52 protein-coding genes and 4 pseudogenes are annotated in these 51,654 nt (G+C 51.3%); 39 read left to right on the forward strand and 17 right to left on the reverse strand.

Translation table 11 applies throughout. The features are described from left to right. The coding region (locus F1593_RS16615; RefSeq protein WP_172632181.1) for a cellulose binding domain-containing protein at nucleotides 1-358 on the forward strand (358 nt) is incomplete at its 5' end. A gap of 226 nt (nucleotides 359-584) precedes the next feature. On the opposite strand, the gene F1593_RS16620 is transcribed toward F1593_RS16615, so the two are convergent. Next, nucleotides 585-1,376, reverse strand: coding sequence for a hypothetical protein (locus tag F1593_RS16620; RefSeq protein WP_149402688.1), 792 nt, complete (start codon nucleotides 1,374-1,376; stop codon nucleotides 585-587). A 335-nt stretch (nucleotides 1,377-1,711) separates the two neighbouring features. Here F1593_RS16620 and F1593_RS16625 point away from each other — a divergent pair, with 335 nt between their 5' ends. From F1593_RS16625 to F1593_RS16680, 12 genes are all read left to right on the forward strand, one after another. Continuing rightward, a complete protein-coding gene (locus F1593_RS16625) occupies nucleotides 1,712-2,398 on the forward strand; it encodes a Pvc16 family protein (protein WP_149402689.1) in 687 nt (228 codons plus the stop codon). A gap of 5 nt (nucleotides 2,399-2,403) precedes the next feature. Beyond that, nucleotides 2,404-3,645: a phage tail sheath family protein gene (locus F1593_RS16630; protein ID WP_149402690.1), complete on the forward strand. Its 1,242-nt coding sequence runs from the start codon at nucleotides 2,404-2,406 to the stop codon at nucleotides 3,643-3,645. Further along, nucleotides 3,638-4,120 carry a phage tail protein gene (locus tag F1593_RS16635; protein ID WP_149402691.1) on the forward strand — a complete coding sequence of 161 codons (483 nt, stop codon included), beginning with the start codon at nucleotides 3,638-3,640 and terminating at the stop codon, nucleotides 4,118-4,120. Before F1593_RS16630 ends, F1593_RS16635 begins: the two co-directional genes overlap by 8 nt. A 218-nt stretch (nucleotides 4,121-4,338) precedes the next feature. Then, the gene (locus F1593_RS16640; RefSeq protein ID WP_216368887.1) at nucleotides 4,339-4,992 is read left to right on the forward strand and encodes a hypothetical protein; all 654 of its coding nucleotides are present in this window, start codon (nucleotides 4,339-4,341) and stop codon (nucleotides 4,990-4,992) included. Then, nucleotides 4,980-5,735, forward strand: coding sequence for a CIS tube protein (locus F1593_RS16645; RefSeq protein WP_149402693.1), 756 nt, complete (start codon nucleotides 4,980-4,982; stop codon nucleotides 5,733-5,735). The genes F1593_RS16640 and F1593_RS16645 overlap by 13 nt, the downstream gene beginning before the upstream one ends. After that, a complete protein-coding gene (locus tag F1593_RS16650; RefSeq protein WP_149402694.1) occupies nucleotides 5,732-7,252 on the forward strand; it encodes a phage baseplate assembly protein V in 1,521 nt (506 codons plus the stop codon). The genes F1593_RS16645 and F1593_RS16650 overlap by 4 nt, the downstream gene beginning before the upstream one ends. Before the next feature lie 5 nt (nucleotides 7,253-7,257). Further along, nucleotides 7,258-7,602 (forward strand): hypothetical protein, encoded by a 345-nt coding sequence (locus F1593_RS16655; protein WP_149402695.1) that lies wholly within the window; start codon nucleotides 7,258-7,260, stop codon nucleotides 7,600-7,602. Then, on the forward strand, nucleotides 7,599-8,030 hold the full coding sequence (locus F1593_RS16660; protein ID WP_149402696.1) for a GPW/gp25 family protein: 432 nt from the start codon (nucleotides 7,599-7,601) through the stop codon (nucleotides 8,028-8,030). The genes F1593_RS16655 and F1593_RS16660 overlap by 4 nt, the downstream gene beginning before the upstream one ends. Further along, on the forward strand, nucleotides 8,030-10,624 hold the full coding sequence (locus F1593_RS16665) for a baseplate J/gp47 family protein (RefSeq protein WP_149402697.1): 2,595 nt from the start codon (nucleotides 8,030-8,032) through the stop codon (nucleotides 10,622-10,624). The genes F1593_RS16660 and F1593_RS16665 overlap by 1 nt, the downstream gene beginning before the upstream one ends. Next, nucleotides 10,605-11,171, forward strand: a complete 567-nt coding sequence (locus F1593_RS16670) for a phage tail protein (RefSeq protein ID WP_149402698.1) — start codon at nucleotides 10,605-10,607, stop codon at nucleotides 11,169-11,171. Before F1593_RS16665 ends, F1593_RS16670 begins: the two co-directional genes overlap by 20 nt. 18 nt (nucleotides 11,172-11,189) lie before the next feature. After that, nucleotides 11,190-11,672 (forward strand): hypothetical protein, encoded by a 483-nt coding sequence (locus F1593_RS16675; protein ID WP_149402699.1) that lies wholly within the window; start codon nucleotides 11,190-11,192, stop codon nucleotides 11,670-11,672. A 111-nt stretch (nucleotides 11,673-11,783) separates the two neighbouring features. After that, nucleotides 11,784-12,689 carry a hypothetical protein gene (locus tag F1593_RS16680; RefSeq protein WP_149402700.1) on the forward strand — a complete coding sequence of 302 codons (906 nt, stop codon included), beginning with the start codon at nucleotides 11,784-11,786 and terminating at the stop codon, nucleotides 12,687-12,689. Between the two features lie 122 nt (nucleotides 12,690-12,811). Here the strand turns inward: F1593_RS16680 and F1593_RS16685 are convergent, their stop codons facing one another. From F1593_RS16685 to F1593_RS16695, 3 genes are all read right to left on the reverse strand, one after another. After that, nucleotides 12,812-13,231 (reverse strand): Tn3 family transposase, encoded by a 420-nt coding sequence (locus F1593_RS16685; protein ID WP_149402701.1) that lies wholly within the window; start codon nucleotides 13,229-13,231, stop codon nucleotides 12,812-12,814. A 3-nt stretch (nucleotides 13,232-13,234) separates the two neighbouring features. Further along, the gene (locus F1593_RS16690; protein ID WP_149402702.1) at nucleotides 13,235-13,603 is read right to left on the reverse strand and encodes a DUF2089 domain-containing protein; all 369 of its coding nucleotides are present in this window, start codon (nucleotides 13,601-13,603) and stop codon (nucleotides 13,235-13,237) included. Nucleotides 13,604-13,670: 67 nt separating this feature from the next. Continuing rightward, nucleotides 13,671-14,408, reverse strand: a complete 738-nt coding sequence (locus F1593_RS16695; protein ID WP_149402703.1) for an SHOCT-like domain-containing protein — start codon at nucleotides 14,406-14,408, stop codon at nucleotides 13,671-13,673. Nucleotides 14,409-14,801: 393 nt separating this feature from the next. On the opposite strand from F1593_RS16695, the gene F1593_RS16700 reads away from it, so the two are divergent. Genes F1593_RS16700 through F1593_RS28390 form a run of 3 tightly spaced genes read left to right on the forward strand, consistent with a single transcriptional unit; the run spans nucleotide 14,802 to nucleotide 16,584 of the window. Next, complete coding sequence (locus F1593_RS16700; protein ID WP_216368888.1) at nucleotides 14,802-15,566, forward strand: ABC transporter ATP-binding protein; 765 nt, start codon at nucleotides 14,802-14,804, stop codon at nucleotides 15,564-15,566. Nucleotides 15,567-15,572: 6 nt separating this feature from the next. Next, nucleotides 15,573-16,355 (forward strand): ABC transporter permease, encoded by a 783-nt coding sequence (locus tag F1593_RS16705; RefSeq protein WP_149402733.1) that lies wholly within the window; start codon nucleotides 15,573-15,575, stop codon nucleotides 16,353-16,355. Between the two features lie 25 nt (nucleotides 16,356-16,380). Further along, nucleotides 16,381-16,584, forward strand: a complete 204-nt coding sequence (locus F1593_RS28390; RefSeq protein ID WP_172632182.1) for a hypothetical protein — start codon at nucleotides 16,381-16,383, stop codon at nucleotides 16,582-16,584. 195 nt (nucleotides 16,585-16,779) lie between these two features. On the opposite strand, the gene F1593_RS16715 is transcribed toward F1593_RS28390, so the two are convergent. Beyond that, entirely contained in the window at nucleotides 16,780-17,226 is a 447-nt protein-coding gene (locus tag F1593_RS16715) for a MarR family winged helix-turn-helix transcriptional regulator (protein WP_216368889.1), read from the reverse strand. A gap of 1 nt (nucleotide 17,227) precedes the next feature. On the opposite strand from F1593_RS16715, the gene F1593_RS16720 reads away from it, so the two are divergent. The 8 genes from F1593_RS16720 to F1593_RS16755 all read left to right on the forward strand — a co-directional run bounded on the left by F1593_RS16720 (nucleotide 17,228) and on the right by F1593_RS16755 (nucleotide 26,677). After that, nucleotides 17,228-17,704 carry an alpha/beta hydrolase gene (locus tag F1593_RS16720; protein WP_216368890.1) on the forward strand — a complete coding sequence of 159 codons (477 nt, stop codon included), beginning with the start codon at nucleotides 17,228-17,230 and terminating at the stop codon, nucleotides 17,702-17,704. Nucleotides 17,705-18,099: 395 nt separating this feature from the next. After that, nucleotides 18,100-18,405: a MerR family DNA-binding protein gene (locus F1593_RS28995; RefSeq protein WP_235932609.1), complete on the forward strand. Its 306-nt coding sequence runs from the start codon at nucleotides 18,100-18,102 to the stop codon at nucleotides 18,403-18,405. Nucleotides 18,406-18,535: 130 nt separating this feature from the next. Continuing rightward, nucleotides 18,536-19,483, forward strand: coding sequence for a quinone oxidoreductase family protein (locus F1593_RS16730; protein WP_149402705.1), 948 nt, complete (start codon nucleotides 18,536-18,538; stop codon nucleotides 19,481-19,483). Between the two features lie 606 nt (nucleotides 19,484-20,089). After that, nucleotides 20,090-21,166 carry a LacI family DNA-binding transcriptional regulator gene (locus F1593_RS16735; protein WP_149402706.1) on the forward strand — a complete coding sequence of 359 codons (1,077 nt, stop codon included), beginning with the start codon at nucleotides 20,090-20,092 and terminating at the stop codon, nucleotides 21,164-21,166. A 120-nt stretch (nucleotides 21,167-21,286) separates the two neighbouring features. After that, complete coding sequence (locus F1593_RS16740; protein WP_149402707.1) at nucleotides 21,287-22,615, forward strand: ABC transporter substrate-binding protein; 1,329 nt, start codon at nucleotides 21,287-21,289, stop codon at nucleotides 22,613-22,615. A 147-nt stretch (nucleotides 22,616-22,762) separates the two neighbouring features. After that, a complete protein-coding gene (locus F1593_RS16745; protein ID WP_149402708.1) occupies nucleotides 22,763-23,734 on the forward strand; it encodes a carbohydrate ABC transporter permease in 972 nt (323 codons plus the stop codon). A 13-nt stretch (nucleotides 23,735-23,747) separates the two neighbouring features. Then, a complete protein-coding gene (locus F1593_RS16750; RefSeq protein WP_216368892.1) occupies nucleotides 23,748-24,617 on the forward strand; it encodes a carbohydrate ABC transporter permease in 870 nt (289 codons plus the stop codon). A 137-nt stretch (nucleotides 24,618-24,754) separates the two neighbouring features. After that, nucleotides 24,755-26,677 carry a glycoside hydrolase family 127 protein gene (locus tag F1593_RS16755; RefSeq protein ID WP_149402709.1) on the forward strand — a complete coding sequence of 641 codons (1,923 nt, stop codon included), beginning with the start codon at nucleotides 24,755-24,757 and terminating at the stop codon, nucleotides 26,675-26,677. 309 nt (nucleotides 26,678-26,986) lie between these two features. On the opposite strand, the gene F1593_RS16760 is transcribed toward F1593_RS16755, so the two are convergent. Further along, on the reverse strand, nucleotides 26,987-27,574 hold the full coding sequence (locus F1593_RS16760) for a hypothetical protein (protein ID WP_149402710.1): 588 nt from the start codon (nucleotides 27,572-27,574) through the stop codon (nucleotides 26,987-26,989). A 9-nt stretch (nucleotides 27,575-27,583) separates the two neighbouring features. After that, a complete protein-coding gene (locus tag F1593_RS16765) occupies nucleotides 27,584-28,771 on the reverse strand; it encodes a hypothetical protein (RefSeq protein WP_149402711.1) in 1,188 nt (395 codons plus the stop codon). A 346-nt stretch (nucleotides 28,772-29,117) separates the two neighbouring features. On the opposite strand from F1593_RS16765, the pseudogene F1593_RS30140 reads away from it, so the two are divergent. Together F1593_RS30140 and F1593_RS16775 are read left to right on the forward strand one after the other, a co-directional pair. Then, nucleotides 29,118-29,786: pseudogene (locus tag F1593_RS30140) on the forward strand (response regulator transcription factor). A 5-nt stretch (nucleotides 29,787-29,791) separates the two neighbouring features. After that, nucleotides 29,792-31,228 carry a sensor histidine kinase gene (locus F1593_RS16775; RefSeq protein WP_172632183.1) on the forward strand — a complete coding sequence of 479 codons (1,437 nt, stop codon included), beginning with the start codon at nucleotides 29,792-29,794 and terminating at the stop codon, nucleotides 31,226-31,228. Between the two features lie 694 nt (nucleotides 31,229-31,922). On the opposite strand, the gene F1593_RS16780 is transcribed toward F1593_RS16775, so the two are convergent. Together F1593_RS16780 and F1593_RS16785 are read right to left on the reverse strand one after the other, a co-directional pair. Further along, complete coding sequence (locus F1593_RS16780) at nucleotides 31,923-32,786, reverse strand: RNA polymerase sigma-70 factor (RefSeq protein WP_149402713.1); 864 nt, start codon at nucleotides 32,784-32,786, stop codon at nucleotides 31,923-31,925. 100 nt (nucleotides 32,787-32,886) lie between these two features. Further along, nucleotides 32,887-33,330 carry a nitroreductase family deazaflavin-dependent oxidoreductase gene (locus F1593_RS16785; protein WP_149402714.1) on the reverse strand — a complete coding sequence of 148 codons (444 nt, stop codon included), beginning with the start codon at nucleotides 33,328-33,330 and terminating at the stop codon, nucleotides 32,887-32,889. A gap of 498 nt (nucleotides 33,331-33,828) precedes the next feature. Between F1593_RS16785 and F1593_RS16790 the strand changes: the two genes are divergently transcribed. From F1593_RS16790 to F1593_RS16805, 4 genes are all read left to right on the forward strand, one after another. After that, a complete protein-coding gene (locus tag F1593_RS16790; protein ID WP_149402715.1) occupies nucleotides 33,829-34,275 on the forward strand; it encodes an SRPBCC family protein in 447 nt (148 codons plus the stop codon). A gap of 69 nt (nucleotides 34,276-34,344) precedes the next feature. Then, a complete protein-coding gene (locus tag F1593_RS16795) occupies nucleotides 34,345-35,454 on the forward strand; it encodes a hypothetical protein (protein ID WP_149402716.1) in 1,110 nt (369 codons plus the stop codon). Nucleotides 35,455-35,539: 85 nt separating this feature from the next. After that, nucleotides 35,540-35,929 (forward strand): hypothetical protein, encoded by a 390-nt coding sequence (locus F1593_RS16800; protein ID WP_149402717.1) that lies wholly within the window; start codon nucleotides 35,540-35,542, stop codon nucleotides 35,927-35,929. Between the two features lie 73 nt (nucleotides 35,930-36,002). Then, a complete protein-coding gene (locus F1593_RS16805; protein WP_216368893.1) occupies nucleotides 36,003-36,410 on the forward strand; it encodes a GNAT family N-acetyltransferase in 408 nt (135 codons plus the stop codon). Between the two features lie 57 nt (nucleotides 36,411-36,467). Here the strand turns inward: F1593_RS16805 and F1593_RS16810 are convergent, their stop codons facing one another. The 4 genes and pseudogenes from F1593_RS16810 to F1593_RS16825 all read right to left on the reverse strand — a co-directional run bounded on the left by F1593_RS16810 (nucleotide 36,468) and on the right by F1593_RS16825 (nucleotide 39,780). After that, nucleotides 36,468-37,334, reverse strand: coding sequence for a TIGR03560 family F420-dependent LLM class oxidoreductase (locus F1593_RS16810; RefSeq protein WP_149402719.1), 867 nt, complete (start codon nucleotides 37,332-37,334; stop codon nucleotides 36,468-36,470). 112 nt (nucleotides 37,335-37,446) lie between these two features. Next, nucleotides 37,447-37,926: pseudogene (locus F1593_RS16815) on the reverse strand (alpha/beta hydrolase family protein); the annotation flags it as partial. A 50-nt stretch (nucleotides 37,927-37,976) separates the two neighbouring features. Continuing rightward, a pseudogene (locus F1593_RS29625) lies at nucleotides 37,977-38,093 on the reverse strand (aldo/keto reductase); the annotation flags it as partial. Between the two features lie 367 nt (nucleotides 38,094-38,460). Beyond that, nucleotides 38,461-39,780, reverse strand: coding sequence for an alpha-L-fucosidase (locus F1593_RS16825; protein ID WP_149402720.1), 1,320 nt, complete (start codon nucleotides 39,778-39,780; stop codon nucleotides 38,461-38,463). Nucleotides 39,781-40,238: 458 nt separating this feature from the next. On the opposite strand from F1593_RS16825, the gene F1593_RS16830 reads away from it, so the two are divergent. From F1593_RS16830 to F1593_RS16860, 7 genes and pseudogenes are all read left to right on the forward strand, one after another. Then, nucleotides 40,239-40,841, forward strand: coding sequence for a recombinase family protein (locus F1593_RS16830; RefSeq protein ID WP_149402721.1), 603 nt, complete (start codon nucleotides 40,239-40,241; stop codon nucleotides 40,839-40,841). Between the two features lie 227 nt (nucleotides 40,842-41,068). Continuing rightward, nucleotides 41,069-42,157 carry a HAMP domain-containing sensor histidine kinase gene (locus F1593_RS16835; RefSeq protein ID WP_149402722.1) on the forward strand — a complete coding sequence of 363 codons (1,089 nt, stop codon included), beginning with the start codon at nucleotides 41,069-41,071 and terminating at the stop codon, nucleotides 42,155-42,157. A 5-nt stretch (nucleotides 42,158-42,162) separates the two neighbouring features. Continuing rightward, complete coding sequence (locus tag F1593_RS16840) at nucleotides 42,163-42,819, forward strand: response regulator (RefSeq protein WP_308483058.1); 657 nt, start codon at nucleotides 42,163-42,165, stop codon at nucleotides 42,817-42,819. 177 nt (nucleotides 42,820-42,996) lie between these two features. Continuing rightward, nucleotides 42,997-43,959 carry an ABC transporter ATP-binding protein gene (locus F1593_RS16845; RefSeq protein ID WP_216368894.1) on the forward strand — a complete coding sequence of 321 codons (963 nt, stop codon included), beginning with the start codon at nucleotides 42,997-42,999 and terminating at the stop codon, nucleotides 43,957-43,959. Nucleotides 43,960-44,056: 97 nt separating this feature from the next. After that, a complete protein-coding gene (locus F1593_RS16850; RefSeq protein ID WP_149402724.1) occupies nucleotides 44,057-44,311 on the forward strand; it encodes a hypothetical protein in 255 nt (84 codons plus the stop codon). Nucleotides 44,312-44,423: 112 nt separating this feature from the next. Beyond that, nucleotides 44,424-45,317, forward strand: coding sequence for a DUF2705 family protein (locus F1593_RS16855; protein ID WP_149402725.1), 894 nt, complete (start codon nucleotides 44,424-44,426; stop codon nucleotides 45,315-45,317). 242 nt (nucleotides 45,318-45,559) lie between these two features. Continuing rightward, nucleotides 45,560-46,339: pseudogene (locus F1593_RS16860) on the forward strand (Tn3 family transposase); the annotation flags it as partial. Between the two features lie 318 nt (nucleotides 46,340-46,657). On the opposite strand, the gene F1593_RS28400 reads toward F1593_RS16860, so the two are convergent. The 3 genes from F1593_RS28400 to F1593_RS16870 all read right to left on the reverse strand — a co-directional run bounded on the left by F1593_RS28400 (nucleotide 46,658) and on the right by F1593_RS16870 (nucleotide 47,843). Next, complete coding sequence (locus F1593_RS28400; RefSeq protein WP_172632184.1) at nucleotides 46,658-46,816, reverse strand: hypothetical protein; 159 nt, start codon at nucleotides 46,814-46,816, stop codon at nucleotides 46,658-46,660. 2 nt (nucleotides 46,817-46,818) lie between these two features. Beyond that, a complete protein-coding gene (locus F1593_RS16865; protein ID WP_149402727.1) occupies nucleotides 46,819-47,004 on the reverse strand; it encodes a hypothetical protein in 186 nt (61 codons plus the stop codon). A 185-nt stretch (nucleotides 47,005-47,189) separates the two neighbouring features. Continuing rightward, nucleotides 47,190-47,843, reverse strand: a complete 654-nt coding sequence (locus tag F1593_RS16870; RefSeq protein WP_149402728.1) for a TetR/AcrR family transcriptional regulator — start codon at nucleotides 47,841-47,843, stop codon at nucleotides 47,190-47,192. A gap of 345 nt (nucleotides 47,844-48,188) precedes the next feature. On the opposite strand from F1593_RS16870, the gene F1593_RS16875 reads away from it, so the two are divergent. Both F1593_RS16875 and F1593_RS16880 read left to right on the forward strand, forming a co-directional pair. Next, on the forward strand, nucleotides 48,189-48,461 hold the full coding sequence (locus F1593_RS16875; RefSeq protein WP_149402729.1) for an MFS transporter: 273 nt from the start codon (nucleotides 48,189-48,191) through the stop codon (nucleotides 48,459-48,461). A 229-nt stretch (nucleotides 48,462-48,690) separates the two neighbouring features. Beyond that, complete coding sequence (locus F1593_RS16880; RefSeq protein WP_149402730.1) at nucleotides 48,691-49,680, forward strand: quinone oxidoreductase family protein; 990 nt, start codon at nucleotides 48,691-48,693, stop codon at nucleotides 49,678-49,680. A gap of 350 nt (nucleotides 49,681-50,030) precedes the next feature. Here F1593_RS16880 and F1593_RS16885 read toward each other — a convergent pair whose 3' ends face one another. Then, nucleotides 50,031-50,648: a hypothetical protein gene (locus F1593_RS16885; RefSeq protein WP_149402731.1), complete on the reverse strand. Its 618-nt coding sequence runs from the start codon at nucleotides 50,646-50,648 to the stop codon at nucleotides 50,031-50,033. Nucleotides 50,649-51,654 lie beyond the last annotated feature (1,006 nt).

A 51,654-nucleotide genomic window follows, 5' to 3' on the forward strand; every position in this document is an offset into this window, starting at 1 on the left:
ATCCACACTGACCCCGACGCCCACCCCGACAAGCGGTGCGACCTGCTCGGTGCAATACGTGGTCACCAACCAGTGGACCGGCGGCTTTGGTGCCAGTGTGACGATCAACAATACCGGGAGCACTCCTATAAGCGGATGGACCCTGGGGTGGACCTTTGCCAATGGACAAACGATCACGCAGCTCTGGAACGCGAGCTACACCCAGTCGGGCAGCTCTGTGTCGGTGACCAATAGCTCCTACAATGGCACAATTGCCCCGGGAGGCAATGCCAACGTTGGCTTTAACGGCTCCTGGAATGGCAGTAATCCAGCACCAGCTTCCTTTACCCTCAACGGGCAGGCGTGTACGACGGTGTAATCGAAAATGTAAGTGCTTAAGCATCCAGAGAATGGGCAATCTCTCTGGATGAAGTTTCAAAGGAGGTGAGGCTTTTCTTTTAATAGATGTACCATCCCTACAGGTGGGCTAGCAGTCTTCACTCAACGAATTGATCGAACAGCAAAGCACGGATTTGCTGCTCGATCAATTCGTTGAGCCAGGTGACTGGTTCAACTACAAGGCAACTGGTTACTATCAGGAATGGTTAGATTTTGACTGGGTAGTTCAGACGGAGGATTTTGATGATGGAGATGATGGCACCAACGAGCAGGAATATGGCCCAGATGATGGCAATGATGCCGAGAACGATTGCTCCGATGGCATCGGTAATGCTTACGAGAAATCCTGGCACAAGACCAAAGAGAAAACTGACAATGATATTGCCCAGGAGAGATGTGAGGATCAGTAAGATGAGCCCTATGTTCTCTATGTTACGCTGCTGTGCCAGGAAGAGACTGATCACTATTCCCAACTTGAGTAGCATGAGAATTCCAAGTACTATCTCCGCTCCACCACGATTAAATGCCCCATATACGATCAGATAGACAATGGTGCCAAAAGGGAGCGCGAGCAGGAGCGAGATCATGAGAATCAGTGCAGCGAGTGCAATAAATATTTGCCGTAGCGCAACACCGATCAGTAGGATCGAGAAGATGAGGGTGGCAATTCCCTGGATTCTACCCAGTAGGCGTGCGGGAATGAGTTGCGCACTTCCCATCAGAACAACGGTAAAAAACAGGATGATATCGATCAGCGCCAGGTTCGGTGTGCTCTGTCCAACTGGACGCTCTTGCTTGCTCACTTGATCCACTACACGTTGCTGGTCACTGGTCAGCGTTGCTGTTGCCGTACTGACTTGCGCTGGCACATGGAAATTTTGTAGGGGAACTGGATTACCACGCAACACCCCTGGCAGCGCTGTCCCCGTCTCAATAAAGATCAGCACTACCACTAACACAATAGCTAAAATCAAGAATGGAGTACGTAAGCGATCCATAAATTCCTACTCATCTGAATATCAGGAAATATCACACGATCTATTGATCAGTATAACTGAAGATTCTTTGTCCGGTCAAGCATGTGAAGATTCTTTGAACTGCACAATTAAAATAACATGTAATCAACTCTATACTTCTCTATAGCAGATTTTTTGATAAAATTCATCTACGAAAATTTAGCCAGTCAATCGTTCTTAATTATATCTATACAACAAAAGGAGATAGAAGATAGCTTTCTGATAATAGTGATCAGAATTGGTATGGGGTTGTCGTAGATCAGGATACCTCTATCTAGACCGAGATACCTTGATTCTTAATAATGAGAGGATATATCGTGATTGATCAAGCAGATAAAGCTCTACGTGATTGGGTGAAGAGTGTGATCTCTGAAGTTGATGTTCTGCTCGGCCCACCTCACCAGCTAATTGGCAAACAAGGAGTAAGCTTGTATCTTTTCGCGTTGGTTCCTCCCTCTACAGCCTGGATGAATCGGGCATCCGCGACACAGATTGCACTCCGCTATCTGGTAACAACCTGGGCCGATGAGGAAGAGGAGGCCCACCGGCTCCTGGGTCATTTGATCATGGCACTGCTGGGGAAGCACGAATACGAACTTGAGTTGACCGATCTGCCAGCTTCTCTCTGGACTGCTTTTGGGCTAGTTCCGCGACCTGCTTTTATGCTCCGTGTACCACTCTACTTTGAACATTCTGCCCCAACACCTCCACTGGTACGGGGACCGTTAGTCGTTCGTGGTGCTCCAGCCGTTAGTCTTCATGGCACGGTCCTGGGCCCTGGCAAAGTCCCCGTTGCCGGAGCCCGGGTGGAACTACCTGCTCTCCAACTTATAGCTCATACGAACACACGAGGACGGTTTCACTTCTCTACTGTGCCGAGCGAGCCTCGTGGCATCCAGCTCCTGGTGAAGGCACGAGGATGTACACAAACCGCACTTATAGAAGAGCCTATTTCAGATAATAATCCGCTTGAGATATGTTTCGATTCATTTGATGCGAGGTAGAAAGTATGGCGACCTATTCGACACCCGATATCTATATTGAAGAAGTTGCGGGTGGTGCGCGACCGATTCAGGCAGTTGGCACCAGTACTGCTGGCTTCGTCGGCGAAGCATCAGATCCAACAAGGCTTGTGAATGAAGCAGTGGCGATCAATAACTGGTCTCAATTTGTGCGCTTCTTCGTTCCAGAAGGAAGTAAAAGCACGCCACTCTCACAGGCGGTCTATGGTTTCTTCCAAAATGGCGGCAGCCGCTGTTTCGTGGTCAATGTTGGCAAAGGTGGGGCAATTGCAGGAGGTGGACGGACTCGCGCTGGCCTGGATGTGCTGGAACAGGTTGATGAAATTGCCATCGTTGCTGCCCCAGGCTACAGTGATGCGGCATCTTACGAAGCACTCCTCACACACTGCGAAAAGCTGCGCGACCGGGTGGCGCTATTGGATACACCCCATAATGTTACAAATATTTCCCTGTTGACACAGGTTGCTACAGTGACCGCAACCTCCTCAATAAAAACAAGCGACAAAACGGATAACACAAAGGAAGCCGATAGCTCTGCTCCTGCTGGCTTACGTCCGCGTCAATCGGATAGCGGCTTCGGGGCACTCTACTTCCCATGGATTACGGTACGCGATCCGCTCTCACTCAATGATCTTGTAGATGTTCCACCTTCTGGTCATCTTGCTGGCATCTGGGCTCGCACGGATGCTACGCGAGGTGTACATAAAGCACCTGCCAATGAAGCAGTACGAGGGGCACTCAATCTTACCTATCAGCTTACACGCGACGAGCAAGGAATACTTAATCAAAGTGGTGTCAACTGTATCCGCTCGTTCGCTCGTGAGGGAATTCGTGTCTGGGGTGCCCGCACCATTAGTGATGGGAGTAGCGAGTGGCGCTACCTGAACGTGCGCCGCCTGTTCAATATGATCGAGGAATCAATTGCTACAAGCACACGCTGGATTGTCTTTGAGCCCAATGATCGCACTTTGTGGAAATCGATCCGCCGTGACATCTCTGCTTTCTTGACTCGCCTCTGGCGCGACGGAGCCTTGATGGGTCGCACTCCACAGGAGGCATTCTTTGTAAAGTGCGATGAGGAAACCAATCCATCAGAGGTGATTGACGCGGGCTCGGTCGTCACACTTATCGGGATTGCCCCAGTCAAACCTGCAGAGTTCATCGTGTTTCGTATCAGTCAGTATGAAAGCGGCATTGAAACAGAGGCAGTAGGAGGTTCCAATGGCTGATGCTGGTAGCGCAGCCCCTGACGCTGGACAATCCGGCTCACAACCTAGCGTATTCAATGATCCATATCGCGCCTACAATTTTAAGCTGGTGATTCAGGGCGTCACGGAGGGCCACTTCACAGCATGTAGTGGACTGGGGATCAAAGTTCAGGTGATCAAATATCGTGAGGGTGGAACAAGTCAGGTCGTGCATTGCATTCCTGGCCCCGTAGAATATGCGGATGTCACTCTACGCTATGGGCTGACCGCTTCGCATGAAATCTGGGATTGGCTGCTGGCCTCCGTCTCAGGAAGGGTTGAGCGCAAAAATGTCTCGATTCTGATTCTCGATAGCGATGGCGTAAGCGAAGTGATGCGCTGGGATCTCATCAATGCCTGGCCTTCCGAGTGGCATGGTGCTCCTCTGGATGCACTGAACCGCGAGGTCGCCATCGAAACGCTGATATTAGTTTACGAAACACTCCAGCGGGCTTAATAATGAAAAAGCAAAGTTTCAAGTTTTTTATCTTGCGTGCGTTTGTACATCAACTCCAGGATCTGGAGGATTTTGTGCGCTCTCAAATAGATGAGAATGAGTACATTACACATGAGCATCCGGAATCCTCAGGGCTAGCTGCAATAAGTGATACAAATGACGCTCATCTAAGGACGCCCTTACCTCCCGTAGCCGCTACTGCACCTGAAGGTGCAGCAGTGAGCCAGAATGCTGATATTGCGTCAACATCCTGGCTCACTACTACTCAGCCTCCCGCTCACTGGCTGAAGCGCGTGCTGCAAGGTGCTCCAGAACTGGTGGAACCGGGCGATACTCCTCGACAACAAGTAGTATCCAACTCTCGTCCGTCGTCAGCCCAACCTGTAGCTACGCAACCCTCTGGCAATACATATAAGGCACCAGCCCAATTGAGTAAGTCCCACAACCAGCGTGACCGGGCAAACGGCGTCGAGAGTTTCAAGCCAGTCAACAAGCAAACCGGCAGCCCGATTGACAATCAGTGGATACACACAGATAGACCCATGGACATCCATTTGCAGCCGGGTAAGCCTATAGAAGCAAGCCATCGTCCAGAGAACGTTGAACACCAGGGATCAGAAAATCAAAGAGAGGCAAGCCATCAGTTTTCAGCAAAAAAAAGAGAGCATGGATACGAATTTGGCTTATCTTCGACACAGCGGTTCCCCAGCGCGTTACCTCGAAAATCTCTGGGAACGTATCCCGAGATGCACTGGCCGTCACTTCCCGATGAAGAGATAGCTGAGCAACAGGATTGGGAGATGATGCAGCGGACCTGGGAACGACAGCAACGATTGAATGAAGAACAGCGAGGCATCGCATGGAACGCGTAGCTTTTTTATTAGAGGAGACAAATGAGCGGATTGGCTGCTTGCTGAATCCCGATAGTCTGGTAATGCGTCGCGTGGCAGGCGTATCTCCTCGCCGCTCGTCTGGTGGACCACTGACCGGAGCCGGATTACGAGATGATCCCCTCCTCTACACCGGAGGAGGTCGGACGGAATTGGATCTCAATCTACTCTTCGATGTCTCTCTGGCCGGATCTTCGATTCAGACTGATGATGTACGTGATCTCACTGCGCCTCTCTGGAATCTCGCTGAAAATACCCTTAGTGCCAGCGGTTCCCAGAGACCACCCCTGATCCGTTTTGTCTGGGGCAAATCGTGGAATATTCCCAGTATTGTAGCTGCGGTTGCGGAATATCTGGAACAGTTTACTGCGAACGGGGTGCCGCAACGCTCCTGGTTGAGCATGCGACTCTGGCGCGTCAATGAGCCACTGAAGGAGGCAACCTCAGAAAGCCGGCCTTTCCCAACACGCTCACTCCCTCCCAAAGACATGAACATGCCGCCGGAGGACGTGCCAGCGGAGCGGGTCCGGGTCCATATCGTGAGTAAAGGTGAACGCCTCGACAGCATCTCAGCTCAGTACTATCCAAATACGCCTACCGCTGACATGCCATCTCTTTGGCGACTGCTCGCCTCGTTTAATAACATTCAGGACCCGCTTCATATCCCGGCTGGCTTCTTGTTGCGTATTCCACCGCTCTCGGCACCTGGAGGATTAACGATATGAATCACCTGCAATCCTTGCCTGAGGTTTGGCTGGAAGTAGACGGAACTCCACTTGCTAGTGCCGATCTGCCAGCATTGCGCGAGGTTCGCGTCCAACAATGCTTATCACTCCCCACCCTCTGTGAGCTGACCTTTGCTAATCCACCAGAGCCGCTGACCAGGGTGGCTCAGCTCGTGCCAGGAACCAGGTTGAAGGTGCGGGTCACAGAACATCAAGAGCCGTTATTCGTGGGCCAGGTGACTGCCGTCGAACATTACTATGGACCTGCACGCAGTCACGAGATCCGCGTCCGTAGCTATGATCTACTGCACCAGTTACGCAAACGCCAATCGGTACGAGTTCGTGTACAGGTGAATACACGCGATCTGGCACAAGAACTGGTGACCGATCTCGGCCTGACTGTTCAGGCTGCGGAGTCTGGACCATTATGGCCCAGGCTGATCCAGCATCGTCAATCGGATCTCGAACTCCTCCAGGAAATCGCTGCACGTTGCGGCTTGTACCTGACGGTTCGAAGGAACGTCTTGCACTTGTTAACGCTGCAAGGTATTGGTGAGCCACTGCCACTTGCACTCGGAGAGACGCTACTGGAAGCTCGTGTCGAACTGAATACAGATACGATATGTCACTCGGTCGCGGCGACCGGCTGGGATACCTCGCGTGTCGAGACGCATGCGGGCCAGATTTCACAGGCCCGTGTCGGATACACACAAACAGCCAGAATTACGCCAGCTAGCGTTGGAACTGACGGCAAGCATATGCTCGTCAATGAAGGGGTGTTGAGCGATGACCACGCGACAAGCCTTGCTCAGGCGGAACTGGATCGGCGTGTAGCACGTGAGGTGACAATCTGGGGCATGGCGGAAGGCGATCCCCGCTTGCGCCCGGGTACAACAGTAGTAATCACAGGAGTAGACGATGCACTGGCAGAACGCTATGTGCTTGCGACGGTAATCCATACTATTGATGCTCGCCATGGCTTCATTTCTGAGCTTTCCAGCACTCCGCCCACACCAGTAGCGCGAGCACGTGGGAGTATCGCGACACCAGGAGTGGTAACGCAGATAGATGATCCAGAGAAGCTAGGGCGCGTTCGTGTCTCGCTCTCAACTTATGACAATATTGAGACTGATTGGATGGGCGTGCTCAGCGCGGGTGCAGGCGTTGGCAAGGGCTTGATGGTCCTACCCGATATTGGCGACCATGTGCTGGTTCTCTTAGCACACGAAGATCCTGCTCAGGGCATCGTCCTCGGCGGTCTCTATGGTGCGAAACAGCCACCCGATGCGGGCATTGACGGCGGTGCCGTGCGTCGCTATACCTTGCTTACTCCCGGCGGACAACGCATTCGCCTGGATGATGGACAGCACACCATCCGCCTGGAGAATAGCATCGGCAGTTTTTATGAACTTTCCCCCGAGAAGGTGCTTGTGCATGCCACCACTGATCTAGAGATTGAAGCACCTGGACAAAGAGTGGTCATTCGGGGGAAAAATATCGATTTTGAGAGGGGATAGACAGAATGAAGTGGCTTACTGAGGCTGCTGTTATTCTTTGCCAGCATGAAATAGGCGTGGTTAAGCTCACTCCTGTTCAACAGGATCTGGTGACGATTGGGCACGTGAAGGTTCTGGTGGAACATGACCCGGAACTGAAGCCGATCGCGGGTTGCCCTAATAGTGGTGCAACGATCAAACCGTGCATGTTGACGCAAAAGGTTGAGGTCGGCTATTCAGATTTCCTGCGCATCGATGGTCAGCGTATCTGTTTGGATACCGTGACTGGACTGACCGATGGCACACCTCCAGGTCTGGTTAAATATACAGTGCATGCTCCTGGTCAGGAGCTGGTGACGGAGGTTTCATGAACATACCACGCTATCGCACCTGGAAATTTATCCATCCTGACATGGATGAGGCGGAAGGTCCTGCTGGTCTCGCGCTCTCGCCACAGGGCAGCATTGCTCTGGTCGATGAGCTTGCATCAGTGCGCCAGGCCATCTTGCTCTTGCTTACAACGATGCCTGGTGAGCGCGTGATGCGACCAAACTACGGCTGTCAATTACATCGCTTAATGTTCTCTCCCAACGATCAAACAACGGCTGGCTTAGCCATTCACTATGTACGCCAGGCCCTGAATCTTTGGGAACCGCGCATTGAAGTATTGCGACTGGATGCAGAGTACAATGCTGATGCGCCAGAACAGCTCGTCATTGGCCTCGAATATCGCATTCTGGCTACCCAACAGCTTGATGCCACCACTTTTTCCTTCAATCTTTCAGCAGGAGATCTCTAATGCCACTTGTGTCACCTAATCTGGATGATCGTAATTTCCAGCAGTTGCTGGATGAAGCCAGTAGCCGCATTAAACAATCTTGTCCTGATTGGACCGATTTTTCACCTGCCAATCCAGGTATGACGCTGATTGAGCTTTTCGCGTATCTCACGGAGACAATGATCTATCGTCTGAATCGTGTACCGGAGAAGATGTATATCGAGTTTTTGCGCCTGATCGGTATCCGGCTACAACCTCCGTCGGCTGCTAGTGTAGCTCTGCTCTTCACTCGCGCACGAGCAGAAGAGCAGCCTCTTCAGATTCCTCGCGGAACACGCGTGACGCTGTCTCGTCCTGATAGTGCCAGCGATGCCCTTGTCTTTACGACGGCAGAGGATGCAACGATTACAGGAGGTTCAACACAGGTGGAGGTACGGGCTCAGCATTGCGATCTGGTGGAGGGCGAACTGGCAGGCGTTGGCACTGGTCTGCCAGGTCTCGTTGTCAATGCGCAACGTTCACCGATTGTGGCTTCAACCGGGGATGCTCTGGACCTGGTCGTCGGCGTCGAGGCGAACCCTAACGAATTAGGAGGACGTATTCCGGCTATCGAGTATGCGGGTAAAACGTATCGGGTGTGGCGACAGGTGGAAAACTTTACTGCGACCATTATAGGCGCTGATCAATATGCTTATCTGGTCGATCGCATGTCAGGGATGATAATCTTTGCTCCTACGGCCCGGCTTGAGAAGCAGAATGGGCAATTGACGACGACTCCCGAAGCGCTGGCTGCCATTCCCCCTAAGGGACGCGAGATCCGCCTGTGGTATCGGCGGGGGGGTGGACCGGAGGGGAATGTTGAGGCGAATACGCTTACCAGGCTGAAAGATGCCTTAAATGGTCTTCAGGTCACAAATCCTGCTCCGGCCGTAGGTGGCCGTGCAGCTGAGACGTTAGAAAATGCTCTGATTCGCGGTCCTCAGCAATTGCACTCATTGCAGCGTGCGGTGACTGCCCGCGATTTCGAGCTGGTCGCTCTCTATGATTCACAGGTGGTGGCACGCACGAAGGCGATGACCCAGGCGTCGTTGTGGTCATATGCCCTGCCAGGCACGGTCGAGGTTCTGCTTGTTCCTTTTATACCCGAGGAGATGCGAAGTGGCGGCCAGGTCACAGTAAAAGCTCTCCAGGATCGTCAGACAAATGAAGCACTGCAACACGTTCGACAAACATTGGATGAGCGCCGTCCTCTTGGTACAACCTGCGTGGTCAATTGGGCTCACTACAAAACGGTGCGCGTAGCTGCGAAGATTGCGGTACGACGAGAAGAAGATCTTCTGGCTGTTCGGCAACGCGTTATTGAGCGTTTATATCAGACAATTAATCCACTTCCAACTCAATTTAGCTCAACAGGCTGGCCTTTCAGTCAGGCTTTGCGCGTCTCTCATATCTACGATGTGGCATTAGCGGAACCAGGCGTGCTTTGGGTAGAACAGGTTCGTCTGTTGGTGGATGAGGTCCCCAATAACAATGTTTCTGTGATTACTGCTGATGCGACTCAGCGGCGTACCTGGTATGCTGGCAGCGGCAGCACACTGTTCCGCTCGTTTAATGATGGCGATGGTTGGGAGCTGGCAGCCCGTTTTACCGATGAGGAGATTACGGACGTAAAATCCCATCCTGACCGCGCTGGCTTTGTGGTCATCGCTACACGTTTACCCAACAATGCAGGATCACGGGTCTATGTTTCCCGCAATTGCGCTGAGACCTGGGACGCTACCATCTACTCATTATCATTTCAGGTACAGGATCTGGCCTGGCTCCTCCACGGAGGCGAACCTCTTCTTCTGCTGGCTACCAATGTTGGACTCTATGAACTCACGATACAATCCGGAAGTAGTCCGGTGCCGGTGCTGGTTGATAAAACCAACCAGACGCTCGGTTTTTACGCTGTGGTCGCCGGTTCAGATGTTCGAGGTAATGTCAATGTAGCAGTCGCAGCTCAGAACAATGGGGGGATCTACTTTTCTAATACAGGAGGCTCAACCAACACATATCGACAGATCGGATTAAGCGGTCAGGCGGTCCGCGAGTTGGTGATGGAGAACGATGGCCCCCGTTCGTTTCTATGGGCGGGTACGGCATCTGCTGGTGGGGATGATCCCGGTAAAGGCTGCTTTACCTGGGAAATACTTGGCTCGGAAAATCCACAAGAAGGATGGCAAGGATTCGGGAAAAACTGGACCGGGGGGACCTGCCATGCGATTACTTTTGTTGGGAATCAAGCTCTGGCTGCCTCTCATCGCTCTGGCGTGCTTCGTCTCGATCTCCATAATCGCGATGCTGCCTGGCAGGCCCCCACTGTTGGTAGTGGCCTCCCGATGCGGGATCAAGGTCGCTTCCTCCCTGTCCTGGCTCTGGCCACTGATCCAGATGCACGCTTGCTTCTTGTTGGCGGAGGCAACGGGGTTTTGCGGAGAATGGATGCCGGGGAAAAATATGTTTCGTTGTCTGAAAAAGAACTCGATAAAGTGACACTGCCTCCGACCTGGTTGTTTGTCTCTGGCGCACATGATATCACTGTGGAGAGCGAAGATGAAGCGAACCGAAATTGAACAACTCCTTCCTGGTGTCTTTCAGCGCACAATGCAAGAAGGCACGCTGCTATTCGCCCTTCTGGAGGTCATGGAAGCACTACCTGCGCCAGACGAAGCTATCTTAGATCATCTCGATATGTACTTTAACCCTTATCGTACACCCGATGCGTTCGTGCCGTTCCTGGCAATCTGGCTCGATCTCGACCGACTCTTATTGGAGATTCCTGAGGAATTTAAAGATCAAGCTCCTCCGCCCCTTCCAAGTGGCATGGGACGACTGCGCGAGCTAGTCGCGGCCGCTCCATTCCTGACACAATGGCGTGGGACAGCAAAAGGACTGCTGCGCTTCCTGGAAACGGCCACCGGCATACAGGGCTTTACTCTGGATGAACATGCACCAGGACCTGATAGCCGTCCGCACCCGTTTCATCTTCTTGTTCGTATACCATCGGCTGCAAGCGTCTACCGCGTGTTGATTGAACGCATCATTGAATCAGAGAAACCTGCCTATGTCACCTACGAACTCCAGGTACAGAGGGAACAAGGTACAACTGCTTCTTCTTAGAAAGGAGGCCATCCCTTTATGCGCAACAAAAAAATTCTTATTTTTATCTTATGTCTTCTTGTCCTACTGTTCATCATTAGTATCACCATCGGAACCACACACTCAGATGATCAAACCTTTCAGGAACCTGATTGGCTCAGTAGTCTCGGCAATCTTATGGCAAAACCCCAACCATTACAGCTAGCCGATCTTAAACCGAGCACTGCGAGTTGCCTCCAGCAAGGGAAGCTCGTCGTGCCTGCTGGTACAACATGTATCTTTGCAATCCAGCAATCATCTTTCACTCAACGCGTCATCTCATTGCGTCTCATCCAGGGCACATCTGCCAGACTCATACTCACAAACCAGGAAGGAATACCTCCAATGCAGCAAACCCTTCCCGACACGGGTGCACAGACGAATACCGACCTGAATATCTATCCAGGCAAGGAATATGGTCAGCTCAGTATCCAATGCCTCAATCCAGAAGGAGCATCCGCATGCCTACTGGCACCAAAATAACGCTTCGGACAAGAGAAGAAATAAGCCCCTGCGACCAGGATATTTTTTCCTTATCGATACCTTCAAACAATTCTGTGAACCAGAGATAAGCCGAAGAGAAGAGGACTAATTATGTCGAGTCTATTTGCCATCACAACTGCAACCAACACAGTCCTTCTGGACAATAATCAGCAAGGGCAAACTTCCTTCATCGTTTCCAATACCACAGCACAGACCATTCATAGCCGTGTCCATATCGTAGCCCAACCTGAAGCCTGTATATCCTGGCTGACCTTACAAGGAGAAGCCGAACGCGATATTTCAGCTTCGGGTAGCCAGCAATATACCATCCATATCGCGGTCCCGACAAACTCCCCGGCAGGCGATTATACCTTTCGCTTAAATGCAGCAGACCAGGCTAACCCCGATGATAATTTTAGCGAAGGCCCAACCGTCAAGTTCACGGTGACTGTACCTGACCCCGTCAAAAAAGCCTTTCCCTGGTGGATTGTAGCTGTTGCCGTGGCTGCATTAGTGGTAATCACAGGCATCTCCTTCAGCATTTATAAAATCACCTATAAAGCCCCAACACCTCCCCCAACTCCTGTACTACCTACGCCTACTTCGACGCCGACTCCTTTTGTCGCTACTGTAGGAAACTGGCAGGGCCAATTCGCTTACAGTGGAGGTGGGTCATTTCGGGGCGTATTGAGTCTGAATTCACAGCCAAACAGCGCTGTTGAAGGCTCTCTCACTGAACTCGATTATAATAGCGTTGTCAGCGTGTCTGGGAGCGAAGGACCTCTGAACCACTTTAACATCATCAAACAGAATCGCCTGCAAGCTCTCATCAATGCTTATGGCAAGGGCAGTGGGACGTTCCTGTCATTCACTGATCCTAAAGCCTTACAGGGCAATCAGGTTCTATTGAACTGTACATACGATGCCGTCATTTTTCCCGATGGGAGCCTGCACGGCATCTGGTACACCCGCGGTGCTACTCAGCCCAGCGGCACCTTTCTCTTGATCAAAGCATAATTTTGTATTGTGTAATGGTAAATGTCCAGGGAGAGATGATCTATTCGGCCCGCCGGAGAAATTTACAACGCTAAGCCCTCAACAAGCCCAGAAGTGAGAGATCTCCCCAACGCTAAGCTTCTTTAGAACAGTGGAGGTGTGGTCCGCAAGGGGCGCAGTTGCCCTTTCCGCTTTTGGGGAGCCAGTAAGTCCAAATGATGCGAGCCATGTACGTTGATATGGACCGAAGTGATTGGCGACAGATGTTCCAGGTCACTATCCTGGGCTGGATACCCGGTGGCTCGCAGGTGATCGAGCGCCGCCTGCATGTAGCGGGTATTCCAGGCGGCAATAATATTGAGCAGGAGACTCAGGCAGGTTGCGCAGTTGAGTTGACTGGCAAAATCGCGATCGGTGAGCACTCCGCGTTGCCCATAGGCGATATCGCGGGCCAGGCTCATGAGTTCCGTAAACTCCGCAGTATCGACCAGCATTTCCGTGATGGGCAACTCTGTCTCGTGATGCAGCATGGCGCGCCAGATGTGATCCAACTTTCGCTCCAAACCCTATCTCTTCAACAAATCTAAAGCATCCTCGAAGCTGATCTCACCTTCAGAAAGCTGCTCAAGGACGTTCACACGCGCAGAATCGTCCTCATCCTCAGGTGGATACTCCAGGGCGGCGACGATTTCATCGAGATGATTGCGCGCGGTATTATACGCAACATTCAATTCTGCGGCCAGGCGCTGGATATTCCCGCGATGCTTGACAAGCAGCCCCACGAATGTGAGTTGTTGCGGAGTCAGGCGCCCCATCCAATCAAGGCTAAACTTTCCTTCGATCACAATCCCACTTCGTCGGCCTTCCAGACGTGTCACAATCAACTCGTCGCCATTTACCGGATCTTGCGTGATTAGTGGATTAAGCGCATCCATCTGCCTTCCCTTTCGAGATTTGAGAATGAAAACAATATCTTTTCAGTGAAGTTGCTATGGCAACTCATCATTCGCCTTCTTTATTCAAGTACGATGCGGCGAAGAGAGGATCTATTCCATGATTCTTCAAGTGGATGATTTTCTTCACCGTCAGATCGCTTAATCCCGTTTCGAGCAAGCCTCTCATATACGCTGCATCTATTCCATAGTTGTACAAGGAGATGATCTGATCCACTGACAGATCGCCAAAGCCTGTTTCGAGCAAATCCCTGACATACTCGGCGCTCACCCCATGGTTGTACAAGTGGATGATTTGTTTCATCGTCAGATTATCCAATCCAGTCTCTAGCAGCGCCCTCACGTAGTCCGCATCTATCCCATAGTTGTACAAGGAGATGATTTTCTTCACCGTCAGATCGCCTAATCCTGCTTCTCGCAAGGCTTTGACATAGTTTGCGCCTATTCCATACATCTTCAAAGCGCCTATTTCCTCCGCTGTAAGATGCGTCAACCCCGTCTCTCGCAATGCTCTGGCGTAGCTTGCGCCTGCTCCATACATCTTATCTGGTTTGTCCCACTTTAGCCCTGCTGCTCTCAGGCCCCTATCAAGAGTCTTTCCGTAACCTCTGATCCTCCCCATGGCCTCCTGATTGTATTCGCCTGCTCGTTGTCCCTCCTCTGGTCGCTGCTCCGCGTCCGTCACGCTTTTCTCGGCAAGTATATCCATCAACTCGCCAGCCTGCTCAACGGAAAGCTTCCCGGCGGCTACCATCTCAAGTATCTTGATGCGTTCCTCTTTGGTCATCTGCCTTTCTCCTTATTGAGAACTGTCAAGATTATTTCGCCATAGTGATTAGCACTCTCTGCCAATCACTATGGCAATAATACCTTTTAATTTGGTCATATGTCAAGCTATTACAAATTAATATGGCAAATTTTACTATGAATTTGGTCTTTAATGCCAAAACGCTTGACAAGTTTCCCTCTGATCAGTAATATGTCACTTATTAGTTAGCAAATATTGCTAAAAGTGATGGCAAGAAAGTTACAGGTAGCAAAAGAACGGCGAAAGGTCGGGCGGGGTACACCTGATCCCGGCAGAACACAAGAAAAACTAGCCATAACCGATAGGTATGAGTTCTTCAAGGCATGGCGGCTGATGTCTCGGAGGCGACTGCTCTATCAGAAGGAGAATATTGTGCAAAATATCGCGATTCAGGTCAAAGATCTACAAAAATCCTACAAGAAGCTCAACGTCTTAAAAGGCGTGAATTTCACCGTGGAGCAGGGCAGCATTTTTGCCCTGCTTGGCTCCAACGGCGCGGGCAAGACCACGCTTATCAACATTCTCACCACGCTGCTCAAACAGGACAGCGGAACCGCCATCGTCAACGGCTTTGATGTGGCATCCAAGCCCGACCATGTGCGGCAGTCGCTCAGTCTGACCGGACAATCTGCTGCTGTGGATGAGATATTGACCGGGCGAGAAAATCTCATCATGATCGCCAGGCTCCGCCACCTCAACCAGCCACGCCAGGTGGCCGATGAATTGCTGACCCGCTTCGGGTTAACCGATGCCGCCACTCGCCGTGTGTCAACCTATTCAGGCGGGATGCGCCGCAGGCTTGATCTGGCCATGAGCCTGGTGGGAACACCGCCGATCCTGTTCCTTGACGAGCCGACCACCGGGCTTGACCCCGAGGGACGCATCGAGGTGTGGAAAGTGATGAAAGAGCTTGCTGATGGGGGCAGAACCGTCTTCTTGACCACGCAGTACCTGGACGAGGCGGAACAGCTGGCGGATCACATTGCCATTCTCCATGAGGGCAGGATTCTTGCCAGCGGCACGCTCACAGAACTCAAAAAGCTGTTTCCCCCTGCGAAGACGGAGTATGTGGAAAAACAACCGACCTTGGAGGAGATCTTTCTGGCCATCATTGGCAAAAAGGAGGTATTACAGTAAATGGGAATGACACAGAAACAGGAAACGATACACAAGCACTTTTTCAGCGATATGAGCGTGATGCTTGGTCGTTCCATGCGCCATATCTTCCGCAGTATGGACACCATCATCACGGTCACGATCATGCCGATTGCATTTATGTTGCTGTTCGTGTATGTGTTCGGTGGCGCCATTCAAACCGGGACCGCGAATTATGTGAATTACTTATTACCTGGGATCCTCCTGATTGCGATTGCGAGCGGGATATCCTATACGGCGTTCCGTCTATTTACCGATGTGCAACGGGGGATCATTGAGCGCTTTCGCTCCATGCCGATTGCCCCGTCCACCATGCTGTGGGGACACGTCCTGACCTCGCTGGTCTCCAACGCGATTTCGGTGGTAGTCATCATTCTCGTTGCGTTGATCATGGGCTTTCGTTCGTCGGCGGGCATCCTGTCCTGGCTGGCCGTCTTTGGCATTCTCGCGTTGTTTACGCTAGCCTTAACCTGGGTGGCGGTGATTCCCGGACTGACCGCAAAATCGATAGACGGTGCATCTGCCTTTTCGTATCCGCTGATCTTCCTGCCCTTTATCAGCTCGGCGTTTGTGCCCACCAGGTCGATGCCGCTGGTCGTCCGCGTCTTTGCCGAAAACCAGCCCGTGACGGCGATCGTGGATACTATCCGTGCGTTACTGGCTGGGCAGCCTGTCTCTCAGGAGATCTGGGTGGCGCTTGCCTGGTGCGTCGGCATTCTGCTGGTGGCCTACATCTTTGCAATGAGGGCCTATCGCAAGCGTGTGTCATGAACATGGGTCATCCGTTGAGCCTCTGGTGCCGCGGAGACTGGGCTTTCCGCAACGGCGCGAGACGGCCTTCTGGTATCTCTTCCCTATCGATCTCTATGACGCCCATGGGAACCGATTGATGCGGTTGTTGAACCCGGTTGACACCGCTATGGCCAACTCCGGTCTGGTCAAAACGGCGGCGCTAATACGGTCACAGGTGAAGGAGAAATTGCACCTGCTCAGAGGCTAGATGACTTGCCTTCTGCTGGCATCTTTGTATTGACCACATATTTGTAGAAGGTGGCTCAGCTCTTGAAGCCGGTGAGCGCCATCGTTTTCTGGACTCTTCCACCTCTTTTGAAGAAAGCCTCTGAGGAACATCGGCTCTCCTTCACTTTGCGTGAATCGAAAAGGTCCCAAAACAGAGCCCTGAAACATGCGAGATCTACTCGCCGAGGTCTTGTGCAAGCCACCCTGAGGTATCGAGGCGAAGGGGATCAGTGCCAACCAGCACTGCCAGATGTTTCTCTATTTCCTCGATCTGGGTGGTACCGATCTGCCGAGCCCATGTATTGCGTAACTCATCAAAGATCTCTTCAGCTTCTCGCAGCATGTCGAATCCGCGTGCGGTGACACAAAGGCGTTTGCGGCGAGCGTCTACTGGATCTACTTCACGCACAACGTATCCGCGCTTTTCAAGTACCCCAATGGTTTTCGCCGCCGCTTGTTTTGAGACCGCTAGACGCCGACTTAGCTCTGAAGCGTTGTCAACGCCCGAGGCAATGGCCCGAATTGCGAAGTCGTGAACGGGACGAACATCCTCGTAGCCGCGGGCGGCAAGCTCAACGTGCGCGGCGTCCACCAGTGAACGATAACCGCCAATTAAAAGCATAGTGAGAGTAGCACCTGAACGAGAGCTCAACGTTGGTCCAGTACATCTCACAGGCCAGGGCATCAGTGGGGCGACCGTCTTCCGCCTCGCGGCCACCCATCCGGAAGACGTGCTCAGCTTTACCGCGATCGAGACGGGCCTGCCCGGGTTCGGCGCGGAGAGGCTGGCCGACGTCACACACGGGGGCACCTGGTACATCGGCGTTCTTGTCGCTCCGCATATTCCCGAGATGCTGCTCACTGGCCGCGAGCGCGAGTTCTTTGGACAATTCATATTCCCAGCCATGAGCGTGACACCAGGAGCGATCACCAAAGCTGACATCGACGAGTTCGTACGCACCTACTCCCGCCCCCGCAGGCTGGCGCGGAGCGATTGGCCTCTACCAGTCGATGCTCCAGGAGGGCGCAGACATTACAGCTCTCGTCGCCACTCACAAACTGAGCATGCCTGTGCTGGCAATCGGAGCCAGAGGCGGTGAGTTCACCTTCGCAACGATGAGCCAGGTAGCATCGGGCCAGGTCCGGTCGGTCTCCCTCGATGGCGTTGGCCACTATGCAGCTCTGGAGGCACCCGAGAAGGTGGCAGATGCTCTTCTCGAATTCTTCAACAGCATCGATGCTGATCGATAAATCGAATTGTCGTTGGCCCTTGAGATTGAACGGACCAGATGACAATGCGAAACGCTTCGTGTTGCAGCCCGGTTTGTTCATTCTCAAGGGTCTTGACAGAATGCTAGCGTCGCTCTATACTATAAATGTAACGTTTACGTCATGTTTTGAGGAGAAATGATGAAGCAACGTATGCGGATCGGTGATCTGACAGAGCAGGCCAGAGTGACCCCAACGTACCGTTCGCTACTACGAGAGTATCGGGCTGCTCCCTCCCGCAGAACGTGAGGGGCACGGTCACCACTACTATAGCGAGGAAACGCTTGCCCGCTTGCGGAAAATCGACCAGCTCAAGCAACTCGGACTGAGCCTGGACGAGATCTGCGATGTCATTGATCTCTACTTTACCGATCCCAGCGGCATTCAGCCAAAACAAAAAGTCTTTGCCGTTCCCAGAAAACACCTTGCCGAGGCTAGCAGGAAAATTGGCGATTTGCAGCAATTTCGCGCAGATTTGCAGGCCAACATCGAACGCTTCGAGTGCTTCCTGGCCGCAAAGCAACAGCTCTAGTTTTTTTCTTTAAAATACGACGTTAACGTCAACATCATGTTCTCATTTCTCCAGAGAACCTTGCTCGCAGACGATTGCGAACAAACAGCCTGGAGGGATGAATATGGTAAGAGAAAGAGAGAAAACAACGATGAAAGCAATAGGTGTGACGACGTTCGGCGGGCCAGAAGTGCTGCACGTCGTAGAGCTTCCTGAACCTCATGCAGGCCCTGGTGAGGTGCGCATGCGCGTCCACGCGGCATCAGTCAATCCGACTGACTTGCTCTTTCGTGCCGGTTCACAGGCTGCGCGACTCAGCGGGCGCCCTGGGCCGTATATCCCAGGTATGGACGCCGCAGGTGTCATCGATGAGCTTGGTCCTGGCACGGACAACCACCTTCAGATCGGAGATCGGGTTGTGGCCTTCGTCATCCCTGCCGGTCCACACGGTGGCGCATATGCTGAGTTCATCATAGTGCCAGCGGCCTGCGTGGTGCTCGCGCCAGCGGGCGTGGACTTTCCGGCGGCCTCCACACTGCTCCTCAACGGTCTGACCGCGCGACTTGCTCTCGATGCCCTCGCGCTTAATACCGGGCAAACGGTGGCGGTGACCGGTGCCGCTGGCGCATTCGGTGGTTATGTCGTACAGCTCGCGAAAGCAGACGGCCTCACAGTTATTGCAGATGCCTCACGCTCCGATCAGACGCTGGTGCATGCTCTGGGGGCCGACTACGCTCTTGATCGTGGTGAGGCCTTCGCCGAACGTGTTCGCCTGCTTCTTCCGCAAGGAGTTCCCGGCCTGGCTGATGGGGCCATGCTCAATCATCTAGCGTTGCCCGCGATCGCCGACGGCGGCGCGATGGCCGTCATTCGCGGATGGGACGGGCCCTCCGAACGTCGCATCACGTTGCATAAGATCTCCTCGACCGTCTTCGCAACGAACACGACCTTGTTCAACCAGTTGGTCCAGCAGGTTGAGCAGGGTATTCTGACGCTGCGCGTGGCCGATGTTCTTCCTGCCAATCGGGCTGGCGAGGCTCATCGCCGCCTCGAAGCCGGTGGGGTGTGCGGGCGTCTGGTATTAGATTTCACCTCATAGGCCTCTGGCAAGGATTAGTTCCCAGAACAGCCATATGTAATGAATTTGCAAACGCTTACAATCTCTGTTCCATTAATACCATAGACTCTCGCTTGAGTCAAGACTTTTTGCGGCTCTTTTCCCGCATAGCACAAAGAAATCATAAAAAGGCCAAAATCGGTTTCCCTACATGACCACCTTTGGCAGCGGGTTGAACGCCAAAACTCGCTGAGGAGACATAATGGCTCTTTCTCAATCTGGTAGAACAATTTACAGCCGCTATAGCGGAATTTGTGATGTTTTTGTATAAGAGGTATCATAAAGATTACTGAAAAAAAGGCGGCCAGCGTACTAGTACTGCGTTACCCTTCATTTGAAAAGCAGGGCTGCAAGGGGCTGTGAAGCCTTGCCAGTAAGCAAAAATCCATGCTGTGAATGGAAAAGAATTTGTAAACGCTTGCACAGTAAATTCATGCTTCTTTTGTACACTCTTCTCCAGCATGTTTTTCCTCACAAGCAGAAAAATCTTTCCTTTTGTTTCCACTTGACTTTCTAATAGGAAGCATGTTATCTTTGAATGAAAGATGGTTTCCTTTCCGAAGGAAAGTTTTCCTTGATGGTTGATATATGTATGAAGAGCAAAAAAAGGGCGCCGATGAGGCTGAGGCTGAGCAAAGATCGCAGACGCCATCATCGACCAGAGGAGCAACATTAAAGGATGTTGCGCTTGCGGCTGGTGTAACACTCGGCACAGCATCCAAGGCAATCAATGGGCGTGGAAAACTAAGCCAGGAGACGCGCGAACGGGTACGTGATGAGGCTCGTCGACTAGGTTTTCGTTTTCGCAAACTCGAACAGGACACACTGGTGGATCAGCATATGATGATTGGAGTGCTGACCTCTGATGTGTATGGGCGCTTCAGTCTTCCGCTACTCTCGGGAATTGAAAAGGCCTTCGACATGCGCCCTGTATCGGCTGTTCTCTGCTCGGCGAGTGATCAGAGGAAGGAACAGGCTCATCTTCAGACCTTACTAGAACGACACGTGGATGGCATTGTGGTTTCAGCCCGACGGGAAGATCCACGTTTGCCAATAGATCTGGGTCAGGTTCAGCTTCCCGTCGTCTATGCTCATACTCAGGTGACAGATCCAAATGCGCTCAGCATACTCCCAGACGATGCACAGGGCGCGCGCCTGGCTGTTGAACATCTTATCAGCATCGGCAGGCGTCAATTCGCCCATATTACCGGTCCAGGCTATTTCGAAGCGGTACGTTTGCGAGAGAGTGCCATGAGCCAGGTGCTGGCCGAACACGACATCCCTTTTTCTATGAATCGTGTATTATCTGGTCCCTGGCAGGAAAGTTGGGGCTATACTGCCGCGAAATATCTTATCAAGCAAGATCTCTCTATCGACGCGCTCTTTTGTGGTAGCGATCAATTGGCACGTGGAGCTGTTGATGCACTTCATGAGATGGGTATACGGATTCCTGAGGATGTAGCAGTGGTCGGATTCGATAACTGGGAACCAATCGCGTGCGCCACACGTCCTGCTCTCACGACAATTGATATGAATCTCGAAGCGGTTGGGCACTATGTTGGACAATGTTTACTGGACCTGCTGGCAGGAAAACTGTTATCAGGGACGGTACGCCTCCCGTGCAAGCTGATTGTCCGCGAGTCTACTGTCCCAATACCCATCTGATCGAGAGGCTACATTTATCAACAATATTCCATGATTGATTCTGTTTGATCCAGGCGCTCATTTTTGAGAGCCAGAGAAACGTGCTATGTTCTTTAACAGAGAACAGAAAGAGGTCCAGCAATGCAGCAACAACCTCGTCTTTTTATGGACAAACAAGGCAACCTTCATTCTTTTAAGCATATTCCCCAGCTTTTTTCATTCGGATGTACGCTGTTGTTAATCCTGAGCATTGTTGCAGCGTGTGGAGGCTCCACGCCAGGTTCTTCCACCGGTAATAGCAACGGAAAAATCACCCTGACCGAGATGGATTACTGGAGTGTCCCGGCGCAAGGCGCAACGCTCAATAAGTTATTTGGACAATACCAGAAACTCCATCCGAACATTGTCATTCAGCGAAATGCTGTTCCTTTCGCGAACTTATTACCAAAAGCAGATCAGGAAGCAGCTTCTCATACCCTTCCTGATATTATGGCCCTCGATAATCCTGATGTCGCTCAATTCGCAGCGACCGGCGCATTGACTCCCCTCGATTCCTACATGCAAGGAAACTTCAATGCTTCCGATTTTTATGCTGGTCCCTTGACTACCATGAAATATCAAAGCAAGACCTATTCCATCCCGGTCGGCAATAATGACCTGGCACTTTACTATAACAAAAAAGCCTTCACTGCGGCAAAGCTTCAGCCTCCAACAACCTGGAGTCAACTTGAGGCCGATGCGAAAGCATTGACTCATGGCAATACCTATGGCTTCGCCTTCTCTGCACCGGCCAATGAGCAAGCAACCTTCCAATTTGAACCCTTCTTGTGGTCGAATAATGGAGATCTCTCGAAAATCGATTCGAGCACAAGCGTGGCAGCGTTGCAGGTGTTAGTGAATATGATTCAGCAAGGTTCTGCCTCAAAGGGTGCACTCAACTGGGGACAGGTGGATGTCGCAACCCAGTTTGGCGAGGGCAACGCCGCCATCATGGAGAATGGTCCCTGGGAACTTCCCGCTCTGGAGCAGCAGTACAAGATGAAATTTGGTGTAGACTTCGGTGTTGTGCCGATGCCTGTTCCGCAGACTGGCGCTGCGCCTGTCGTTCCACTGGGCGGTGAAGCCTGGACCATTCCGGTCAATCGCAATCCCGCAGTGACGAAAGCCAGTTGGGATCTGGTGAACTGGTTGGAACAACCTGACCAGTTGCGTCAGTTAGACGAGGGCTTCGGCTATATTCCGGCGCTCAAAAGCACGGCTCAACTGGTTCTGAAGGACAACCCCGAACTGCAAGTTTTTGCGGATGAGTTCAATACCGCCCGTGCTCGTACTGCGCAATTGGGAACAAAGTATCCAAAAGTATCGCAGGCTATCTGGACGGCGGAGCAGGCTGCCTTGACAGGAGGTAGCTCATCCCAGGCTGCTTTAACCCAGGCTCAACAACAAATCGCTACCATCCTCAATAGCTGAACAATCTGAAGTGTCATGCCGAGGAACATTTCAAGGAACCGGATAGAAATCTCATCTGTTCCGATTTTGGTGAAATGTTCCTCTTACCATCGTCTCCGACAAACAGTGAGACAGTGATAAGCGAAAAGCTGAACTGAGGAGTATGCAATGTTGTCTACCCAAAAAACTTCCGTGGTACGCGCTGGTGCGGGAGAAAGAAAACGCTCTTTATTAACGCGGCTACGCCGTATCAGGTATATGCGTATAGTGTTTGCGCGTCTCATATTCCTTCTCCCGCTGGTTGTCTATCTGGCGACCTTTTACGGCTATCCGTTATTCTATAGTATCCAGATCAGTCTAGAAAAATACGATTTGCAGTCCGAAATTACGGGCGTAACCTCTTTTGCTGGCCTGGCAAATTATATGGCGGATTTTCACGATCCTACCTTTAAAACGGCAGCTTTGCATACGCTGCTGTTCACTATGCTGTCTATTGTGCCGCAATTTCTGATTGGTCTGGCATTGGCGGTTTTTTTCTCACGCCGCTTTCCCTTGAGCCGGACTCTGCGCGTTCTGTTTATTTTACCCTGGCTGTTACCGTTGATCGTATCTGGCACAATCTGGAAGTGGTTGTTTAATGAAGCGAATGGATTGATCGATCTGGTTTTATCTGGCCTGCATCTTGTTCCAGCTCATTTTAGCTGGCTAACCACACCTGGATGGGCCTTTGCATCTATTATTTTTGTTAACATCTGGCTTGGTATCCCTTTCAACATGGTGATCCTGTATAGTGGACTGCAAACTATCCCACAGGAATTTTATGAGGCGGCATCGATAGATGGAGCGAGCTCCTGGCAAAGGTTTCTCTATATTACCATCCCAATGTTGGAGCCCGTGATTGGCATCGTCCTGATGTTGGGCTTCATTTATACCATAAAAGTCTTTGACATTATCTATGTTTTGACGCAAGGAGGACCAGCAAATGATACCCAGACATTCGCGACCTGGTCCTATAATCTGTCGTTTGGCCAGCAATTGTTCGGACAAGGCGCCGCACAGGCCAATATGATCCTCTTGATTTCACTGGTTGTGGCCGTGTTTTACCTGCGGTGGTCGCGCTACAGTACCCGGTCGATCTAATGGAGGGATGCTCTTGAAAAAACCAGTTCAACGCTACTCAGCTGGAAACAGGACGTTGCACAACAGAAAAGCTATTACGATGGGGGGAGCTACTATTTTGGGTATCCTCATCACTTTTCTTATGCTCTTTCCCGTCTACTGGATGGTGGCGAATTCGTTTGAAACTACCGCTGAGATGTTTCGCAATCCGGTATCGGTGGTACCGACTCAGCTTACATTTGACCCATATATCACGGTCTGGCAATCGCAATTTCCGCATCTGATAACCAGCCTGGTCGTGTCTATCGGGGCCGCATGCCTGGCAATCGTGATTGCCACTCCGGCGGCGTACGCACTCGCACATTTCCGTTTTCGCTTCACTATCGTGCTCATGTTTTTTCTCTTGCTCGCGCAAATGATTCCTACCGTCACTCTGGCGACGCCCATGTTTTTGATTTTCAATCAGTTTGGATTGCTCAATAGCACATTTGGACTGATTCTGGCGGATAGCACTTACGCGGTTCCGTTTGCGGTGTTGATCTTGCGCACGTTCTTTCTCTCTGTTCCCTATGAGTTGGTCCAGGCTGCGTTTGTAGATGGCACCGGTGAGTGGGGAGCCTTTTTCAGGGTGGTGCTCCCGCTCGTCGTGCCAGGCGTGATTACGGCGGGATTGTTTGCATTTCTGTTTGCCTGGGGCGATTTTATCTATGGGTTAACGCTCACCACCAACGATACAATCCAACCGATTTCCTTGAGCATCTATTCTTATATTGGTCAGTTTAGCGATTACTGGAATAATGCGATGGCTGTCGCTGTGCTGGCGTCCATACCAGCGGCGATTTTGCTTATCCTATTCCAACGCTACATCACCGCTGGCCTGACAGCTGGCGCAGTAAAAGGCTAGCGTCAGTTGTCAGTTACGTGCGGCCAAGCGTGCATACGATTGTTCTATGCTCGTAATTATAGCTATAACACTTACCTGATCAATCTCTAAATGAGAACAGGACAGGTAAATATCTGTTCTTCATGAAAGGATCACACATGACCTCATCATCATATTCCCTGGCGCAGGGGGATGCACAGATGCCGTTGCGCTCATCTTCCGTCGCACATACCTCGATACTCTTTGAAGATGCGTTCTGGGGACCTCGCTTGCAGGCTCTCCGTGAGCAGACCTTGCCTGCAATTTATCAACAGATGCAACAGGATGGGCATTTTACGGCTTTTCGTGAGGAATGGCACGCAGGAATGTATCCCATTCCTTATGTGTTCTGGGAATCTGATATTGCCAAATGGATAGAGGCTGCGAGCTATAGCCTGGCAACACATCCAGATGCTCACCTTGAGACGCTCATTGATGAGGCCATTGCGTTTCTGCTTACACTGCAGCAGCCCGATGGCTATCTCAATCTCTGGTTTACACAGGTTGAACCGGAACAACGCTGGGCCAATCTACGCGACCACCATGAACTTTATTGCGCTGGCCATCTGATTGAGGCTGCTGTAGCGCATTTTCAGGCGACTGGAAAACGTGTGCTCCTGGACGCGGTCTGTCGCTATGCCGATTATATTGATGCTACCTTTGGCCCGGAGGAAAGCAAGCAGCATGGCTATTGCGGACATGAAGAGATCGAACTTGCATTAATCAAGTTGTATCACGCGACAGAGGAGCGCCGTTATCTACGCCTGAGCCAGTATTTTATTGAGGAGCGTGGCAAACGTCCTCCTCATTATTTCGACGTGGAGGCTGAGAAGCGTGGGGAACCGCCCGCTGACTTCTGGGCCAGCACATATGAATATAACCAGTCACATGTGCCGGTGCGTGAACAACATGAGATTGTGGGACACGCCGTACGTGCTATGTATCTGTTCAGCGCAGTTGCTGATCTTGCGCGTGAGCTGAATGATGAAAGTCTCTATGAAACGTGCCAGGATATCTGGCATCATCTCAATTCAAAACGCCTGTATATCACGGGTGGACTGGGTTCCTCGGAAGGTAATGAGGGCTTTACTGCCGATTACGACCTGCCCAATTCATCGGCATATGCAGAGACATGTGCGGCAATCGGTCTGGTTATGTGGAGTCAGCGCTTATTGCAACTGGATGCCGATTCCCGCTATGCCGATGTCCTGGAACAGGCCCTCTACAATGGCGTCTTGAGCGGAATCTCGCTCGATGGCACCTCTTTTTTCTATGTGAATCCTCTGGAAAGCCATGGAACGCATCATCGTCAACCCTGGTACAAGTGCGCTTGCTGCCCACCTAATATTGCACGCCTGCTCCTCTCGCTGGGGAGTTATCTCTATAGCGTGACCGCTAACGATATTCTGGTGCATCTGTATGCACAATGTACCGCTACGCTCTCCGTCGGCGCGCATCGGATCATCTTGCATCAACAAACCAACTATCCCTGGGATGGTGAGGTGAGTTTTGAGATAGAGTTGGATAAACCGGCTGAATTTGGGCTACACCTGCGTATTCCAGGCTGGTGCCAGCACGCTCGCCTGACACTGGCTGGCGAGGATATTCCCTTCGAGGTGCGCAAAGGATATGCGTATGTTACCCGTACCTGGCAATCTGGCGATAGCGTGGTTCTCCACCTGGATATGCCTGTCGAGCGCATCTATCCTCATCCAGCCATACGCGAGAATGTAGGCAACATTGCTCTTCGCTCAGGCCCGTTGCTCTACTGCCTGGAAAACAGCGATAATCCGCTTCCACTCTACCAGATCTGTATTCCAGACAGCGCGACCTTTGAGAAACAATTTGTCCCTGACCTGCTCGGCGGAATCGCCTTACTCAAGGGTGAGGTCCAGGCTCTGGAACGCACCGATGGCATTGATACGCTCTATCACACGACACCGCCCACAACGAAACCTTATCTGCTGACGGCAATTCCCTATTATGCCTGGGATCATCGCGAACCGGGGGAAATGCGCATATGGTTACGTGCATGTCTGTAATAGAGATACAAATATAAATTTGAGAAGAATGGAGGAATAGCACGAGCTATTCTGAAAATGCCGCCACAATTGTTTCTCCTGTGTGTACTTCTTGCCATATTGATCGGTAGTGAGATCATCTCATTTCTTTAGATGAGCAGAGCCACAAGAGATTTGTCATCTATTCAAAAAAAATTGACAGTTGCCCCAAATAAGACCCTCTCTCAGCATAAGCATCACACACGTTGCATATGCTGAGAGAGAGCCTGCCACGCTGCCTGGGGGCGCGTCATATTTAGCAGGATCAAACGAGAATCAGGACAGTGATCTTCACATTTGGATGGTTGGATGAGGTGAGACTGTATCTAAGTTTGCTTCCTCATTCTTACGGCGCGACATTTGCATGAGAAAAAAACCACCCAGTATATAAAAGGGAAGAAATCCGACCAGCCAGCCAAGCCAGATGGGAATAGCCGGGAGTGTCGTGGCTGGAAATGACACAATCGCTACGCTTTGTCCTTGCGAACCGTTCACGGTGATCTGGAGTGTCCAGGGGCCTTGTACGGTGATTTCTGCCGCACCTTTTATGCCATTATGAACATTTGGATCAGGACTAAATGTTGCTCGGACCGGGGTGGCATCGACACCTGAACCGGGTACTGAATACACCTGATAGGTCGGTGAACCACTGGTTGCACTGGATGGCGCAACTGCAAACGGTAAGCCGTAGCCTGCGCTCGCGGGATAGCGATACAAACTGACTGTGAGTTGATAAGGACCAGCCTTCACCTGTTCTACGCGTGCGGGTGTCGTACTCGGGATTGTTGCTGCGATTGAGATTCCAAGATCTATCAGCACGACAATCAAGGCAATGACCCCCAATACAAGCATGAGTCTTTGTAAGAGCAATTTTGACATCTCCACTCACTATCCTTCCAGGGTGCGCATCGTTTTCCCGATGCCCTGCCCAAGCTGTACACCCATGAATGTCCCTAGAAAACCAAGTGCAAACGACAGGATAACCCCTGCGACACCCAGGATACTTATCAGATTGAGTACCGCTAAAGGAGATCTGACCGTGACGGGAATGGTGCACAGAAAAGTTGCCACAACCAATCCTGTCAGCAGTTGCCGCTTTGACCAGTTCTGCTTCTTTGCTCTTTGTATGACAAGGTCGATCAATACAGCAGCAACAATTGTCAAAAGAGGCCATGATACTGACACGATAGATATCTGAGGCGGAGTAGCATGCTGCTCCTTCAGAAAGGTCAACTGTTCAAGTTGCATCAGGAGCGTTAAGGCTGGCGGGATCGCTAATTGATCAATGATCACAAAGAGCGCACTCACTCCAAATACGCTGGTGGCAGCCCACTGCCATGGGAGGAGAGAAGCAGCGGCAATCAGGATACAACCTACAAGCAGACCAATTAAGCATGGAAAGAGACTCAGGGAAATAAATCCCAGATTGATCGTGTAATCAGGCTGCAATCCATTAAACACCAGAAGCATGAAGAGGGAGAGCGTGGTTGCAAAAGCGACCACCATGCCCGCATAGGCAGTCCGCTTCGAGCCAGGCGCATGAATACGGCTAGCGAGGTTGGCCGCTGATGCGAACAGATACGCAGCTCCCAGACCAGTCAAGGCCATCCCGCTGATAATCATGACGTGAAAGGGTGCCCAGAGCGTCACATCGATACCATAGAGCGAATGCCAGTAGGTATCCAGGGGAAAAGCCACGGCGGAATTGAGCGCTGCATAGCCAGCAATGTAGGCCCCTAAAGGCGCGGAAAAGAGTCCTGCAAATGGAGTCACCTGTTTGGTGCTACTGCGATTTTGTCGTGCCCAGATCGTCTCGGTCACGACGAGTAGCAGAGCCGCGATGCCGCTCAGCCCAATTCCTGATAACATCATCTCGTGTGGTGGGATCAGTGTACGATCACGTCCGACAAATGCATGCCATTGAATATCCCAGCTTGTTCCCAGAAAACAGATCAACGAACTCAACGAGATAATTAAAGCTGAAATGAAGCGTACCTTGACGACTGTGTACAATGACAGGGTGTGCGAGGTAGAACTACGTGCCAAACGTGTCTCACCAATGCTCTGTTGTGCCATCTGAATAATCCTTTTTGTTTTTGTGTATTTTCTATCTTCTCGTGTGTCCCTCAAAAAACAACGCTTACCATCTCCATCTCAGAAGATACAGCAGGGACACACAAACGTGTCCAAAGATCGCAACTATGAGAACTGCGGTTTGTTGCGATACATTCAGGATACGTGTCTTTCCTGAAGCTCATATGAAGTGAAGATAAAGATTGCATAAAGGGCCCTCGTTGCGCCCCGAAGTCAGCCCGTAAATCCTATGGAGAAGCAGCAGCAGTGTGATATGCTTCTATCCATGGAATGAGAAGAAGCAGCAATGGATTGGAGAGCGCTATCCTATGGCGCGAGGATTTTTTTGATGGCGACACGTGTCTTACTGGTGGATGATGATCAGAAAATCATCTCTTTACTTAAACGAGGTCTGGCCTATGAAGGCTTTGAGATCTATACGGCTCCGGATGGTGAGGCAGGTCTGGCGGCGGCCAAAAAATATCAGCCACAACTGGTACTCCTGGATATTACGATGCCCGGTATTGATGGTTTGGAACTCTGTCATCGCCTGCACCTGCTCACTGATAGCGCTATTATTATGTTAACTGCCCGTGATGAGGTTGCCGATAAAGTGCAGGCTTTGGGCCTGGGAGCAGACGATTATGTCCCCAAACCATTTTCCTTTGATGAATTAGTCGCACGGATGCGAGCGGTGCTGCGTCGACATACCGGGAATCATGAACTGCTGGTGTACCGAGATCTAGAATTAAACCAGGGCTCCCGCGAGGTACACCGGTAAGGATCGCTGATAGAACTCACGACACGCGAGTACGATCTGCTACTCATACTCATGCGCCATCCTCGGCAAGTATTAACGCGTACCCAACTCCTGGAGCAGGTCTGGGGCTATGATGCAACGCTGGAGACAAATGTATTGGAGGTCCATATGGGACACCTGCGTCAAAAGTTGGAAGCAAACGGCGGTTCGCGCTTGATCAAAACGATTCGCGGCGTCGGCTATGTGATGAAAGGATGATCCTCATGCTTGCGCAGCATCCTTTTACATCCAAAATCAACCTTATCCGTACTCGTCTCACGCTGTGGATCATCGGTATTCTCGCAATCGGGTTCCTCCTGTTGGTTCTCATCACCTTTCTCATCGCGCATTCACTCCTGGTGAGATTGACGATAGAACGTCTGCAACAAAATGTTACCTCTTTGTCAGATGCTTTCGGGCAGGAGAATCCAGGAACCAATCTCACGCTCGTTCATAACCAACTCGATGCCTTCAGCACTTCCAAGTCCTATTTGCAATATCAGAATCTGCAAGGCAGGCCGATTGCCAGCTCAAAGAATATGGGCAAACTTATCTTACCACTCGCCCAACTCAAATCAGCCATACAGGCAAATCGCGTTATCCAGGATGTCCCTTTTAATAAAAGCTCCTTTATGATGTATGGCCATGTCGTTGTGGTGAAAGGGAAGGTACAGGGATATATTCTGTCTGCATACAATATCACCGACAACAACGCCATCGATCTGCTTTTAACGCTCCAGTACAGTGGTATCGTGATTATACTCACGCTAGCCGCTATCTCCGTCTGGCTATTGGTGCGCCATATTATGCTACGTCCCCTGGAACATCTGGCGAACGCGGCCTCGCAGATCGCTATGACCAGGGATCACTCCCTACGCTTGCACATTGGAAAACGCCCCGACGAAATCAATCGTCTTGCCCAGAACATCAATAGCATGCTGTACTCCCTTGAAGATGCCTATCAACAAATGCAACACATCAATGATCTTCAGCGCAGCTTTCTCGCCGACGTCTCACACGAACTACGTACACCATTGACGATCATGCTCTCCTCGCTGGATCTGATGAAAAAAGAACAAGGGCGTGATCCCGAATTCCAGGCCAACGCACTGGAAAATATCCATAGCGAAACGGAACGTATGGCTCGTATGGTCACGCGCTTGCTTATGCTCGCTCGTACCGATGCTGGCGCATCATTTGCGCGTGAACCACTGCTGATTGTCGATATTATCAACGAAGCATGCCGTCAGAGTTCTCCATCCAGCAGGACCATCCAGCTTGAGTGTCAAGGATTTGAGATCATTGAAGATGCCGTTGTTGCAGGCAATGCTGATTATCTCAAACAGGTCTTTCTGATTCTGCTGGAAAACGCCTATAAATATACACTCGATGACGGGAAGGTGACGGTTATCGCAGCGATACAAAGGCAACAGGTAGCCATAAGCATCTCAGACACCGGGATCGGCATCCCCTCCGATGATCTAGCCAGTCTCTTCGAACGCTTTTACCGCGCAAAAAACGCTCGCACCCAGCCCGGGATGGGGCTGGGGCTCTCTATCGCTAAGAGTATCATCGAGCAACACAACGGAACGATTCGCGTCGAGAGCATACTCACGCAAGGAAGTTGCTTTACCATCTCACTCCCACTCTTAAATGAGTGAGATGAGCGCCACGGAACGCATTTCCATCTGTCACTGGGTCTCCATCCTTTAGGGTCAATACCGTTTCAATAAGCCATGCTCCTATGGGAGCACCCCAATACGGTTCACATAAAAGGAATGATGATGAAAAACGTAGGTGTGTCCCGAGGTCGCAACCGAGGTGCGCTTTCCCGTTCACGTACCACCATCTCGCCCCAACACGCTGTGACGCCCCTGGTATGACAGTTGTGGTAAGGATGAGCCTACGGGTGCGCTTCTCGTACGTGATGAGGAAAGCGCACCTCGGCTGCGGCCTTGGCACGCACCTACGTTTTTGTTCATTTTATGCGCTATTGGGCATGTTTCTCCTGAAATTGCTTCCAACCTCCTGATTCAGGGTGCTCCCCAATACGGTTCACATAAAAGGAATGATGATGAAAAACGTAGGTGCGTCCCAAGGTCGCAACCGAGGTGCGCTTTCCCGTTCACGTACCACCATCTCGCCCCAACGCGCTGTGACGCCCCTGGTATGACAGTTGTGGTAAGGCCCAAATTTGACCAGGTTCATCTCAAAAATTCCACTTGCGCCTGGCGGTGCTTCCTGACTGACGAGCCGTCGCCCTCTGCCGCACAACCTTGTGTGGCAGAGGGCGACGGCTCGTCTTCAACAACAGAGGGAGTGGAAATATCTGCTCCGCTTTGGTTCTCTTCAGATTCAGACCCGTGCGAGTTTTTCCGGGTTGGCAATGATCCGAAGCGCCAGAATCTTCCCTTCCTCCACATCAATGGTCAGGACGGAAAACACTTGATCTCCAGCGCGGACAATCAGGGCAGCTTTACCGTTGACTTCCTCTAGCTCGACACGAGCGTTCTCGGGCCAAAAGCGCCTCGTTCCCAGACTAAAGCGTGCCACGGCTTCACGTCCTTGGATCGGGCGTAGCGCAGCCTGTTTGATTTTCCCACCTCCATCAGCCCACAGGATCACATTTTCTGAGAGCAAATTCTTCAAGGGGTCCATCTCACCCGTCTGCACCGCCTGGAAATACCCATTGAGTAACTGCCGGTGAGTTTCGTGAGAAGCAGGGAAGCGTGGGCGATGCTCACGGAGATGAACCTTCGACCGGCTAAAGGAGCGGCGACAGGCTGCTTCACTTTTTCCTAGCATGGATGCTATCTCGGCAAATTCGTACTCGAAGACTTCGCGCAGTAGGAAGACAGCTCGCTCGAACGGTTGGAGCTGCTCCAACAAGACTAGAAATGCCAGCGAGATCGATTCCTCCGTCTCGACGTGCTTTTCAGGATCGACTACGTCTGGAGTTGTGGCTGTGAGGATCGGCTCCGGTAACCAGGGACCCACGTATAGCTCGCGCTTTCTGCGCGCTAACTCGAGTTGATCTATACACAAACGCGTGAGGATGGTGGTGAGATACGCTTTGAGCGAGTGAATGATCTCCGGCTTTGCACCCTGATAACGTATATAGGTCTCCTGCACCATATCCTCGGCATCCATCGCACTACCGAGCATACGGTAGGCGATGGCAAAGAGGTAGGATCGGTAGGGCTCAAACGCGTCTTCCATGCTCCTCCTCTTATCGTACAAGACGTACTACATTCATAAAAAAACTCCTTCTAGCAAAGGGAACGCTCACAAGGATAAGACGGCTCTCGTGCCACTCCTGTCACACAACTCTCTCCAGAGAAAACACCGGATGATGTACTGCCGCCTGTTCAAAATCCTCACGTGAAGAGTTCGCAGTCACTTCAAAGTACTTTTCCAGAAAAGAAGGGATACCCCCCTCTAGAACTGTTTTGAGGATCAAGCCCGCCTCACCGGCAGGGAGTTCTATTGCACGGATCGTCTCCGCATGGCGTCCACGTGTGATGATCGCTTCTCCTGCGGCCCGCAGATTGCGTACCCAATCCACGACTCCATAGGGCGTAATCACATAGCGTTTCCCATCCTTCTCAACAATGGCTATCGGTGTCGTACGCGGCAACCCACTTTTGCGCCCGCGTACCGTGAGCAGATACATCGCTCCCAATTTGAAGCCAGCACGCAACAGGGTGATGGTCAGCACATTGAATACACGTACACCAAATGGAACTGGAGATGCTTTTGCCATGACTTTCTTCCCTTCTCTTTCTATCTTATTTCTACAATCATGTGATGCTTTTTCTATAAGTAGAGGCAGCTTTATGAAGACTACTTATATATGGTCATCATAAAGGCTACTATACATAAAGAAAGAGGGTGAAGGGAGCCTTTTTGGGACAACTTTCCTTGTGCTTTCCCCATTTATGTACAAAGAGCAAATAGGTTCAAATATAGTCGAAACGAAAATATTAATAACTACTATTTGATATATTTATTGACTTATATATATAAACATTGTTATAGTAACACTATCACGTTCCTGTTTTGTCTTGAATCCCATCCAGGAGCAAGAGCGAATGGCAGATAGATAAGCTCTTTTCCTTCCTGGTTGCCCACAGCACCAATGTCTCGCTAGAGCCTGATGCCCATCAGGCAGATGGGCATCAGGAATAGACTATATCTATCAATATCATTAAAATACGCTTGTAGAGCATGGTTACAGCGACGCAAGCAAAAGGATCCAGCTATGTCACAGACAGCATTCGAGCAAGATATTTTTATTCATGCCGCACCGGAAAAAGTGCATGCGTTTCTCTCAGCTCTGGATAATCATACCCAGATTCATCCACTCATCGTCGCGATTCGGCATACACAAACCAGCGCGGCTTCTGATGGAACTCCGATCAACCATTATGTGATTCGCGACCGCATGAAACAGGGCCCTTTTATGATGACGTTCTCCTATCGCGTTGAGATGAGCATCACTCCGCAGGGAATGATTGTCTATGATGCGCACCAGTTCCCGGCTATTTATCTGCATAACACCACTATGTGCGTACCCGAGGACAACGGGACACGTTTAAAAGAACGCGTCGAGATTACCGCGCCACGACTGATGGTTAACACGGTCTACTCACAGGCCCTGGCATCTCATCAGGAAATGTTTGCAAAGCTGAAAACAATACTCGAGTGATTTCTCTACGCCAGAGACACACGTATTCATAGCAATGCAATGGCCGTTTAGAAAGGATTCGTGAGAAGAATGCAAGTTTCTAACAATAAACCACCAACACAAGGAGAAAAGCAACCAACAGCACCTGCCGTTCCCACCAAACTGAATTTCTGGTTACGCCTGACCAGTACTGGCTGGGATCAGCCACAGAATACGATCGAACAACGCGAAAAGGTTCGTCGCAGTCGACTTACCTCGTGGATTCTGCTGGCCGAGATTATTGCACTGATTGCCTTTGTGCCTGCAACCTTGAGTGATCGGGCATCTGGCTTTGCGGTTCTTTTTGCAACCATCACGCTCGTCATCGAGATCATCTTGAATCGCAAAGGATTGGTCACGCTCGCCGGAACGATCCTGGTAGTCATGACGTGCCTGGCGGTCGTTGGAGTAATCATTGGTTCCACTGATGGGCAGATCCATCTCGTTTATCTTCCGGCCTACGATCTGCTGGTTATCGCGGTGATTCTTGGTGCCTCTATTTTGCCACGTAGTGCCGCATTTGTGATTGCCTTTGCGAATATCGTTCTGATCTATGGTGACCTCTTGCTACAACCCTGGTCACCCGATCTGCATCAAGCCATCAACCAGTACGGTATGGCGGTCATCGCCGGACGACCAGTAGCGATCCAACTTGTGGCTGCTATCATTTCTTTTCTCTGGGTCAGAGGTATGGATCAAGCTATTAGACGGGCTGACCGCGCGGAAGAATTGCGCAGCCTTGAGCAACGCTTCCTGGAAGTAGAAGCTGAACGAACTGTCCTCATCGAAGAGTTCGTGCGCAGCATCATTACATCCATCGAAGCGTTAGCGAATGGACAGGAGGGAGCAGTCCAACTGCCACCTCAACATCCACTACAGCCGCAGGCTACCTTTATCAATACACAGCTCAAGCAATTCTATAAGCTGAAGCAATCCAACAGTGTCACCAATGAGCAAATCAATTATGCCGCGAGAATGCTCCTGACCATGCTCCAACGTATCAACACTAACCAGAGCACGGTCAGTGGACTCGATCCGCGCCAATTCTCAACGCAAGTGCCAATCATTGACGAAATCGCCATCTATCTCTTCTTCTTCCTCCAGGGGAAGCATATGCCAAGACCATCATCAGAGGTACAACGACCGCCCTGGCGTTCATAATTAATTAAAAAGGGTGGATAAAGTGTACTCTGGCACACTTTATCCACCCTTTTTAATCTTTGTGACAAAATGTCTGAATTCCATCATGAGCAGGTTATTACGCGCTTGCAAGCAAGTGCTCACACCTTTTTTTAGTAGCATGAGTCGTCCTGGATTTTCAGAAAAGATATTCAATGGCCAAAGAGGCAAAAAGGCCGCCTCCTTCCTGATTGTATTGATCGCTGTCGCTTTACTCCACTACCGTGAAACAGGCCGAAGCGCACACATGACGGCGGTCCAGATGATACTGGCCCTGGGAGGACCACAACTGGGCGAGGTGGAGTCAGGACTCTTAGCAGCCGTCATGGGAACATCCTTCACCATCTTCACTGGTGGAATGCTTACCTTCCTAATGATTGGCTGCTTCACCTATCGCTTTCCTGCCTTAAGTAGGTATGTCCATAGCCAGGAAATATCTACTTATCCTATGGTATAGTAGAAGTGACAGAGCCTGTTCGCCTGTCCCACTCAGTGTGGTGTCCCACTTAGCATCGAAAAGGATGGTCCCTTTGCACTATCACTATCTCGACACACCGGTCACAATCCTTCCTCACCAGTTGCAGGGATTTTTTATCGGCTGGTCTCAGCCTCCGACGCCAGAAAAACATCATGAAGTATTGCGCAAAAGCGATTACTGTATCCTGGCACTTGACGAAAATAACAGGGTGGTCGGTTTCATTACCGCCATCACGGATCATGTGCTAACGGCGTATGTTAACTTCCTGGAAGTCCTCCCTGAACACCAGAATCAGGGCATCGGCGTGCAACTGGTGCAGCGCCTGCTCGAAAAATTGCATGGTATCTATGCTGTCGATATCATCTGCGATCCTGAATTGATACCCTACTTTGAGAGTATCGGCTTTACCAGGGCCGTTGGCGTGGTGCAAAGAAACGAGAAACGACAAGCGGGCTTCTAAAGCGCTCCTTTATAGTCCCCTGACATTGATGCCAGGGGACTATAAAGCAGATCTCCATCAATTGCTCTGCTTGAGCGGTTTGATGATTTGATCAAGTACACGTGGGATAACCTCTTCCTGCTGGTAGAATGCAGCAATATTCACAACAATATGAGTTGCCCCGGCCTCGATAAAGCTTTGTGCTGTCTCACGTGCTTGATGAAACGTCATATCAACTGGATGGATCAAGAAGGAGGCTAAACGTTCAAGTGTGCTGGGATCACGCCCGATGGCTTCACAGTACTGAGTCAGACGAGCGTTCTTCTCGCGAAAATCCTCGGCGGTATGAGCCGTAGAACACCACACATTCGCCTGTGAGGCAACGACGCGCAGCATGTGCTCGCCTCCTGCGGCAATAAAGATCGGGGGGAACGGACTTTGCAGGGGCTTCGGTTCGCTATGGGCCTCGTGTAATTGATAGTAGCGGCCCTCAAAGGTTGGGGTGGTCTCTGTCCAAAGCTGCCGAATGACCTGGCAGGATTCATCGAGCCGTCTGACTCGTTCAGCGGCACTCGGAAAGGTCAGGCCATAACCCTGATGTTCTTGTTCATGCCAGGCAGCACCTATACCAAAATTGAGTCTCCCTTTGGAGATATGGTCCACCGTGACGGCTTGTCTGGCCAAAATGGCGGGATGACGATAGGTATTGCCTGTCACCAGATGTCCCAGACGCACCCGCTCTGTCTGTGCGGCAAGTGCTGCGAGCAAGGTCCAGCTTTCAAAGCAGGGGCCATCTGTCGGCTCGCTCAAGGGCATAAAGTGGTCGAAGAGCCACATATGGTCAATCAGAGGTTCACGGTCTGCCTCTAACCAGAGTTCAAGAAGTTGTTGATAGCTGATATGCTGTTGCGGAGCATGAATGCCGAAGTGTAATTGGTTGTTCATCGATGCTTTCTTTCTCTTCTTCCAAGTGCCCCATCGTTTCCAGTGGAAAGCGATAAAGCAGTACTCAAAAATAATAATCTGTTAGAACTTCACCTGGATTCAATTCGACCCACAGGTCCTCTCCCACTCCTCCCTCTGGATCGAGGACGCGTGCGCCCAGCAGCATGCTCGCCGTCTGACCACCCCAGGAGTGTCCAGCTGCAACGATGCGGCTTCGATCCAGACGTCCACTGAGGCCGGGAACGGAGGCTTCCAGAAGATCAAGCCGGTCGAGGATGCGCTTCATGTCCTCGACTCGGAAACGCCAGATGCGTGGCGTACGGGGATCGTCAGCAGGAAGGTTCAAAGTCCTTGAGTCGAGATGGGTGGGTTGCATGACCACGAAACCGTGAGCAGTCCAGAAGTCGACTAACGGGGCGTAGCTGTCTAACGACAAGCCAAAGCCGTGTGAGAATACAATTATTGGTAATTCGCGCCCGGTCACCGGGGCCGACACTCGTACCTGCAAATCCTCGCCACGGCCCGGGGCTGCTAGCACTACCGGCTTCACCGAGACGACCGAAATAGGCGCGTTGATGGATACGTCCGTCATCGCTATGTCCGATTGGTTCATAGAAAGCTCTTCCTTTAAGGTAGAATAATGTGGTTAATCTGGATTGACTCGTTGTGATCGGGATTGCCGAAGGCTCCAAACCTCATCGCGCCGAGGCATAGCTGGCTGACCGTGATGCCGGTGCGGCCCAGAGTGCGGTATTGCACGATTGTATTCCTCCATAGTATACTGATAAAATGGAGCACTGCTCCGATACTCATTATACGGAGCATTGTTCCGTTTGTCAAGCTACTATTTGTGAGGAAATGAAACAAAGCTTATAGAAACCCTCTCTCAACAAAGAAGGCCGCACCTTTACGGTGAGGCGCGGTGAATCGTACCGCAACCTCACCCAACGCCCGGTATGGTGCCAGAATAGAGAGAATGGGCGAGGAATGACCTCCGGGCGGGATAGTCGTACGACCCTGAAGACCCGACCGCAAGGGTTCGGGCCTTCTTTGCGAAGATAATTGAGCCATTCATCGGATAACCATCTTCCCCTGTATGTAGCTACATACACTTCTTGCTGAAAGGCTACTCTTCGTCTTTCAGGAAAAGCTCGATAACGGGGACGAGGACGTCGGGACGTTGAATGGGTAGTTCCAGAGTCAGGGTATCAGGGCGCATACCATCCTTACCGCTGACGTGTCCCCCCTCGTCTGGAATGCCTTCTTGAAAACGGATCTCGGAGCCGTCATTGAGGAGATGAGCATAGGTAACGCGTCCCGCCAGGCCATCCAGGTGCAGGTGTTGCATGGGCCAGGCAAAAATATGCAGATAGAGTCGCTTTCCACGCCGGGTGAAACGACAATCCTCAGGGGCGCTATAGGTGCTCTGCGTCGCGCCATAGACTGCTCGCCCATGCACATGTGTCCATTCACCCAGTGCTTGCAAGGTAGCTACGGCCTGGGGATCGAACTCGCCGCGTGCGGTGGGGCCAACATTGAGAATCAGGTTCCCTCCTTTGGAGACGGTATCAATCAACATACGCACCAGCAAATCAGGAGATTTCCAGTTCTGATTGTCTCGATCATAGCCCCAACTCCCGTTCAATGTCTGGCATACCTCCCACGTGACCCGTTTCCCCTGCTCGCTAATCCAGGTACGAGGCTGATACTGCTCTGGCGTCTGGAAATCTCCCTCGACCTCCAGTCGATTATTGAGCAGGATGTCTGGTTGGAGTTCACGAATCATGGCTACCAGCTTTTCAGATTGCCAGTCGTCTTTACCCTTCCCTTTTGCCCAATCCCAATCCATAAAGGTATACGAGAAATCGAGCCACATGATGTCAATCTGCCCATAGCCGGTCAATAGCTCGCGCACCTGGCCGTGAAGATATTCAGCATATTTGTGCATGTCCCGGCCTTTTTCGCGCTCACGAAACTCCAGATCCTCGCGTCGAGGATGAAAACCATCAATTGTGAACTCGGAATGATGCCAGTCGATCAAAGAATGATAGAAGCCAATCTTCAAGCCCTCGGCGCGGAAGGCATCGACCCATTCACGCAACAAATCACGACCGGCCTGCGTATTGGATGCTTTATAGTCCGTCAAGGCGGAATCCCAGAGGCAGAAGCCATCATGATGCTTGGTCGTAATCACCGCATAGCGCATCCCCGCCTGCTTCGCCGTACGCGCCCACGCCCTGGGATCGTAGAGGTCAGGATCAAAGGCGTCGAAATAATCCTGATATTTCTCTTCGCTGATCTTATCGGTGCTCTTGGACCATTCAGCAAGACCACCGCGACCATAGCGAGCAATCGCTGAATAGAGTCCCCAGTGGATAAATAAGCCAAATCGATCTTGCACAAACCATGCGCTACGCTGCGCTGACAACTCTTTGTCCTCAACCATTGAAGGCCCCTTTCATACATACCCAAAAGTTCCGTGATAATCATCTCAAACGGGCAAAACGCTCACATACAATAATAATCAACGAAAACGTAGGTGCGGCACGAACGCACGTGAGTCCCGCTTTCCCATCCATCGTACCACCATCTCGCCTATAGGGATCACTAAATTACGGCGGGTAAAACATACGCTAAGGAAGTTGGACCTGCCAATGATCGCTCATGGCCTAATAGATCTTTAGAGAAAAAGGGCTCTCAACATTTCCCCCCGAAATCTTCGCTAAGGATGTGTTGAGAGAAATCGAGCTTGTTTTCTCCCCGCTAAAACAGGGAAAAGAAAACGATCGTTTTCCTTGCCTCTTTTCGGACACGAAAAGCACTGGCATTTTTATCCAAAAACGGGTAAAATAACCCTACCAAATGAGGTTTTTATTCCCACTACTCATGAAACGAGGAACAAGCATGCCAGGACAGACGTTTGCCTATCTCCGCGTGTCCAAATTGGACCAGGATCTGGAAAAGAACAAACTCGATATTTTGAAGCTGGCCAATGAGACGCACCTGGGGCATGTTCAGTTCGTAGAAGAGAAAATCTCTGGCAAAGTCTCCTGGCGCAAACGCCAGATTGCAACCATTCTGGAGCAGGCGCAAGAAGGCGACGCGATCATTGTCAGTGAACTGTCTCGCTTGGGGCGGAGCATGCTGGAGTGCATGGAGATTCTCTCCCTGGCCATGCAAAAAGGTATCCGCATCTATGCCGTCAAAGGCAACTGGCAGCTCAACAATAGTATCCAGAGCAAGATTGTGGCCATGGCCTTTGCGATGGCCGCAGAAATTGAGCGGGACCTGATCTCCCAGCGGACGACCGAAGCACTTGCTACCCGCAAACAACAGGGGATGTTATTGGGTCGCCCTAAAGGCGTGGGCAAGAGTAAATTGGACGCGTATCACGTGGAAATCACGGCATTACTCAAGAATGGGGCGACCAAGACCTGGATCGCTACGAAATATGGGACCACGCGTCGCAATCTAAGTCATTGGATGAAGCAGCATGGAATCGTGTAAGTCAGGCGAAGCCGGGGAAAAACCAGGCCGAATCGCCTCGTAGAATCCTTCGTGGGGATTTTGGGGTGAGCAAAAATGTCGGAACCCCTGGTTCTTGCTTCCCTCTCAAGTATGAGCGGAAATCCCCCGCAGGGTTGATCTCTTCTGTTGTTTCGTTTGGTATGCTCTTGCTGCTACTTTGTCGTACAGTAGAAGAGAAGAGCTTATTGCCGGAAAGATGAAGCTTGATGTCACATCCGTTTCTCCCGCTCCGTCATCAGAAGAGACACCACAAACCGCCTCGTGACAACTCGTTGCCCCGTCTGGGGCTAGCAAGCCTGCAAGTCCGCATGGGTTGTGCTTATATGTGGACCAATGTACTCTTCCTCCTGGTCGTGATCGCTATTACAACCGTTGCTTTTCTCTGGGAAAATCCTTCTCAGATCTGGCCCTGGTCATGGATTTTGGGTTCCGCAATGTTCTTGGCTGGCTTCTTCTTTTTGATCTATGCACCCCTCGGCGCAATCTTTGGCTTGCTCACTGCTCGCAAACTGGCACAGCGCTTACGCAGTCTCGTCCAGGCAACGATCATCATCGCCAATGGTGACTACCATCTCCGCGTCCCTGTTCAGCGCAAAGACGAGGTGGGCCTTCTCGAAGAGCAATTTAACGCGATGGCGCAACGCTTGGCCGAGAGCCGGCACCGGGAACAGGCGTTGGTGGCCCGGAATGTCCGTCTGGCCGAGCGGACGCGCATCGCTCGCGAGTTGCACGATGCCATTTCACAGAATCTGTTCTCGCTGAGCTTGCTGGCGAGTGGAATGCAAACCGCTTTGCCCGCTGATTCCCCGCTCCAGACAAAAATCGCGCGATTTGAAAAAACGACTGAGACAATGACGCGCGAAATGCGAGCGCTCCTCTTAGAGTTACGCCCGGTCCAATTGGAGGAACTGGGGCTGAAAGAAGCCCTGGAGGAGATCGCGGTAGCCTACAGCACCCGGCTTGATCTGGAGATCATCACAGAAATTACCGTCGTTCTCCTGCCTGCTGCGATGGAACATGCACTCTTTCGGATCACGCAAGAGGCGCTCTCCAATGCCATCCGCCACGCGCAGGCCACGAAAATCACTCTCACCCTCACTCCTTCCCACGGTCGCATCGAACTGGCGATCACCGATAACGGGCACGGCTTCGATCCGCAGGCGAGAGATGACCGACGTGGGTTAGGCTTACAGCTGATGCAGGAACGAGTCCAAGAACTCAACGGCACGATGAGCATCCAGAGCCAGCTTGCGACGGGAACATGCATCCTGGTTTCTTTTCCACGAGAGGAGTAAAAAACATGATCCGCGTTGTCATCGTCGATGATCATGCCATCGTGCGCGAAGGGCTACGCTTCCTGTTTGAGCAGCAGTCCGATATCGAAGTGGTCAGCGAAGGAGAAGATGGCCTCCAGGCGATTGCGCTGATCGAGGAGCAGCATCCTGATGTCTTGCTCCTGGATCTCCTGATGCCCAAATTGCATGGTGTCGAGGTCATCCGCCAGATCAAACGGCTCAGCCCGCAGACTCAGATCCTGGTGCTTACCTCGTACTCGGAGGATGAACTGCTCTTCGGCGCCATTCAAGCAGGCGCGCTCTCGTACCTGCTCAAAGATACCCGGCCGCAAGATCTGGTCGCTGCCGTCCGGGCGGCGGCGAAAGGGGAGAGCATCTTGCATCCGCTCATCGCCAAACGTGTCTTGCGCGAGATGCGGCAAACAAAGCGTTCCTCGCTCCAGGATCTGACGGCGCGCGAGCGAGACGTCCTGACTAGGATTGCCCGTGGCCGCTCTAATCGCGAGATCGCCGCCGATCTCTGTCTCGGTGAACAGACCATCAAAACCCATGTCTCGAATATCTTAGCCAAATTACACCTGGCCGATCGCACACAGGCCGCCATTTATGCTTTGCAGCAACGCCTGGTGCCCCTGGACGAAACGCTGAATCAGGAGGATTAACACTAAATCACCTGGATGCTCCTGACGACTTTCGACTTCCCTCTAAAGTATGAACTCCAATCACCCACGCGTGTGATCTCTCCCGCAGCCTTTCTATGATACGCTCCTGCTGTCCCACAAGGGATAACAGGAGTATCCGAAAGTTTCAACGATAAGAAAGAAGGGCGGTACATTTTGATGCCCCATCAGCAACACGTTATGTTTCCCAATCCCCAGTATCGTTCGCAAGAGAGCGTATTACGAACGATCAACCTGACCAAACAATTTAAACAGCGCACTGCTGTCAATGCTCTTCATCTGGACATCCGCCGAGGCGAAATATACGGTTTCCTGGGTCCCAACGGTGCCGGGAAAACCACCACCATTCGCATGGTGCTTGGTCTCATCACCCCAACCTCTGGGAGGGTAGAAATCCTGGGTCAGGATGCCCGCGCGCGCAGGGCCGTCGTGCTGCCTCACGTCGGTGCGCTTATCGAGCAGCCAGCCCTCTATCACTCCCTCTCAGGACGCAACAACCTGCGAGTCTTTGCAGATGTCCTTGGCGGAGTCCCTACAGCGCGCCTTGACGAGGTGCTGACGCTGGTGGGATTGCAAGAGCGGCAACGAGACAAGGTCCAGACCTATTCGCTAGGGATGAAGCAACGGCTGGGCATCGCCGTGGCCTTGCTCCACGATCCGGCGCTCCTGATCCTCGATGAGCCCACCAATGGCCTCGATCCTGCTGGCATCGCCGAGATGCGCGAGTTCCTGCACCGTCTCTCCGCTACCGGAAAAACGGTGCTCATCTCCAGCCACCTGCTCTCAGAGATCCAGCAGATCTGCACGCGAGTCGCCATCATCAATTTCGGCAAACTAGTCATCGAGACCGCAGTCGGCGAACTGACGAGTGGCGAAGGGAGATTTGTCATTCGGATGGAGCATGTCACCGACGCGCTCACGCTGATACGCGCCCAACCCTGGGGGACCGATGTGTGTCTGGACGATCATGGCCGTCTGATTACGGCAGCGCCAGGCGGCGTCGGGCGCGACCTGATCGCGTTTCTGTACCAACATGGCTTTGCCCCAGAGGAGGTCAGTCAAGCCAAGCTCGATCTCGAACAGGTCTTCTTGCGCCTGACCTCTGGTTACTCCGGCAATTAAATCACTGAGGAGAACGCGGAGACCCAGGAGGAAAAAACTCCGGTCTCATGCTCATTCGTCAGCTTAGAACATAACAAGAAAGGTTGTAATAGCTACTATGCGTACTTTGTCAACCGTGCATAAATCAGGCTTCTTTACAGATGCTGATGGGCGACTCCGTCTCTTCTGGCGTGTCTTTCTTTACACGCTGGCCCAGGCGCTCATCTATGCCTTTATCCACATGGGACTCCAACCACTCCTCTATAATAAGTTGCATGTCATGGATATTATCACGTTTCTCGTCGATGGGGTGCTTCATCTTGCGCTTATTCTTCTCACCACCTCCCTCTTCTGGCGCTACGTCGATAGCTGAAGGTGAAGAGGCCTGATCGAATAGCCTTTTACAACGCATCTCCTCTTTCGCTCTAAGACACAGTGATACAAGTAGTTGATACAAATAGATACAACCAAAGGAATAACCATTTATGGACACTATTGCACTAAGATCCTCTCTTTCCGCTTTGACTACCGGTGTTCGCCCCAGCTTTCCCGGCCTGGTTCGTAGCTCGCTGCGTAAAATATGGTACTTGCGGATGACATGGGTTATGCTGGCGATCTGCTTGGCTATCACCCTGCTCATGCTCGTGATACAGCCTACCACTTCTACCGTCACTGGCAAGCCTCTCCCTGCACTTAGCCGTCTTTATACCATAGCCAGCGGCCCCTGGATCATCACGCGCGGCTGCGGCGGCATCTTCTTGATGGTCATCACCGCTTACCTGATTGGAGGAGAGTATCAGCGTGGCACCATTCGCATTATTCTCGCGCGTGGCGTCGGACGAGTGCAACTCTTTCTCTCACAACTGACTGCCGTCCTGATCATTATGCTGCTGCTCCTCCTTGGCTGGGCCATCATCAATATTCTGAGTAGTTTCCTCTTCGCCCAATCTGCCGATGTGCTCAAAGCTGCTACCACCGAGTTCTGGCGTGAAATGGGCCTATATATGCTCACCATCTTGATCAATATGATCATAAGTATTCTCATGGCGGCGGCTATGGCCGCTGTAGGACGCTCGCTCACCTTCAGTATGACCGCTGCCCTGTCCTGGTTCGCCGCCGATAATGTGATCGGTTTCGCCTTGCAAAACATTGCCACCACCACTCACAACGACGTCTTGAGCAGGCTACCAGGCTACCTGCTCGGCCCAATCCTGAATGACCTGCCAACGCAAGTTGGGCTCAACCAGCTCCCCGAGCAGGGGAATCTGGTACAGCTCATGATGAGCGGAACTCAAACGCTATTGGTGATTCTGGCGTATGGGATCATCTTTCTGGTAGTCTCGCTACTGCTGACGTGGAAAAAGGATATCAAAGAATAGGAAAACGAGCAGAAGCACTTTTTTTTTCGTGCTTCTGCTCGCTGCAAAAGAATATGCGATCTAAGAATACGTAGTCTACACAACAACGGTCACTTTCCGAGCTTTCCCCCCATGTACAAAACTGAGTACGATCTTATCTCCGGCTTTGTGCTTCTGAACGATGCGCTGGAGGTCTCGCGGTTCAGAAACGGGCTCGCCATCGACGGAAACTCCTTAGCGGGGATTTTGGGGGGCAAAAATGTCGGGACTCCCATATGGTGGATGGTCTGCTTTATCACGAAACTGATCTGGCTATTCATGAGCATTACTCAGATACGTGGGGGTTTACGGATCAGATTTTTGGAATCACACGTTTGCTCGGTTTCGAGTTTGCCCCACGGATACGAGATCTGGGCGAGAAACTCATCTTCCATTTTGACAAACCGGCATCCTATCCCACCCTGGGACCACTCCTGGGGGGAACCATCAATGTCAAGCAGATTGAGAGCCATTGGGATGATCTCCTGCGTCTCACCAGCTCGCTTCACAAGGGCACCGTCACCGCCTCACTCATTTTGGGAAAACTGGCTTCGTATCCTCGGCAAAATGGCCTGGCCTGGGCACTGCGAGAATGTGGACGCATTGAGCGCAGTATTTTTGCCTTGAAATGGCTGCAAAGTCCCCCATTACGGCGACGGGTGCAAGTCGGATTGAACAAAGGAGAAGCACGCAATAAATTGGCACGTGCGGTCTGTCACTACCAACTGGGAGAGATCCGTGATCGGTCCTACGAAGATCAGCAATACCGAGCCAGTGGACTCAATCTTGTCATTGCCGCCATTATTTTATGGAATACGGTGTACCTGGCCGAAGCCGTGGAGCAATTGAAACGCGACGGAGTAACGATCAAGGAAGAGTACCTCCAGCATGTGTCTCCCCTCGGCTGGGAACATATCAACTTGACGGGCGATTTCCAATGGAATGTGAAGCATATTCCACCCACTGGGCAACTGCGTCCACTACGAACGAAGCAGCACCGATGAGGAGCTCTTAGTACTACAGTGCCACTTACAACGAGAAAAGCGAAGTAACACAGCTTGAGAGGCCGATTGGCGATTCATATCAGTAAATGGATGAAGGCGCTCCAAGAGCCATCTCATATGCTAAGTGGCACTGCAGTATTAGAGCGTGTTTTGTAAATGACCCCCAGAGCGAGAGCCAAGACCGACCGCTATTGAGCATGAGTTTACAGCCACCTGCCTCATACGTAGACAGAGCGTCTCAGAAAGCGACTTTAGCTGCAATCGCCTGTCAGTGTGATTTTGACGAAAAGATACGACGTACCATATAACTGATAAAAATCACACACCTTTCTCTTCTGCTTCCAGCAATGAGAGTTGGGCAGGTATTATATCCTCTTCCTCTTGCGCAGAAACAGCATCCACTTCTATCTCAGTGGGATGGGACAGACGTGTGGGTGAACCGTGATACTCACGTAACGGGCGAAAATCACCTTCCAAGGTCACATCCTTAAAGGAGTATGAAGTTCTGAAGTCACGATTGTGAGATCAGCAGGCACGGCCTGAAGAAACAAGTGCAAATCATGGGCATATGACTTGATGGTGTTTCTGGGAACAGAACGCTGGCGCAGGCTTGCCACAAAGGTTTCGATAGCGTCGAGCGTGGGAATAGCAATCTGGTCGGACATGTTTGTTTTTCTCTCTCATTCTTTCAAGTACCATATAACTAGGAAAACTCTCTATGAGTTTACTCAGTAACAAGAGAAGAAAAATCGGCCATTGAAGCCTATTGACGACCAATAGGCTTCTTCCATTTCTGCTTTAAGTACCATATAACGCTCATTATATGGTACCTCTGGTCTTTTCCCTGGGATCATATCGAGAGGTTGACCACCTCCGCAGTTGTTACTCCTGCTCGCCACGCAGCACACAAGTACGTGAGAAGCCAGGCAAAGCTTTGTTCCCCAGAAGCACGCTCATGGCCAGATGGGGAAACCATGGGAGAAAGGGCATCGGTAAAGTGCATGGTGACCACCCCATGCATCACCTGGAAACGCCAGGCAAATTCCTCGTCTGAGAGGTGTGGGACGGCCTGACGAAAGGCTGAAAAATATTTTTCAGCTATCGGGCCGAAGATCCGGGCTATCTCCGCCCTCACCTCCTGGTCAGGCTCGCTCGCCAGTCTGCTAAAGATTTGTCGGCGCCGTTTTCCCGTTTCCTCTCGATCATCAAGATACTGAAAAAACGGGACATAGTAGGCCTTGAGCAACTCTTCCAGCAAAGGAGCCCTTCCACCGGCGGTGATCTGCTCCAGGTTACGCAGCCGCTCTTCAACCAGTGGGGTGAACATCTGCTGGAGCACCAGCGAGATCAAGGCGGCCTTCGTGCCAAAATGATAATTCACGGCGGCTAGATTGACCCCCGCAGCAGCAGTGATCTGCCGCAGGGATGTCGCGGCAAAACCCTGTTCGGCCAGCGTTTGCTCAGCCGCAGCGAGGATCGCGGGTTTACAACTCGTTGCTTTCATGACGTTTCACGGTCCTTTCAAAAAAAAGTGGTTCCCTCTTGACATAGTATATCATACATACGTATAATTCAAACAGCCGCTTGATACAGGTGATAAAAACGATAATTTCAATTAACTGTTTGAAAGTTAGAGAAGGGATATCACACTCGTGACAACGCTCCAAGAAATGGTACCGGAGGCCGATCGCGTGGCTTCTCCACTCATCCATGCATTGCGAACTCCCGTCTGGGGGTCGGCAGACTCTTTCCCTGAAATGGCAACTTCCAACGAAGATGTGCTGGTTGCTCCATCGTTGAAGCACCTCTTTTTTTCGTGCGGCATCGTATGCGTTCGTGGAGATGTACAATGATTTCACCTGTTTCCCTGTCGCTTGAGACGCGGCGGCGTCAGATGGTAGGGCTGGTGGCGGTCAGCCTTGGTTACTTTATGGTGTTGCTCGATACCATGATTTTGAATGTGGCTTTGCCGGATATTGAAGCGCAGTTACATGGCACGATGACTGGTCTGCAATGGATTGCTAATAGTTACACCCTAGATGGGGAGCGCGCTCGGCGTGGCAATCCTGGGGGCAGCACTCGGCAGCAAGCCCACAACTGGAGCCATGCAGGCAGCCATTGAAATGTTGCTGGTGGCCTTTGTCCTGGGCTTTGCGCTCAGCGCGAGCGCCTTGAGAAAGAGCGCACACTCTTGAAGGACAAAAGAGCGTGGATATACAAATGTGCAACTGGTTGGTTTTTCCCCACGATGATCCTGGTGAATCGCTAGCAGGCCCACCAGGGGTATGGTGTGATTTTCCATAGAAGAACGTTTGAAGTTACAGAGAATAGAGAAAGAGAGTTTTTATACCATGATGAAAGCCGTGGTTATTCCCCGCTTTGGCGGACCAGAAGTGCTCGAGGTACGTGAAGTACCTGTGCCACAGCCTAAAGCGGGTGAGGTCTTGATCGAGGTCGCCTACGCAGGTGTCAATTATTCTGACTTGATGGGACGCAGCCGGGGTGGAACGTATGCCCGTGAGCTGCCTTATACCCCTGGTTACGAGGTTGCGGGAGTCATCCAGGCGCTCGGTGAAGGAGTGGAGGGCTTGCAGATCGGGCAGCGGGTCGCTGCGATGAGCATTTTTGGTGGGTACGCGGAGTTCGCGGTAGCCCAGGCTGCTCTGACCTTTCCCCTGGACAGCTTTGCCAACGCTATAGAGATGGAGCAGGCAGCTGCCTTTCCGATGGTTGCTATCACCGCCTATGATCTTCTCACGCGAGCTGGGAGGATATGCGAGGGGGAAAGCGTGCTTATTCACTCGGCTGCGGGTGGAGTTGGGACTGTGGCAGGCCAGATTGCACGTGCGCTGGGAGCGCGGCTCGTGCTGGGTGTCGTCAGCAAGGCAGAGAAAGTTGCCGAGGCGCGTTCGTTTGGATACGACCAAGTTTTCCCAGTGGCGGATTTTGAGCAGAAGGTGCTGGAAGCCACCCATGGCAAGGGCATTGATATCGTGCTGGATGCAAGTGGTGAGCCGATACGTAGCCGGAACCTTCCCTTGCTGGCTCGTTTTGGACGTCTGGTCGTCTTTGGCAATGCCAGCGGCAATCCTGAGAAGGCGCTGGCACCTGGCGAACTGTTGCGGTTGAATTGTTCTGTCGTGGGCTATAGTGTGAGCGCACTTATGAAGACCTCTCCCCATGTTGTCGCCGAGACGGCTCAACAGGTGATTCGCTTGATCGCCGAAAGCAAGCTCAAGCCTGTGATTTCCGAGGTCCTTCCTCTGGAACAGGCAGCAGAGGCGCATCGGCGCATTGAAGCGCGTTCACACGTTGGCAAACTGCTGTTGTGTGTGAAATAGAAAGGAAATGAGCAAACGTGCTATCAGGGGCAGGGGATCATATGTGCCTATGACTCCTGAGACACCTCTGGGCCATTGCGCCTTTCGAATTCTTTTTTAGAGGCCACAAGATTACCAAGGGCTTCGCGTAGGTTTTCCCTGCGGTAATCTTGTGACCTCACTCAGCTCTCCTTGTTTTCGGAAGAGGAGAATGATCTGTAGCCACTTTGACAGTTATATGGTACGTCGTATCTTTTCGTCAAAAACACACTGACAGGCCCAATGAGCGATGAAAGAGAGTGGGAGAGCACTCATACCTGCTGGCTCCTCGGTTGTAGCTTTCCCTTGGTGGTCATTTGCAAAATACGCTCTTATATACAGCGTGTGTATGGTAAGCGAGTAAGAACAATGCTATTGCTTTTTTCCTTTCGGGTGAAGCGATCGAGAACGATATTTTTTCCGGTACGTTTAGGCAAGACCCATCTTGAGCCACTATTCTCATCAGTAACCATTGCCTTGAGATCGTTGTGAAAATTAGCAACAAACTCAACGCCCATGCTCGCTGCGATAAAATCATCATGAAATGGCTGTTCATCCATCTGTTTATTAATAATATCTGTCGTTTTATCGTAAAGTGTCTGAATATAGTCGTCGATATCACAGTCATCAGGTGGAACCAGATCATTGATTTGTAATCCAAACGACAAATCTAGACAATTGTCTTCAAACGATGTAATAAGAGAACATTTATACCTTTGGTTGATGGTAAAAAGCATGAGCGTAAATTTTTGTAGGAAGATGTCACTAGCATCCAGATCTATAACACTTGGCTCAATGTGGACCTCATTGGTATAGTGCCAATCATCAAATATACTCATGTGCTCGATACTGCTTACCTGTAATCCTTCTCCAGCGAGTAAAGAAAAGAGTTGCTGAAATGAAAAATTCGTTTTCCGAAGAAAAATATTCATCTCCATAAGTGCGCCCATACATTTGCCCTCTTTTTCCTCTATTATGGCATTTCCTCTTAACACTTCTTCCCATTATTGTAACCAAAAACATATTTTGTAATTATTAGGCATTCTGAGCTAGGGGTGAAATGCGCGAAGCTGTCACTAGGGGCAAAGTAGCATTTGAGAAAGCCGTCATTTTATTATGATGGATACCGCTTCAGCCCTCTTTGATCCTAGCTTCACTGGCTTTTCTGATAGCATAGCTCGTACTAGAAATCTCGTAGTAGATACTGAGATCTAGTACGAGCTACTTCAGAGACCAGGGGGTGTTTACGTAAGTTTTTCGGCATGCATAAACACACTTTACATGCACAAAAGTCTCATTTTTGGGCTTAGCGGGGAAGGCAAAAATGTGATGACCCCTACTTTGCCCCTGGTGACAGCTTCGCGCATTTCACCCCTTGTAGACACTCCCACTCTGCATCAGAAAGATTGCTCGGATAACTTGTACTCATCCTTCCAGTCTATCACATGAGCTCTCCTCTTCGATTTCCCAAACAGGCTCTTAGCGTGGTCAAATAGGGAGCATTGACGAGTACGACTGGCTTAGCGTATGTTTTACCCGCCGTAATCGAGTGATCCCTATAGACTCCTTCGTCCCCCTTCGTCCCGCAACCGTCCTGCCAGGGAACGTCAAAGAGTGCTGGGCAACGATGTAGGTGCGTGCCAGGGCCGCAGCCGAGGTGCGCATCCCTCTTCATCGTACCCCCATCTCGCCACTGTCTCCTGTCTCAATACCATTTGTGGGATCGATAACCTACGGGCGAGATATCGATGCGTGAACGAGAAAGCGCACCTCGGCTGCGGCCTGTCTGTTACCCACATTTTTGGAGTGAAGAAATGATAGAATAGAAGAAAGGAAAAATGAAGAAAAGAGAGAGAGAGAAGAAAAAATGGAGCAAGAGCGCATACAAACCGCTGAACAGTGGGCCGTCCTGAACTATGGGACAGCATTGCTGGCTGATACACGACACACCGCCCG

The sequence above is a fragment of the Dictyobacter arantiisoli genome, assembly GCF_008326305.1.
Classification (GTDB): Bacteria; Chloroflexota; Ktedonobacteria; order Ktedonobacterales; family Ktedonobacteraceae; genus Dictyobacter; species Dictyobacter arantiisoli.

Excerpts from the sequence above, each read along its gene's own strand:
- F1593_RS16620 (WP_149402688.1), bottom strand. The coding sequence starts at position 1,376 with ATGGATCGCTTACGTACTCCATTCTTGATTTTAGCTATTGTGTTAGTG.
- F1593_RS16630 (WP_149402690.1), top strand. The coding sequence starts at position 2,404 with ATGGCGACCTATTCGACACCCGATATCTATATTGAAGAAGTTGCGGGT.
- F1593_RS16635 (WP_149402691.1), top strand. The coding sequence starts at position 3,638 with ATGGCTGATGCTGGTAGCGCAGCCCCTGACGCTGGACAATCCGGCTCA.
- F1593_RS16645 (WP_149402693.1), top strand. The coding sequence starts at position 4,980 with ATGGAACGCGTAGCTTTTTTATTAGAGGAGACAAATGAGCGGATTGGC.
- F1593_RS16650 (WP_149402694.1), top strand. The coding sequence starts at position 5,732 with ATGAATCACCTGCAATCCTTGCCTGAGGTTTGGCTGGAAGTAGACGGA.
- F1593_RS16655 (WP_149402695.1), top strand. The coding sequence starts at position 7,258 with ATGAAGTGGCTTACTGAGGCTGCTGTTATTCTTTGCCAGCATGAAATA.
- F1593_RS16660 (WP_149402696.1), top strand. The coding sequence starts at position 7,599 with ATGAACATACCACGCTATCGCACCTGGAAATTTATCCATCCTGACATG.
- F1593_RS16665 (WP_149402697.1), top strand. The coding sequence starts at position 8,030 with ATGCCACTTGTGTCACCTAATCTGGATGATCGTAATTTCCAGCAGTTG.
- F1593_RS16670 (WP_149402698.1), top strand. The coding sequence starts at position 10,605 with ATGAAGCGAACCGAAATTGAACAACTCCTTCCTGGTGTCTTTCAGCGC.
- F1593_RS16675 (WP_149402699.1), top strand. The coding sequence starts at position 11,190 with ATGCGCAACAAAAAAATTCTTATTTTTATCTTATGTCTTCTTGTCCTA.
- F1593_RS16680 (WP_149402700.1), top strand. The coding sequence starts at position 11,784 with ATGTCGAGTCTATTTGCCATCACAACTGCAACCAACACAGTCCTTCTG.
- F1593_RS16690 (WP_149402702.1), bottom strand. The coding sequence starts at position 13,603 with ATGGATGCGCTTAATCCACTAATCACGCAAGATCCGGTAAATGGCGAC.
- F1593_RS16695 (WP_149402703.1), bottom strand. The coding sequence starts at position 14,408 with ATGACCAAAGAGGAACGCATCAAGATACTTGAGATGGTAGCCGCCGGG.
- F1593_RS16705 (WP_149402733.1), top strand. The coding sequence starts at position 15,573 with ATGACACAGAAACAGGAAACGATACACAAGCACTTTTTCAGCGATATG.
- F1593_RS16715 (WP_216368889.1), bottom strand. The coding sequence starts at position 17,226 with ATGCTTTTAATTGGCGGTTATCGTTCACTGGTGGACGCCGCGCACGTT.
- F1593_RS16730 (WP_149402705.1), top strand. The coding sequence starts at position 18,536 with ATGAAAGCAATAGGTGTGACGACGTTCGGCGGGCCAGAAGTGCTGCAC.
- F1593_RS16735 (WP_149402706.1), top strand. The coding sequence starts at position 20,090 with ATGTATGAAGAGCAAAAAAAGGGCGCCGATGAGGCTGAGGCTGAGCAA.
- F1593_RS16740 (WP_149402707.1), top strand. The coding sequence starts at position 21,287 with ATGCAGCAACAACCTCGTCTTTTTATGGACAAACAAGGCAACCTTCAT.
- F1593_RS16745 (WP_149402708.1), top strand. The coding sequence starts at position 22,763 with ATGTTGTCTACCCAAAAAACTTCCGTGGTACGCGCTGGTGCGGGAGAA.
- F1593_RS16755 (WP_149402709.1), top strand. The coding sequence starts at position 24,755 with ATGACCTCATCATCATATTCCCTGGCGCAGGGGGATGCACAGATGCCG.
- F1593_RS16760 (WP_149402710.1), bottom strand. The coding sequence starts at position 27,574 with ATGTCAAAATTGCTCTTACAAAGACTCATGCTTGTATTGGGGGTCATT.
- F1593_RS16765 (WP_149402711.1), bottom strand. The coding sequence starts at position 28,771 with ATGGCACAACAGAGCATTGGTGAGACACGTTTGGCACGTAGTTCTACC.
- F1593_RS16775 (WP_172632183.1), top strand. The coding sequence starts at position 29,792 with ATGCTTGCGCAGCATCCTTTTACATCCAAAATCAACCTTATCCGTACT.
- F1593_RS16780 (WP_149402713.1), bottom strand. The coding sequence starts at position 32,786 with ATGGAAGACGCGTTTGAGCCCTACCGATCCTACCTCTTTGCCATCGCC.
- F1593_RS16785 (WP_149402714.1), bottom strand. The coding sequence starts at position 33,330 with ATGGCAAAAGCATCTCCAGTTCCATTTGGTGTACGTGTATTCAATGTG.
- F1593_RS16790 (WP_149402715.1), top strand. The coding sequence starts at position 33,829 with ATGTCACAGACAGCATTCGAGCAAGATATTTTTATTCATGCCGCACCG.
- F1593_RS16795 (WP_149402716.1), top strand. The coding sequence starts at position 34,345 with ATGCAAGTTTCTAACAATAAACCACCAACACAAGGAGAAAAGCAACCA.
- F1593_RS16800 (WP_149402717.1), top strand. The coding sequence starts at position 35,540 with ATGAGCAGGTTATTACGCGCTTGCAAGCAAGTGCTCACACCTTTTTTT.
- F1593_RS16810 (WP_149402719.1), bottom strand. The coding sequence starts at position 37,334 with ATGAACAACCAATTACACTTCGGCATTCATGCTCCGCAACAGCATATC.
- F1593_RS16825 (WP_149402720.1), bottom strand. The coding sequence starts at position 39,780 with ATGGTTGAGGACAAAGAGTTGTCAGCGCAGCGTAGCGCATGGTTTGTG.
- F1593_RS16830 (WP_149402721.1), top strand. The coding sequence starts at position 40,239 with ATGCCAGGACAGACGTTTGCCTATCTCCGCGTGTCCAAATTGGACCAG.
- F1593_RS16835 (WP_149402722.1), top strand. The coding sequence starts at position 41,069 with ATGTCACATCCGTTTCTCCCGCTCCGTCATCAGAAGAGACACCACAAA.
- F1593_RS16840 (WP_308483058.1), top strand. The coding sequence starts at position 42,163 with ATGATCCGCGTTGTCATCGTCGATGATCATGCCATCGTGCGCGAAGGG.
- F1593_RS16845 (WP_216368894.1), top strand. The coding sequence starts at position 42,997 with ATGCCCCATCAGCAACACGTTATGTTTCCCAATCCCCAGTATCGTTCG.
- F1593_RS16850 (WP_149402724.1), top strand. The coding sequence starts at position 44,057 with ATGCGTACTTTGTCAACCGTGCATAAATCAGGCTTCTTTACAGATGCT.
- F1593_RS16855 (WP_149402725.1), top strand. The coding sequence starts at position 44,424 with ATGGACACTATTGCACTAAGATCCTCTCTTTCCGCTTTGACTACCGGT.
- F1593_RS16865 (WP_149402727.1), bottom strand. The coding sequence starts at position 47,004 with ATGTCCGACCAGATTGCTATTCCCACGCTCGACGCTATCGAAACCTTT.
- F1593_RS16870 (WP_149402728.1), bottom strand. The coding sequence starts at position 47,843 with ATGAAAGCAACGAGTTGTAAACCCGCGATCCTCGCTGCGGCTGAGCAA.
- F1593_RS16875 (WP_149402729.1), top strand. The coding sequence starts at position 48,189 with ATGATTTCACCTGTTTCCCTGTCGCTTGAGACGCGGCGGCGTCAGATG.
- F1593_RS16880 (WP_149402730.1), top strand. The coding sequence starts at position 48,691 with ATGATGAAAGCCGTGGTTATTCCCCGCTTTGGCGGACCAGAAGTGCTC.
- F1593_RS16885 (WP_149402731.1), bottom strand. The coding sequence starts at position 50,648 with ATGGGCGCACTTATGGAGATGAATATTTTTCTTCGGAAAACGAATTTT.